55 protein-coding genes and 5 pseudogenes (1 of these 60 cut by a window edge) are annotated in these 55,360 nt (G+C 70.1%); 26 read left to right on the top strand and 34 right to left on the bottom strand.

The genetic code is table 11. The features are described from left to right. Nucleotides 1-279 precede the first annotated feature (279 nt). Entirely contained in the window at nt 280-495 is a 216-nt protein-coding gene (locus tag ACIOGZ_RS38310) for a hypothetical protein (protein WP_363586085.1), read from the bottom strand. Between the two features lie 134 nt (nt 496-629). Here ACIOGZ_RS38310 and ACIOGZ_RS38315 point away from each other — a divergent pair, with 134 nt between their 5' ends. Then, a complete protein-coding gene (locus tag ACIOGZ_RS38315) occupies nt 630-932 on the top strand; it encodes a hypothetical protein (protein WP_400812409.1) in 303 nt (100 codons plus the stop codon). Continuing rightward, nucleotides 925-1,188, top strand: a complete 264-nt coding sequence (locus ACIOGZ_RS38320; protein WP_363633140.1) for a hypothetical protein — start codon at nt 925-927, stop codon at nt 1,186-1,188. The genes ACIOGZ_RS38315 and ACIOGZ_RS38320 overlap by 8 nt, the downstream gene beginning before the upstream one ends. Before the next feature lie 327 nt (nt 1,189-1,515). Here ACIOGZ_RS38320 and ACIOGZ_RS38325 read toward each other — a convergent pair whose 3' ends face one another. Beyond that, on the bottom strand, nt 1,516-2,355 hold the full coding sequence (locus ACIOGZ_RS38325; protein ID WP_400989317.1) for an IS5 family transposase: 840 nt from the start codon (nt 2,353-2,355) through the stop codon (nt 1,516-1,518). Between the two features lie 60 nt (nt 2,356-2,415). Between ACIOGZ_RS38325 and ACIOGZ_RS38330 the strand changes: the two genes are divergently transcribed. Continuing rightward, nucleotides 2,416-2,742 carry a hypothetical protein gene (locus ACIOGZ_RS38330; protein WP_400812412.1) on the top strand — a complete coding sequence of 109 codons (327 nt, stop codon included), beginning with the start codon at nt 2,416-2,418 and terminating at the stop codon, nt 2,740-2,742. A gap of 1,725 nt (nt 2,743-4,467) precedes the next feature. Here ACIOGZ_RS38330 and ACIOGZ_RS38335 read toward each other — a convergent pair. Continuing rightward, nucleotides 4,468-4,803 (bottom strand): hypothetical protein, encoded by a 336-nt coding sequence (locus ACIOGZ_RS38335; RefSeq protein WP_363586080.1) that lies wholly within the window; start codon nt 4,801-4,803, stop codon nt 4,468-4,470. A gap of 110 nt (nt 4,804-4,913) precedes the next feature. Here ACIOGZ_RS38335 and ACIOGZ_RS38340 point away from each other — a divergent pair, with 110 nt between their 5' ends. Then, on the top strand, nt 4,914-5,129 hold the full coding sequence (locus ACIOGZ_RS38340; protein WP_363633135.1) for a hypothetical protein: 216 nt from the start codon (nt 4,914-4,916) through the stop codon (nt 5,127-5,129). A gap of 242 nt (nt 5,130-5,371) precedes the next feature. On the opposite strand, the gene ACIOGZ_RS38345 is transcribed toward ACIOGZ_RS38340, so the two are convergent. Beyond that, nucleotides 5,372-5,644 carry a hypothetical protein gene (locus tag ACIOGZ_RS38345; RefSeq protein ID WP_400989320.1) on the bottom strand — a complete coding sequence of 91 codons (273 nt, stop codon included), beginning with the start codon at nt 5,642-5,644 and terminating at the stop codon, nt 5,372-5,374. A gap of 9 nt (nt 5,645-5,653) precedes the next feature. On the opposite strand from ACIOGZ_RS38345, the gene ACIOGZ_RS38350 reads away from it, so the two are divergent. Both ACIOGZ_RS38350 and ACIOGZ_RS38355 read left to right on the top strand, forming a co-directional pair. Then, nucleotides 5,654-5,797, top strand: a complete 144-nt coding sequence (locus ACIOGZ_RS38350; RefSeq protein ID WP_400989322.1) for a hypothetical protein — start codon at nt 5,654-5,656, stop codon at nt 5,795-5,797. A gap of 143 nt (nt 5,798-5,940) precedes the next feature. Further along, entirely contained in the window at nt 5,941-6,144 is a 204-nt protein-coding gene (locus ACIOGZ_RS38355) for a cold-shock protein (protein ID WP_363586077.1), read from the top strand. Between the two features lie 45 nt (nt 6,145-6,189). Here the strand turns inward: ACIOGZ_RS38355 and ACIOGZ_RS38360 are convergent, their stop codons facing one another. Further along, nucleotides 6,190-6,387: a hypothetical protein gene (locus ACIOGZ_RS38360; RefSeq protein WP_363633129.1), complete on the bottom strand. Its 198-nt coding sequence runs from the start codon at nt 6,385-6,387 to the stop codon at nt 6,190-6,192. 593 nt (nt 6,388-6,980) lie between these two features. On the opposite strand from ACIOGZ_RS38360, the gene ACIOGZ_RS38365 reads away from it, so the two are divergent. Further along, nucleotides 6,981-7,493, top strand: a complete 513-nt coding sequence (locus tag ACIOGZ_RS38365; protein WP_400989324.1) for a hypothetical protein — start codon at nt 6,981-6,983, stop codon at nt 7,491-7,493. A 729-nt stretch (nt 7,494-8,222) separates the two neighbouring features. Here the strand turns inward: ACIOGZ_RS38365 and ACIOGZ_RS38370 are convergent. After that, nucleotides 8,223-8,948, bottom strand: a complete 726-nt coding sequence (locus tag ACIOGZ_RS38370) for a hypothetical protein (RefSeq protein ID WP_400989325.1) — start codon at nt 8,946-8,948, stop codon at nt 8,223-8,225. A gap of 210 nt (nt 8,949-9,158) precedes the next feature. Beyond that, entirely contained in the window at nt 9,159-10,421 is a 1,263-nt protein-coding gene (locus tag ACIOGZ_RS38375) for a beta-ketoacyl-[acyl-carrier-protein] synthase family protein (protein ID WP_400989327.1), read from the bottom strand. 66 nt (nt 10,422-10,487) lie between these two features. Between ACIOGZ_RS38375 and ACIOGZ_RS38380 the strand changes: the two genes are divergently transcribed. Further along, nucleotides 10,488-11,105 (top strand): TetR/AcrR family transcriptional regulator C-terminal domain-containing protein, encoded by a 618-nt coding sequence (locus ACIOGZ_RS38380; protein ID WP_363586073.1) that lies wholly within the window; start codon nt 10,488-10,490, stop codon nt 11,103-11,105. 250 nt (nt 11,106-11,355) lie between these two features. Here the strand turns inward: ACIOGZ_RS38380 and ACIOGZ_RS38385 are convergent, their stop codons facing one another. Continuing rightward, nucleotides 11,356-11,658 (bottom strand): DUF6980 family protein, encoded by a 303-nt coding sequence (locus ACIOGZ_RS38385; protein ID WP_400989328.1) that lies wholly within the window; start codon nt 11,656-11,658, stop codon nt 11,356-11,358. Between the two features lie 153 nt (nt 11,659-11,811). Continuing rightward, complete coding sequence (locus tag ACIOGZ_RS38390; protein WP_363586071.1) at nt 11,812-12,723, bottom strand: aminoglycoside phosphotransferase family protein; 912 nt, start codon at nt 12,721-12,723, stop codon at nt 11,812-11,814. Nucleotides 12,724-13,235: 512 nt separating this feature from the next. Between ACIOGZ_RS38390 and ACIOGZ_RS38395 the strand changes: the two genes are divergently transcribed. Further along, nucleotides 13,236-13,664 (top strand): hypothetical protein, encoded by a 429-nt coding sequence (locus tag ACIOGZ_RS38395; protein ID WP_363586070.1) that lies wholly within the window; start codon nt 13,236-13,238, stop codon nt 13,662-13,664. Between the two features lie 916 nt (nt 13,665-14,580). Here the strand turns inward: ACIOGZ_RS38395 and ACIOGZ_RS38400 are convergent. The 5 genes from ACIOGZ_RS38400 to ACIOGZ_RS38420 form a co-directional block, all read right to left on the bottom strand. After that, a complete protein-coding gene (locus ACIOGZ_RS38400; RefSeq protein WP_400811950.1) occupies nt 14,581-15,033 on the bottom strand; it encodes a hypothetical protein in 453 nt (150 codons plus the stop codon). 1,245 nt (nt 15,034-16,278) lie between these two features. Further along, nucleotides 16,279-16,494, bottom strand: a complete 216-nt coding sequence (locus tag ACIOGZ_RS38405) for a hypothetical protein (RefSeq protein ID WP_363633117.1) — start codon at nt 16,492-16,494, stop codon at nt 16,279-16,281. A 241-nt stretch (nt 16,495-16,735) separates the two neighbouring features. Then, entirely contained in the window at nt 16,736-16,894 is a 159-nt protein-coding gene (locus ACIOGZ_RS38410) for a hypothetical protein (RefSeq protein WP_363633115.1), read from the bottom strand. Between the two features lie 309 nt (nt 16,895-17,203). Next, entirely contained in the window at nt 17,204-17,449 is a 246-nt protein-coding gene (locus ACIOGZ_RS38415; protein ID WP_363633113.1) for a hypothetical protein, read from the bottom strand. 243 nt (nt 17,450-17,692) lie between these two features. After that, the gene (locus ACIOGZ_RS38420; protein ID WP_400989331.1) at nt 17,693-18,082 is read right to left on the bottom strand and encodes a hypothetical protein; all 390 of its coding nucleotides are present in this window, start codon (nt 18,080-18,082) and stop codon (nt 17,693-17,695) included. 932 nt (nt 18,083-19,014) lie between these two features. Here ACIOGZ_RS38420 and ACIOGZ_RS38425 point away from each other — a divergent pair. Then, complete coding sequence (locus ACIOGZ_RS38425) at nt 19,015-19,365, top strand: beta/gamma crystallin domain-containing protein (protein WP_400989333.1); 351 nt, start codon at nt 19,015-19,017, stop codon at nt 19,363-19,365. Here ACIOGZ_RS38425 and ACIOGZ_RS38430 read toward each other — a convergent pair. Continuing rightward, nucleotides 19,358-19,960: a DUF4389 domain-containing protein gene (locus tag ACIOGZ_RS38430; protein WP_400989335.1), complete on the bottom strand. Its 603-nt coding sequence runs from the start codon at nt 19,958-19,960 to the stop codon at nt 19,358-19,360. The two genes, ACIOGZ_RS38425 and ACIOGZ_RS38430, sit on opposite strands and share 8 nt — an antisense overlap. Before the next feature lie 362 nt (nt 19,961-20,322). Here ACIOGZ_RS38430 and ACIOGZ_RS38435 point away from each other — a divergent pair, with 362 nt between their 5' ends. The 3 genes and pseudogenes from ACIOGZ_RS38435 to ACIOGZ_RS38445 all read left to right on the top strand — a co-directional run. Continuing rightward, nucleotides 20,323-21,078, top strand: a complete 756-nt coding sequence (locus ACIOGZ_RS38435; RefSeq protein WP_400989336.1) for an alpha/beta fold hydrolase — start codon at nt 20,323-20,325, stop codon at nt 21,076-21,078. Continuing rightward, on the top strand, nt 21,071-21,529 hold the full coding sequence (locus ACIOGZ_RS38440; protein ID WP_400811942.1) for a MarR family winged helix-turn-helix transcriptional regulator: 459 nt from the start codon (nt 21,071-21,073) through the stop codon (nt 21,527-21,529). Before ACIOGZ_RS38435 ends, ACIOGZ_RS38440 begins: the two co-directional genes overlap by 8 nt. Nucleotides 21,530-21,616: 87 nt before the next feature. Further along, a pseudogene (locus ACIOGZ_RS38445) lies at nt 21,617-22,003 on the top strand (SRPBCC family protein); the annotation flags it as partial. Between the two features lie 117 nt (nt 22,004-22,120). Here ACIOGZ_RS38445 and ACIOGZ_RS38450 read toward each other — a convergent pair. The 3 genes and pseudogenes from ACIOGZ_RS38450 to ACIOGZ_RS38460 form a co-directional block, all read right to left on the bottom strand. Beyond that, a pseudogene (locus tag ACIOGZ_RS38450) lies at nt 22,121-22,297 on the bottom strand (hypothetical protein); the annotation flags it as partial. Beyond that, nucleotides 22,298-22,492, bottom strand: coding sequence for an alcohol dehydrogenase catalytic domain-containing protein (locus tag ACIOGZ_RS38455; RefSeq protein WP_400989375.1), 195 nt, complete (start codon nt 22,490-22,492; stop codon nt 22,298-22,300). It abuts the pseudogene before it with no gap. Nucleotides 22,493-22,661: 169 nt separating this feature from the next. Next, on the bottom strand, nt 22,662-23,528 hold the full coding sequence (locus ACIOGZ_RS38460; RefSeq protein WP_400989339.1) for an aldo/keto reductase: 867 nt from the start codon (nt 23,526-23,528) through the stop codon (nt 22,662-22,664). A gap of 381 nt (nt 23,529-23,909) precedes the next feature. Here ACIOGZ_RS38460 and ACIOGZ_RS38465 point away from each other — a divergent pair, with 381 nt between their 5' ends. From ACIOGZ_RS38465 to ACIOGZ_RS38480, 4 genes are all read left to right on the top strand, one after another. Continuing rightward, nucleotides 23,910-24,893 (top strand): hypothetical protein, encoded by a 984-nt coding sequence (locus tag ACIOGZ_RS38465; RefSeq protein WP_400989341.1) that lies wholly within the window; start codon nt 23,910-23,912, stop codon nt 24,891-24,893. Nucleotides 24,894-25,008: 115 nt separating this feature from the next. Beyond that, nucleotides 25,009-25,263, top strand: coding sequence for a hypothetical protein (locus tag ACIOGZ_RS38470; protein ID WP_363586058.1), 255 nt, complete (start codon nt 25,009-25,011; stop codon nt 25,261-25,263). Nucleotides 25,264-25,279: 16 nt separating this feature from the next. Then, nucleotides 25,280-26,134, top strand: a complete 855-nt coding sequence (locus ACIOGZ_RS38475) for a thaumatin family protein (RefSeq protein WP_400989343.1) — start codon at nt 25,280-25,282, stop codon at nt 26,132-26,134. Nucleotides 26,135-26,217: 83 nt separating this feature from the next. Then, nucleotides 26,218-27,036, top strand: coding sequence for a glycoside hydrolase family protein (locus ACIOGZ_RS38480; protein WP_400989344.1), 819 nt, complete (start codon nt 26,218-26,220; stop codon nt 27,034-27,036). Between the two features lie 224 nt (nt 27,037-27,260). Here ACIOGZ_RS38480 and ACIOGZ_RS38485 read toward each other — a convergent pair whose 3' ends face one another. Then, nucleotides 27,261-27,542: a hypothetical protein gene (locus ACIOGZ_RS38485; RefSeq protein ID WP_400989345.1), complete on the bottom strand. Its 282-nt coding sequence runs from the start codon at nt 27,540-27,542 to the stop codon at nt 27,261-27,263. Between the two features lie 291 nt (nt 27,543-27,833). Between ACIOGZ_RS38485 and ACIOGZ_RS38490 the strand changes: the two are divergent. The 4 genes and pseudogenes from ACIOGZ_RS38490 to ACIOGZ_RS38505 form a co-directional block, all read left to right on the top strand. Further along, nucleotides 27,834-28,759 (top strand): annotated as a pseudogene (locus ACIOGZ_RS38490) (transposase); the annotation flags it as partial. A 96-nt stretch (nt 28,760-28,855) separates the two neighbouring features. Continuing rightward, nucleotides 28,856-29,428, top strand: coding sequence for a winged helix-turn-helix domain-containing protein (locus tag ACIOGZ_RS38495; protein ID WP_400989377.1), 573 nt, complete (start codon nt 28,856-28,858; stop codon nt 29,426-29,428). Beyond that, on the top strand, nt 29,344-29,910 hold the full coding sequence (locus ACIOGZ_RS38500) for a transposase (protein ID WP_400989379.1): 567 nt from the start codon (nt 29,344-29,346) through the stop codon (nt 29,908-29,910). The genes ACIOGZ_RS38495 and ACIOGZ_RS38500 overlap by 85 nt, the downstream gene beginning before the upstream one ends. 175 nt (nt 29,911-30,085) lie before the next feature. After that, nucleotides 30,086-30,763: pseudogene (locus ACIOGZ_RS38505) on the top strand (transporter); the annotation flags it as partial. Between the two features lie 446 nt (nt 30,764-31,209). Here ACIOGZ_RS38505 and ACIOGZ_RS38510 read toward each other — a convergent pair. From ACIOGZ_RS38510 to ACIOGZ_RS38560, 11 genes are all read right to left on the bottom strand, one after another. Then, nucleotides 31,210-31,503, bottom strand: coding sequence for a putative quinol monooxygenase (locus ACIOGZ_RS38510; protein ID WP_363586043.1), 294 nt, complete (start codon nt 31,501-31,503; stop codon nt 31,210-31,212). Between the two features lie 82 nt (nt 31,504-31,585). Next, nucleotides 31,586-32,434, bottom strand: a complete 849-nt coding sequence (locus ACIOGZ_RS38515) for a methyltransferase domain-containing protein (RefSeq protein ID WP_363586042.1) — start codon at nt 32,432-32,434, stop codon at nt 31,586-31,588. Between the two features lie 87 nt (nt 32,435-32,521). Beyond that, the gene (locus tag ACIOGZ_RS38520; protein WP_363586041.1) at nt 32,522-34,024 is read right to left on the bottom strand and encodes an FAD-dependent monooxygenase; all 1,503 of its coding nucleotides are present in this window, start codon (nt 34,022-34,024) and stop codon (nt 32,522-32,524) included. Between the two features lie 83 nt (nt 34,025-34,107). Further along, a complete protein-coding gene (locus tag ACIOGZ_RS38525; protein ID WP_400989348.1) occupies nt 34,108-35,349 on the bottom strand; it encodes a cytochrome P450 in 1,242 nt (413 codons plus the stop codon). 27 nt (nt 35,350-35,376) lie between these two features. Beyond that, on the bottom strand, nt 35,377-36,477 hold the full coding sequence (locus ACIOGZ_RS38530; RefSeq protein WP_363586039.1) for a cytochrome P450: 1,101 nt from the start codon (nt 36,475-36,477) through the stop codon (nt 35,377-35,379). Between the two features lie 65 nt (nt 36,478-36,542). Then, nucleotides 36,543-37,232, bottom strand: a complete 690-nt coding sequence (locus ACIOGZ_RS38535; protein ID WP_400811910.1) for a tRNA-dependent cyclodipeptide synthase — start codon at nt 37,230-37,232, stop codon at nt 36,543-36,545. Between the two features lie 1,146 nt (nt 37,233-38,378). After that, nucleotides 38,379-39,179, bottom strand: coding sequence for a class I SAM-dependent methyltransferase (locus tag ACIOGZ_RS38540; RefSeq protein ID WP_400989381.1), 801 nt, complete (start codon nt 39,177-39,179; stop codon nt 38,379-38,381). 5 nt (nt 39,180-39,184) lie between these two features. After that, nucleotides 39,185-40,561: a cytochrome P450 gene (locus tag ACIOGZ_RS38545; RefSeq protein ID WP_400989349.1), complete on the bottom strand. Its 1,377-nt coding sequence runs from the start codon at nt 40,559-40,561 to the stop codon at nt 39,185-39,187. A 141-nt stretch (nt 40,562-40,702) separates the two neighbouring features. Further along, nucleotides 40,703-41,899, bottom strand: coding sequence for a terpene synthase (locus tag ACIOGZ_RS38550; RefSeq protein ID WP_400989350.1), 1,197 nt, complete (start codon nt 41,897-41,899; stop codon nt 40,703-40,705). A gap of 319 nt (nt 41,900-42,218) precedes the next feature. Next, complete coding sequence (locus ACIOGZ_RS38555) at nt 42,219-42,515, bottom strand: hypothetical protein (RefSeq protein WP_363633286.1); 297 nt, start codon at nt 42,513-42,515, stop codon at nt 42,219-42,221. 866 nt (nt 42,516-43,381) lie between these two features. Then, a complete protein-coding gene (locus ACIOGZ_RS38560) occupies nt 43,382-43,954 on the bottom strand; it encodes a hypothetical protein (RefSeq protein WP_363588408.1) in 573 nt (190 codons plus the stop codon). A 228-nt stretch (nt 43,955-44,182) separates the two neighbouring features. On the opposite strand from ACIOGZ_RS38560, the gene ACIOGZ_RS38565 reads away from it, so the two are divergent. Next, nucleotides 44,183-47,038, top strand: a complete 2,856-nt coding sequence (locus ACIOGZ_RS38565; protein WP_400989352.1) for an AfsR/SARP family transcriptional regulator — start codon at nt 44,183-44,185, stop codon at nt 47,036-47,038. Nucleotides 47,039-47,056: 18 nt separating this feature from the next. Here ACIOGZ_RS38565 and ACIOGZ_RS38570 read toward each other — a convergent pair whose 3' ends face one another. The 3 genes and pseudogenes from ACIOGZ_RS38570 to ACIOGZ_RS38580 all read right to left on the bottom strand — a co-directional run bounded on the left by ACIOGZ_RS38570 (nt 47,057) and on the right by ACIOGZ_RS38580 (nt 49,381). Then, nucleotides 47,057-47,428 carry a hypothetical protein gene (locus tag ACIOGZ_RS38570; RefSeq protein ID WP_400989382.1) on the bottom strand — a complete coding sequence of 124 codons (372 nt, stop codon included), beginning with the start codon at nt 47,426-47,428 and terminating at the stop codon, nt 47,057-47,059. Between the two features lie 231 nt (nt 47,429-47,659). Then, nucleotides 47,660-48,080 (bottom strand): annotated as a pseudogene (locus ACIOGZ_RS38575) (response regulator transcription factor); the annotation flags it as partial. Beyond that, nucleotides 48,077-49,381, bottom strand: a complete 1,305-nt coding sequence (locus ACIOGZ_RS38580; protein WP_363633290.1) for a histidine kinase — start codon at nt 49,379-49,381, stop codon at nt 48,077-48,079. The pseudogene ACIOGZ_RS38575 and the gene ACIOGZ_RS38580, both read right to left, overlap by 4 nt. A 366-nt stretch (nt 49,382-49,747) precedes the next feature. Here ACIOGZ_RS38580 and ACIOGZ_RS38585 point away from each other — a divergent pair, with 366 nt between their 5' ends. Both ACIOGZ_RS38585 and ACIOGZ_RS38590 read left to right on the top strand, forming a co-directional pair. Further along, nucleotides 49,748-51,940: an MMPL family transporter gene (locus ACIOGZ_RS38585; protein WP_400989354.1), complete on the top strand. Its 2,193-nt coding sequence runs from the start codon at nt 49,748-49,750 to the stop codon at nt 51,938-51,940. 267 nt (nt 51,941-52,207) lie between these two features. Then, nucleotides 52,208-52,801, top strand: a complete 594-nt coding sequence (locus ACIOGZ_RS38590; protein ID WP_363588416.1) for a DinB family protein — start codon at nt 52,208-52,210, stop codon at nt 52,799-52,801. A gap of 188 nt (nt 52,802-52,989) precedes the next feature. On the opposite strand, the gene ACIOGZ_RS38595 is transcribed toward ACIOGZ_RS38590, so the two are convergent. Continuing rightward, nucleotides 52,990-53,439, bottom strand: a complete 450-nt coding sequence (locus ACIOGZ_RS38595; protein ID WP_363588418.1) for an ATP-binding protein — start codon at nt 53,437-53,439, stop codon at nt 52,990-52,992. A 159-nt stretch (nt 53,440-53,598) separates the two neighbouring features. Between ACIOGZ_RS38595 and ACIOGZ_RS38600 the strand changes: the two genes are divergently transcribed. Both ACIOGZ_RS38600 and ACIOGZ_RS38605 read left to right on the top strand, forming a co-directional pair. Next, a complete protein-coding gene (locus tag ACIOGZ_RS38600) occupies nt 53,599-54,048 on the top strand; it encodes a MarR family winged helix-turn-helix transcriptional regulator (RefSeq protein WP_400989356.1) in 450 nt (149 codons plus the stop codon). 138 nt (nt 54,049-54,186) lie between these two features. Next, nucleotides 54,187-55,360, top strand: the 5' portion of a protein-coding gene (locus ACIOGZ_RS38605; protein ID WP_400811896.1) for a cytochrome P450. Its footprint extends 65 nt past the window's final position; the window shows 1,174 of its 1,239 coding nt (coding positions 1-1,174); it begins with the start codon at nt 54,187-54,189; its stop codon lies beyond the right edge, outside the window.

Here is a 55,360-nt window from a genome sequence, read left to right on the forward strand (position 1 = left end):
CCTCACAGCACACGACTACCGGGACCAACCCTCCAACGGCAGGCGAACGCTACTGCTTCACCCATCCGAGCGACATCACGAATTCAACTTCAGTATCCCGGACGACAAGCTCACGCGGGACGAACCACGCTCAGCGACAACCCGGTGTGGGACGCCACCCCTGGCTCGTCACCGGAACGACAACCTTGGATAGATTCGCGACCGCTTCGAGGCGGCTCGGCCTTGGTCCGGTTTATGAAACCTGCGCAGGTCAGAGCTGTGTGGAATGGTCGGAGCGGGTCAAATCTGCCGGTCCGGGTCGGAGAAGGTCAGGCCGGCGGCGAGCGGGCGCCGCGCCGGGGCGGGCGCTGGCGCGGTCTCGCCAGGCGGCTGGCGGAAGTCCGCGCCCTGCTCCACTGGCAGCAGCTGGCGCCCGCCGGACTGGGCAGGCGCGGGAGCGTCGGCGGCGGGCTCGGAGAATGCGGGCAGCCCGAGGCTGCGGCGGTTGGCGGTCATGATGACAGTCTCGCAGGACCAGCCAACTCCCGGACGCAGCCGGTGGAGATCGGGAGTGGCCATGGCGGGCGCGGCCCTGCGACCGGCCGGCACCCGATACCGTGGTGCCGAGAGGCAGAGGCAGGAGGAACCCGATGAGCCTCCAACCCATGTACCATCACCACCCACCGCAGCCCCGAGTGCCGCGCATCCCCGACGGCATCACCGCCGCCCTGCAGGGCGGGCGCCGGATTGAGTTCTACCGCGAACTCGGCCAGGCCCCCATCGACCAGGCCGAGCAGGTCCTCAACCGCTGGTGGTGCGAGGCCGAAATGGACACCGACCCCGACCAGGACCGCATCATCGCCGCCGCCCGCAACGCCACCCTGCCCACCACCACCATGGCCGACGTCCTACGGCTGCGCCGTGAGCGGGGCGGGGACCTGCCGGGTGAGTGACGAAGAGCCGGACGGCCTGTGGCCGGTCCTGCCGTCCGAAGCCGTCCAGGACGCCCTGTCCGATCCCGGCCTGCCGGTCGACCTGTTCTCCGCGATCGTCGCGATCGCCGAGAACCCATGGCTGCCGGAGAGCAGCGCCCGCGACAGCGCCGGCGACTGGCGTCGACTCCCGATCCCCCACGGACGCGGCCTGGCCGAGTACGTCATCGACACTCACAGCCACCTCGTACACCTCACCCGCATCATTCCCCTCTGACGGGCCGCCGCCTCGCCGCCCGAACCTGCCTCGCGCCGATCGCTGGCGCGGACGGCCGAGAGGCCGCCGGATTCCTGGTCACGGCCGTGAGGCAGGAGCCAGAAGACGCGCGGACGGGCTGCTGTCCGAGGCGCGCGTTAACCTGCCAGGGCAATCCCTGGCAGGCGCAGGGACTCGGAGGAGGTTCTGCTCTCCGGTTCCGCCGCCGGATTCAGCGGGCCGACGCGGTGGAGACGGCGGCGCGAACCCGCACGACGGTAGTCTCCGGGCGGCACACCGGATCGGGCCTCAGTGGGCGTTTAGTGTGGGCTAATTGCACCTTATGCCCTAGTAGGTTCCTCGCCAGGTTGGTGTGCTTTCGTCCGCTATGCGCTTGGTGAGGTTGTCGATCGAGGCGACGTGGATCATGGCCTCGGAGCTGGCCGGGAGGGTCTCGTAGTCGCGGGCGAGGCGCCGCCGCAGCATGATCCACCCGAGACTCCGTTCGACCACCCACCGCCTTTTCGCAACATGGAATCCAGGGATGTCGGACTTCCGGTGGACGACTTCGACGTCGATTCCGAGGCCGGCTCCATGCTCGACCATGGCGTTCTTGAAGCCGGTGTCGACCCAACTCTTGGAGATGCTCGGATAGGTCTTCTTGGCCTGATCAAGGAGCTGTATTCCCACGGCGTTCTCGGACAGGCTCGCGGCAGTGACGACCACGGCGAGGATCAGGCCGATCGTGTCAGTGAGGATCCCCCGCTTCCGACCGACGATCTTCTTCGCGGCGTCGGTTCCCTGGCTGGTCACGGGCACATTGGTGGAGGTCTTCACACTCTGGGTGTCGATCACCGAGGCAGTCGGCTCGGGCTTGCGGCCTTCCTTCACCCGGGCCAGTCCGGTGAGATCGTAGTTCAGCTGGGCGAAGATTCCCTCGTCGCGCCACGCGGCATAGTAGGCGTAGACGGTGCCGTGGTTGGGGAAGTCGTGTGGAAGGTATTTCCAGGGGATTCCGGTTCGGTTGACGTAGAGGATCGCGTTGAAGACGTCGCGCAGGTCGACTTTCGCCGGCTGTCCGGTGGGCCTGCGGTCGAGCCGGGCCTTTCTCCAGGCCGTCAGAGTCGGCTCTATCAGGGCCCATCGGGTGTCGGACAGGTCGCTGGGGTACGGCTTGCCCTGGGCCATGACACAGCGTCAGCAGCAACAAGCCGGAGGATGCCGTTCCGCTGCTGATCGGGCGATTCCATGACGTCTACAGACCAGACGGACTTCGAGCAGCTGGAAGCCGTCCGCACGGCCAACGCCGCGCTGCGCCCGTGCTGGACGTGCCGGGGCTCGATCGGCGGTAAGGAGGGCTCGAAGCTGGAGCTGCGGGAGAAGGCCGGCCCCGACCGGCTGGAGCGCCCGGGGTGCGTGCAGGCCCGCACCGCAAAGGACCTGGGTCTGTTGGTGCTGCCCGCTCCGAACAAGCGGGAGCTGGTGACCGCGTTGGTGTCCGCTCCGGACGATCCGTGGCGGGAGGTGCGGGTTTTGCACGTCAGGCTCTATCCGGTTCGGGACCGTGGGGTGTGACTGCTGCTGCCCTCACCTGCGCCGTGGGTCCGTGCATGGCGCGTCCCGTCGCCTGGTCGTGCCTGCCCAGTCTCACTGATCATGGCGGTGGCGCTCGTGCTGGGCTGAGGCTCGTGTCGAGCGGCACCAAAGAGTGCAGTACCGCAGGGAACAGTGCAGTAGGTAGTTCAGTGCCGCGCGGAAGAGTGCAGTCGGCTGGACTTTCGCCAACGTCTCCGCTGGTCAACGGACTTTCCGCCTCATCAGCGGACCGCCCGTCCGCCAGCGCGGGTCGAACCTTGCTCATCGGCTTGCGCCCTTCCGCGCGGTCGACGGCACCCGGCCCACCGCACGAAACAGTGCAGTCCGCAGGTCAGCGGGCTGCCGACTGCACTCTTCCGCGCCGCTCAACAGCTCGCCAGGTTTCATGAGACGGATCGGGGATGCCAAGCTCAGGGATCATGGCATTTCTTGACTGGCGCCATCGGTGTCGTCCCCGGGTGAGTTTGACCGCATCCCGTTTGGGGCACGACGTGCTCTCACGCGCGGTTGTCGCGCTCACGTGGGAGGCACGTGTCCGACGGCGGTTCCCACACGAGTCCTTCCGCCTCCAAACTGTCGATGATCCACTTCCGGCCAGTCTCCCCTGCCACTGCCCAGGTGTATTCCATACAGCGGCGCCGCTTCCGGCGGAGCCTCCACAGCCTCGTTCGCCCACGAGGCCCTGCCAGGTTGTGCACGAGGTCGGCAAGCCACCCGATGCAGACGACATAGTCATCGCCCATCCACTGGTAGAAGGGCTGTCGCCGCCGGGCCATAGCGCGAATCTGAATCACAGCGAGGTACGTCAGGGCCGCAGCGGCCTCGTCATCATCTACCGCCTTCATAGCGAGTCCCCTCTCCTCCAAGCCGCCGAGTCCCACCCTGCCAAACTCCAGTGGCAGGAAACTACCGGTCGTCAACGCTCAGTGGCGAACGGTCAGGGTCCAGTGACGCCGGACAGAGTGGTTCGCCACCGGCCAGGCTCGCCGAGACTCCGCCAACGCCCAGTGCGAGCCCGGGACCGCGACCGGCAGGGCCAGACGTCCTTTGAGCGGGCGTGTGCTCACCGGGTGAGACCCACGTCAGGGAGGGCTTGGAGGGGGGTAGGCCGGATGGTTCGTGCCGGATGTGGTCCGGTAGGCGCGGTGCTTTCGTGGCTGGCAGCAGGTGGCGCCGGCCGCTCTCACCCGAAGGATGGACGTTCATGCCTGCTGCGCGTAGGGCCACGGTCGCTGCGGTACTTCTCGCCACGGTCGCCTTCACTCTTCCCGCTGCCGCCACCAGCGCGGACGCCGCGGAACCGGGGGTGACATGCGATGACGGCGTCGATACCGGCACGTTCTTTCCCGGGCTGGATGACGTTCCGAAGGACGAGGTCGTCACCCACGCCGAGGTGGGCGGAAACTGTTCGGGGTCCACCGCCGAGGGTCTGGCCTCGTTCACCGGCAGCTTCACCGGCATCTCCTGTGGCGGCCCTCACGGGTCGGACTCCCTCGGGTCGGGCACCGAGATTCTGACCTGGAACGACGGTTCGACCTTGACCTGGCAGTTTGACGGACCCTACCTGGACCATTCCCCCAGCGGGATGTACATCGATTACGGCGGCCGGGTCACCGCCAGCCGCTACCAGGGCCTGAGTCTCAACTCTCGTCTGAGTTGGCAGAGCTCAACCCGAGCAATAGTCAATACCTGTGGATGGCTTGGTCATGGCCGCGGGTTGGTTCCCCGGATGGCCTGCCAGCCGGAGTGCGGGGCAGCCGAGGTCAGGAGTTGTACTCCTGTGCCCCGGAGAGTCGCCAGCCCGGTGTGGACGGGGTCGAGTTCGTCGACGGATCGTCCGAAGTAGGCGAGGATCTGCGTCAGCTCCAGGTCGATGGCTTCTGCCGAGTCGCGGATGTGGTCGAAGCGGGCGCCGCGACGGACCGGGCCGAGGATGCAGCGCACCGTGGCCATGGCCTCAGCCGAGTTCACGATGGTGACCTGGTCGATCTGCAGTTCCACCTCGGCTGTGTGGCTGCCAGGGCTGAGGAGCTCGGTCACGCCGCCACCTCGGTGCGCTCGACCAGGGCGCTGTTCTCGAACCTGCCGCCGGCGCGGACCACGGCGACCAGGTGGGCGCCGGTGATCGCGCGCCAGCGGTCCAATCCAAGGTGGCACCCACCCACAACTGGTTCACCCTCCTCGACGTCGGAGACTTCGGCTGGCGCTTGGTCCACGGATATCTCGACGGCGCTCAAGGGGAGAATTATTCCATTTTCAAGCCGTACGACTGCATCGGCATGGACACCAGCGGTTACTTGCCCGCACAGGTATGGGGTTCCCAAAAGATGGCCCCGAATGTTCTCTTCCTCGGCAAGGCCCCCTGACCGAAGTAGGACGTGAACTTGGGCCCTGCCTCCGGAAGCGTGAATATGGACGGATGGTGATGTCGTCAGCGAGTGTGCAGGATGCGGTGCCGCAGGAGGTCCTGGACGGCGGCGTAACGCTCGCGGGTCCGTCGCACGATGAGGCGATGCGGATAGCTCCTGGGTTCGGCCGGCTCGGCTCGTGACCTCTCCTCGTCCGAAAGGCGCCCACCGCGTTCGGCCTCCCTGGACCCAGGTGTTCGCTACCGGGGCGGGCGCCGTTTGAACGGCACGACGTTGGGGCCATCGGTCGTGAGTTCGTCGCGCAGGCTCTGGTTCTCCAGAGTGAGCTGGTTGACCACGCGGACCATGGCGGGAACGTCGACCCGGAGCTGGCTGAGCTCCTTGTTCTTCGCGGCGACGGTCTTCTTCAGCTTGGCGATCGTGGCCCGCAAGCGGGCTTCGGTGTCCAGGACGGCACCGCGCTGCTGGACGTGCTCGTAGAACTCGTTGCGCAGGTCCGGGTGGCCTTGCACGCCGAAGGCATGAGCCCCAGCCGTCCCAGCCCGTCGGCGCCGGGTTCACCACTGTTCCAGGAACGCACGCAGCTCGTCGCGCTGACGGGCTTCGTCGGCGAGGACGGCAGCCAGAACACGTCCCTGCGCCGGCCCGGGGGAGCAGCTGCATGATCTCTGCTGTCGTGGGTACCGTCTGAGTTAGCAGTCGTGGATCCGAAGTACCGCAGCACCGGCAGTCGGAGGACCAGGGCGATCACCTCAACCCCAGGGGTACGCACCAGCGCGTATCTCGTCCCCGACCAGGGAGCAGCAGCATGGCCACCGGCACCGTGAAGTGGTTCAACGCCGAGAAGGGCTTCGGTTTCATCGAGCAGGACGGCGGCGGCCCGGACGTCTTCGCCCACTACTCCAACATCGACTCGCAGGGCTTCCGTGAGCTCCAGGAGGGCCAGAAGGTGACCTTCGACGTCACCCAGGGCCAGAAGGGCCCCCAGGCCGAGCACATCCGCCCCGCCTGACGTTCGCAGCACGACGCCCCGTACCGGTCTGGTGCGGGGCGTTCGTCATGCTCGGACCTGGTCGTGCCGGTCAGCCGGCACGCGGCGCAGCAACTGGGCGGCGAGCTCGGTGTCCAGGCGCTCGGCGTCGCCGGGGAAGCCGTGGCTGGCTCGCAGCGCGGCGCGCAGTTCCTGCAGCGTGTCCATCGGCGGCAGACCGAGACGGCCGCCGCCGGGCCCGTGTTCGGCGGGCTGGGCGCTCATCCCCACTCCCCCTTCTCTCTGTCGGCTGTGCCCGGCGCCACGCCGGGCCCGGGTCGGTGGGGCGTCCTGGCGCTACAGGTGCGGACCAACCATCAACACGGTGACCGTGCCATCCCTCTCGGCGTCGCCCTGGTGACCGTCGGCGTCGAGGTGGTCGTAGGTCCAGAACAGGCGCCAGGCGCTGGCACCCAGGTCGACGTACGACGTCCACGCCCGGCACCCGCCGTGGCAGGCCGGGGTGGCGGGGGTCGGCGGCCCGCACCTGTAGGGCGCGGCAGCTGACCGGTGCGCTGCGCGAGTCGGTGGAGCAGGTGCGCACCGCCGTCCTGGTGCTGGCCGAGCGGATGCGCAGCGCTGCACGCTGCTTTTCTGTCCTCGACCTGGCCGGTCTAGGACATGCGGACCCGCCTGGCGCGGCGGGCGGTGCGGGCCGAGTTGTCGGCCGTGGACGACAACCGGGTTCCCCAAGGACGGCAAGGCCTCGCCAGGGGTCGCCCGGCAGTACTCCGGCGCCCCTGGCACCGCGCCGCTGCCTGGCGATGGGCACCGCTAGGATCCGGGAGACGTCAGGGGACGGCGGACGGAGTCAGGGCATGGGCGGCGCGGACGAGGCAGCGGTCAAACGGAAGTTGGGGATCGAGACCTGGCGGAGCATGTCCAAGAACAGGGTGCTCAAGTTCGCGGCCGCGATGCCTGAGATGGCCACCGGGGTGCGGCTCAAGCTCATCGAGCAGTTCCCCGCCTTCAAGGACCTGGGCAAGGCCGACATCGATGCGGTCAAGGAGGCCCACAAGTCCACGCTCGCGGCCAACGAGAACAGCCAGGAGCACTTCTACCGGGCTTCGCAGGACCAGCGGGACGCCCTGCGGGCCGACCTCGGTCGGGACGACCTCAGCTGGGAGCAGCGGGAGGCCCTCCACGACCGTCTCGACCGGAACGTGCGGCAAGTGTCTGAGAAGGACAGCGAGAGCAAGCAGTTCCTGGGGACAGGGATGAAGGTGGTGGCAGCCGCCGGTGCGGCCGCTCTCGCACTGAGCGTGGTCTTCGTCGGCGGCAAGGTCGGTGGTGCGAGCGAGGGTGGTTCCGAGGGGGCCCAGCAGGACTAGCTAGCGCTGGGCGGCTGAACCACCCGGTCTCTCCAGCGCACGCCTGCCACCTGGCGGCCCCCGGGTCGCGGCGAGGCGCAGCACGGCCGCGCCCGGGAACGTCGGGGGTGCGTTCCGTGCGGGCCCGGCCGGTGGGAGGCCAGCAGCGCCGGGGTCACGGCGCGGCTGCTCTGCTCGGCGCCCTGGTGGTGCTGTGACGGGACCACCGTGGCGGGAATGCTAGACCTGTCTCCCGCCCGGGAATAGGGCTGCGACCTGCGGGGGCGGAGCACTCCGCGGCCCACCCGGGCGATGCGGCAGGCCGCGACGGCGGCCCGGTAGCCAACCGTACCCGGCGGAGCGGGAGGGCAGCAGGCGCGCCCGGCCGGGGGTGGGGAAGACCGAAGGGGAAGGGACGGAGACCTGGCTCGCGGGCTGGCGGGGCATCGTGGCGCTACAGGTGCGCCGTACGTGAACTCCTCGAGGCAGGAGCCCACGCTGAGGTGCGGCAGCAGTAGCGCCCACAGACCGCTTTCACGGAGGCGCGGGCAGGGCCGATTCCAGGAGGCGCCAACAACGCCTTCGACGGCGCCGCTGGTCGCGACTCCAGCTACGAGGGGAATGGCGTAACAATCTCCGAGAGCGGGAGGACTCCGGCGACTACCACCGCCCGCGCGGAGCTCTCGGCGGCCAGGCGCCCTATGAACGGCTCAAGCAGAAGATCCCGACGAGGCTTCGGCGGGTGCACATTTAGCCGTTGACGGCGTAGACGCGGACCGGGTCTTTCCCGCTGATCAGGTGGAACCGGGCGGGGTCCGTGTTGACCGCCTTGGCGATCTCGCCGTCCCGCCAGTTGGACGGATCGAGCGCGAGGTACTGCGCACCGCTGCGTCGCAGGTCGGTGTAGAGGGCGTTGAGGTCGTCGGTGGCCGTGACCTGGACAAGCTTGCGTTCCATCTTGAGGCCGATGAGCGGCAGCCGGATGTCCGGTCCCTGGTCCGTGATCGCGATGACCGATCCGTGGGGCAGGCTCCGCACATGGCCGAACGTGTTCCACGGCCAGACCTGGTCCTGCTGCTTGCGGCGGTGGCGCATCAGGTCGATCGTCTCGTTCACGGTGTAGTAGTGCGGCGCGATCTCCGTCGCCGACACGTGGACGGGTTCGGTTGTCTTCCACACCGAGTCGGCGCTGGTCCCTGCCAGGCCGAACCCGACGGCCACCGCGACCGCCCACCGGACGTATCCCGCCACGCCCGTCGGTCGCTGCCTGGTCCCGGTGATCCAGGTCAGGAACACCGCGAGGAAGACACCGCCGAGGATCGTCAGGTGGATCGTGTAGCGCGCCCACCACGGGCCCGGGCTGCGCGGCGCTTGCTCTTGCCTTTGCGGCGCGAGGTCACAATCTCGTCGCTCGTGGGCGTTGCGAGGGGCCGGCCGCTTGTGGGCGTGCCGCATCTCCTCAATGTGTGTGACCACGTCGGCTGGTGTCGTGTTCGGCTGATGGTGTGGCGTCGAGCTTCGGTCAGTCAACCCGTGTTCGGCGTGTCGCGGGTGCCGGTTCACCCGTTTCGGCGCCGTTGCTCAGGAAGTCCCCGTCCCTGCGGGTGATATGTGTGATCGGACGGGTCTTGCAATGTTCGATCACGCGGTGGCGGCCCTGTGGGGGCAGTGGTGGGTTCGCGTGGGTCATGGTGTCGTCGAGGCGGTGCGGGACGTGTGGTGTTGTGCGCGGGTGACAATGAGTGAGACGTTCTGTCCGCCGAAGCCGAATGAGTTGCTGAGTACGGCCTCCTGGGGGATGTCTCGTCGTGCTGTGGCGACATCGAGGTCGATGTCGGGTCCGATGCCGGCTGCGGTGAGGTTGCGGGTCGGCGGGATGACGCCGTGTTCCACGCTGAGGACGGCGATGAGCGCCTCTATCGCACCGGCCGCGCCGAAGAGGTGGCCGAGTGCCGCCTTGGGGGCTGTGACGGTGGCGCGGCCGAAGACCTTTCTGATCGCGTGTGCCTCGGCGGTGTCGCCGGCCGGGGTTCCGGTGGCGTGGGCGTTGATGTGGCTGATCTGCTCGGGAGTCAAACCGGCTTGGGCGAGGGCCTTGCGCATGGCGGAGACCTGGCCGGAGCCGTCGGGAGCGGGTGCCGTGATGTGGTGGGCGTCGGCGGCGATGCCGGCTCCCGCGAGCACGGCGTGGACGTGTGCGCGTCGGCGGCTGGCATGCTCGGCGCTTTCGAGTACCACGACGGCGGCGCCTTCGCTGAGGACGAATCCGCTGCGGTCCGCGGCGAACGGCCGGGACGCCGAGGCGGGTTCGGCGGTGTACCGCGACAGTGCTTGCGCCTGGGCGAAGCCGGCGACGGTGATCGGGGTGATCGCGGCCTCGGTCCCGCCCGCGATGACCACGTCCGCCTCGCCGGCACGGATGAGTCTGGCCCCCAGGGCGATCGCCTCGGCGCCGGAGGAGCATGCCGAGACAGGTGTGTAGGCCCCGGCCCGTGCGCCGTATTCGATGCTGATCAGCGCCGCTGCCGCGTTGGGCATGAGCATCGGTACCGTGCGTGGTGAGACGCGCCGTGTCCCGGCCGTCTCCAGTACGTCGTCTTCCTTCAGTAGCGTTCGGACGCCCCCGATGCCCGTGCCGATCGCTGATGCGAGCCGGTCCGGGTCGACCTGCGGGGCGCCGGCGTCGGCCCAGGCTTCGGCCGCTGCGGTGAAGGCTGCCTGCTGTGAGCGGTCGAGCCGCCTGGCCTGCGCCGGCGGCAGCGACTGGGCGGGGTCGATCGCCATCGTCCCTGCGGCGGTGTCGGGAAGGCCGGCGTCCTTGTGGCCGCGCAGGGCGCCGCCGCGGATGCCCGACCCTCCGGCGAGCAGGGCTTTCCAGGTGGACTCCACGTCTGCGCCGAGTGGTGTGATCGCGCCGAGTCCGGTGACGACGACTTCAGTCCTGTGCATGCCCTTCAACCTTTCTTGTATGCGATACAAGCGAACGGGCCTAGTTGTATCACATACAATTCGGGTGTGGAGAAGAAGCGAACCGAAGCCCGACCAACGCCGGCCCGGTCGCGTGACCGCGGTCGCGCGACCAGACGCCAGCTGATCGAGGCAACCGCACGGCTCTGCAAGGAGCGGCCCGGCGCCGAGGTGAGCGTCGCGGAGATCGCGAACGCGGCAGGCGCCTTCCCCAACCAGGTCACCTACCACTTCGGCTCCAAGGACTCGCTGCTCGTGCACGCCGCCTTTCTCGGCTTGCTGCACGACGCCCGACGGATCGAGCGCATCGGTCGCCAAGCCCCCGATGCGGCGACGTTTCGGCGCAACATCGCCCGCGCCGTACTGGCCATGCCCTCGCTCCCATCGGTCGCGCGAGCACTCGCCGCCGGGATCTCCAAGCCCGAACTCGCCCCTGTGGTCGACCGGCACCTCCAGTTGCTGTTCCGGCAATCCCAGCGCTTCGTGAGCCAGCTCGTCGACGGTCGCGGCTGGAGGGTCCGTCGACCGCTCGACGTGGAGGCCAGGACGTTCTGGAGCACCGCGCTCGGCGCAGTGCTGCTCGTCCGCGCCGGGGCACACGGCACTGTCGCCGACCTCGACCTTGCCGGAGCACTGACCATCCACGACGAAACCGAACACGGCTAGCCCGGTCGAACGGGCCTGCGGCGACGACGAACGCGGTTCCCGTCCGAAGGCGGCCCTGTCGTGCGAACGCGGCCCTGTCGCGGCCGGCACGTTCGCGGCCGGCATGTTCGCCGTCGCCGACGAACCCCGTTGCGGCTGGGGCAAGGCGTCAAGAACCTGCTCACCGGCAACAGTCCGGCCTGTTTCAGAAGTGGATCAACGGCTGTCGTCCCTCCTGACGTAGCGAAGCGAGCCAGCCCCCGTGCTGGAACTAGGCAGGAACCTCCTCCTCCCACGGATCGACCCCGCGACGCTCCAGTTCGCCGGACCGGCGATCCCGCTGCGACTCGGGAAGGCCCTGTCCGCGCCAAGGGCAGAAGCCGACCGCGATGCCCGATGCGCCACCGTCATGGATGATCAACCCGCGTTCCTGGAGTCCGGCACTGAACCGAATCAGTGCGTCCGGGCAGCCGAAGGGGCCGCCGTGCCGGTCACCAGGCCAGTTCACCCGGCTCGCCACTGCCTCACAGCAGTTGGGGCGGTGGCGAACCGGGGCGCGGGCGGGGCGGGGCACGGGCGGCCCCCCGCCGGCCCTCTTCTCACCCCGATCCGCCTACGCAAACCACCGCACCCGGACTCCCCCGGGCCCGTCCGGCAGGCTTGCCGGTTCACGGCGCCCGGTCTCGACTGACGCTGACCGTTACCGTCCTGCGCGACGGGGCGGGGGTCAGGTGAGTGCTTCCACGATCCGGGCGCAGCGCACCGGGTCCTCGGTGAAGCCGGCGCGCAGGCCCCATATCCAGTACTCGACGGCTCGCAGTAGTGCCCATTTGCGGGCGCGGTCGGGGTCGAGGTCCGCGGCGTCGGTCAGGGCGTCGATGCACCACTGGACGCGCGAGGGGCCGAGTTCGTCGAACCGGCTCCACAGCAGGGGTGCGACCTGGTATTCGAGGACGCCGCGCACGATCAGCGGGTCGACGACCGACCAGTGTCCGTCGGGGGTGCGCAGGACCTGGTCGTAGTGGAGGTCGTTGTTGACCAGGACGGTGTAGTCGTCGTGGGACAGTTCCTCGGCCAGGTCCAGTGCGTGGTCGAGTGTGTGTCGGGGTATCGGGCGGCCGAGTTCCTCCCACTGGGCGGGGAGTTCTCGTCGGTGGCCCGCAGCGATGTCTGCCGTCGTGCGCAGGCCGTCGGGTGGCTCGATGGCCAGCCGCCGTAGCAGTGTCCCGATCACGGGGACGGCCTGTGTCAGTGGCGCGTCGCGCAGTGGACGGGTGTGGTCGAGGCGTTGCAGCAGCATGACGCCCGCCGTGGTGTCGGTGTCGAGCAGGCGGACCGCGCCGTGGCCGTTCCACAGGCGCAGGGCGAGTACCTGTTCCTGCATCTGCTGGTCGGGCCACGTGACTTTCAGTGCCAGTGGCTCGCCGCCCCGGCGGACCGGCACGACGAGGCTGTTGTAGCCGTGCATGGGTGGCCCGTCGACCTTCAGGTTCCAGCGGTCGCACCATTGGGCGACGGTGTCCGGCAGGGCCGCCAGCCACCGGCGGCCCGCTTCGCCCTCGTGCTGCCAGCGGCCGAAGGCCCGAAGGGATTCGGGTACCTGTGTCAGGCGGTGTTGCTGCGAGCTTCCGGAAGTCACGGCGTCTCCATCCGGCGTCTCCGTTACGGTCTGGTCCAGGCCTTGTCGTCGGGCCCGTTCCTCGCTGATCGATGTGGTGCGGTTGCGGTGCACTGCGGGTGCGGCGCGCCTATCGGCGAGGTGCGGTGCGGTGCGGTGCGTCCGCAGGGGCGGTCGGGTCGACAGGAGATCCTACGCACCGGATGCCCTTGCCTGTCAGGTCAGTTCACGCCGAGGGCCGGAGAACTCCCGTACGGATCCAGGACGGGTGTACCTGTGCGGAGGTGCTTGTGCCGCCCGTCGGCCGTATCCCCGGCCCACGGGAGGGACCACCTCGTCCTGGCCCGTGTGCGGCCCGGGCGGGCGGCCGCCGGAAGCACTCCTGGCCCGTCTCCCGCCCCCTCTGCACCCGGGAACAGTTCCCTGACCGTCTCCCGGCCCTGGGCGGTACCGGGTGGGGTTGTGCAACAGGTCGTCAACAGGTTCCGGTGAAACGGCCACGCAACCGTGGCCCGTGGGCGGATCATGTTCGGGTGCCGATCATTGCGAACCCGCCCCCGCCCCCGCCCGCCAGGCCGCCGTCCTGGGAAGACCGGCTGGAGGCCTGGGTCGGGATATGCGCGGCCCGACTGGCCTTGTGGGGCCACGACTTCACCGACGGCGCGTGGCCCGACACCGAGGACCTCGCCGTCCTGCTCGCCCGAACCGCGGACGAAGTCGCCGAGATCCCCTCGATGCGGCCGGCCCACCAGGCCCTCACCGCCGCCCTCGCCCGCGTCCACGCCGCCGAACGATGGCTCCGCCCCTACAGCGCGGTCTCTCCCTCCATGGCCTGCCACCATCTGCGCCAAGCCGCTGAACACCTCCACGCCGCCCACCGCCACCTCACCGACACCGCGCCCCGAGGCCGTCCCAGCCTTCCACCCCGGCGGGGCCCGGAACACACTCCCCCGAGCCCCTGACCGCACCAACAATCCGACCACCCGCCGACGGGCCGTCAACCCGGCCCGCGAGGGCACGAGGCGGGGAGGAGGCGACCGCGACGACAGTCGGCGATGCGGGGCGGCAGGGCAGCGGGGCGGCAGGGCGGGCAGGCGGGCAGGCGGGGACACCGGGCTCGCCACCATCCTGGCCATGACGGGCACGACGACCATGCGGGCACAGCAGGCCCGAACAGCTCGGCCCCGGGCAGCCCCCCCTTTTTGCCTCATCCGGCCGGGGGACGACAGTGCGGCAGCCAGGCCGGGAGCGAGCCCGAGCGGGGCAGACCGGGGCAGGCGGTCACCGACGACAGACCGGGGCGGCGAACAGGCTCTCACCACCCCCGAGGCGGGGCGGTGACGACGACCGACAAGAGAACCCCGACAACAGGCTGCGGGCGGCGGCGCCGAAGAGAGCAGCGATCGGGACGACGTCATCCCCGGGGCGCAGCAGGATGGGACGGCCGACGCCTGCCACAACTACGGGGGCACGGCCGGGGACGGCGGGAGGACTGCGGGAACAAGGCCCGGTCGGTCGGGGCGCAGCCGGGCAGGCCACGCGGCACCGGGCGGCCCCGATGGCGCGACGCGCGAAACGGGAAATCCTCCTGTCGTGGATGGCTTCAAGGGGTCATCCGGGCGGGAGCACGCCGAAGAATTTCCGGTCCAGCAGCGCTGACGGGGCTGATGGCCGCTGGTATCGGCGACCCGGGGATGGGCAGTCATGAGGCGATCCACCCGCGCACGACTGTCCTGCGTCCCTACCGGGCCGGCCCACGGCAGCCAGGGCGGTCACCGATGGCAGACCAGACCAGCGAACAAGCGCCCCCGCCCCAGGGGACAAAGCGAGCCGGGACAGGCCACGCAGCCGCCGCGGAACAGCCAGGACGGGGTTGGTTCAGGGGCTCGGGCGGTTGCGTCTGGTGGCCGTGTGGAGGAAGCGCAGGGAGATGGCGAGGCCGGCAACGGCGGCGGTGGCCACGAGGATCATCGTGGGCTGGAGGGCGTCGTCGGGGTAATGGCTGCCGGTGACGCGTGAGGCCTCGGGGTCGTCGGCTGCGACCTCCAGCAGGACCGTCGCACCGATGCCCGGTGACCTGACGCCGTGCGGCGTGAGGGAGTCGGTGCTGTAGTCGCGGTCGGCAACCCGGTAGGTGAGCGTGTACCTCGTTCCGCCCTTCATGGCCACAGCAGCGGTGATGGTCGCGTCCACCCGTAACGGTGCGGCGTCGATGCGGCTCGCCGTCCGCCACTGCGACAGTGCCGCGACCGTGCTGAGAACCAGCGCCAGCAGTGCGGCCAGGGCGCCGGTCAACGGGAGGAACCACGCGCGGCGGATCAACGATCTCATGGTCTGTCACGCTACGCGCCGTCACAACGGTGAGTCGAGGAGTACCCAGCCCCCGTCCACCGGACAGACTTCCTTCCGCGGCTGCGCGGTGACGGATTACCGGCCAGCCGAGGCCGACCGGACGGTGTCCGGCCTTTCCCGCCGGCACGCGCCCGCGCCGCGACCTGGCGGCGTGGTACGGATACGACGATACGGACCTGCGAAGCGGGTACTACCACGTCAGGACCCTGCTGGAACGGGCCGTTCGGGCCCTGCGGACCCGGGCCCGCCGAGAACTGCGCAGAGAACTCGGGCCTCTCGACGAACGCATCCTCGCCCGGACAGTCAACGACCCGTTCGCACCGGGTGACCTTCCCTGGTGGAAACGACGGATCGAGATATGACGAGGGGAGAACGCGGACGGGTACCGGGCCGCCGGTCACCCTGGCTGGTCCCGCCGAAAATCCGCAGGTCACATCCTCTGGTCCCTCACGGACCGCCTGCTTCATGAGCTACTGCCGCTGGTCGGACGAGGAAGCGACGCTCCGAGGAACCGGTGGAGTAGGAGGAGGGCTGGGCGACGCTGTGGGAGAAGCGGTCGCCGCCCCGCACGCGATGCGGGCGCGGTCGGGCAGGTCTCGCCGCACAGGAACCCCTTGCGGTGGCGGCATCGACGCGCGGAACGGGAAATCTTCCTGTCATGGATGGCTCTGGAGGGTTAGCAGTACGGGATCGTGCCGAAGAATTTCCGGCCCGGTGGCGCCGGCGGGACCTGGTGCCCGCTGGTACCGGCGTCCCGGGGACGGGTGATCATGAAGCGATCCACCCGCGCACAACCGTCCTGCGTCCGCACCGGGCCGGCCCTGCGGCCTTGGAACCCGGACGGTAACCGCCGGCCGCGAGATCGCCACACCCCGGACCCGACCGGCCAGGCAGGCAGGTGGTCCCGGGTTCCGTCACCGCGAAATGGTGACTGGGCATCACGAACAGACCCGCCGTGCGCGTCGGTCCCCGATACAGTCGGCGACTTCCCGGCCGGCCCAAGGAGGTGGCGTCGAGGATCATCCGGGCGACCTGACGGGCGGCCGGTTCCCGGGACGTCAGCTTCGCGGTGCCCTCGGCTTCGGGGAAACGGGCCTCAATTCGGCCGTACGGGCCTTGACTTCAGCGGCATGCCGGCGCGTGGGCGGCGTGGGCGAGAGCGTCGGCCTGATCGGCCGCGATGGCCGGCGAGCGGGCCGCACCGTGTCGGCGTCTGCTGGCCGCTCAGTCTCCCCGGATGAAGCCGATCTGGATCTCCGCGAGGAACGACCGAACCCCGATGCACGGCCAGCCGGCTGCCTCCACTGCTCTGACGCTCAAGTCGATCTCTTTGCGGATCTTCTTCATCGTCACGCCGGGGCCGTCGATATCAAAAACAGCGGCGAAGTCGGTATCGCCCCGGTCAAAGGCCATCCTGGCGTCCGAAACAAGCTTTTGCATACGCCATGCATGGATCAAATCCCATGGCCATCCCCCTGAGCAGGTGCTGTGTACCTCGGTCCGCCGAGAAACTCGCTCATCAGGAAAGCCTTTACCCGGGCCCCAGTCTCCTAAAGCCCGATCTGGAGGTGCCGTGCCCCGACCCACGGTGGGTCCCTGGGGGCGGAAACCGCCGCCCGATGACCTGCGGTTGGTAGGTTTCCCCCAGGAAAAGCCAGCGGGGCGCCGGTGATGGTCGGTTTCAGGCGAGGCGGCCCGCGCGGGCGGGAGCAGCGGTACCGCTGCCGCGGCGGATCTCGTCGAGGACCGGCGTGCCGCGTTCGTCGCCGCGCAGGGCCAGGGCTGCGGCGGCTTCGAGGCGGGCGTCGAAGTGGGGGTCGGTGAGGTGGGCCGCCAGCACGGCGCGCAGAGCAGGGATGTCCAGCAGGACGCGGGTGCCGAGGGGGAAGTGAGTGAAGCTGTGAAGCGGACCGGGTGACGGAAGCAGGGTCGTCGACCAGGCGCAGAAAAGGACGGCGAGCGTGTCGGGCCGGTCGCCCAGGAGGGCGGGGAACGCCAGAGCGACGCAGTGGCGAACACCCGGGTCCGGGTGGTCGGCGTGGGCCAGGACGGCCGCGAGCTCCTCGCGGGAGCAGTAGCCGGTGAAGGCCGCGATGACGGTGTGCAGGGCGTACGGGTCCTGCTCGGTGTCCAGCCGGGGCCGGAGGAACTATGCGGCCTCCCGGGTGAACGGCGACTCGTCGTCGTTGTCGGCATCGAAGCCGAAGCCGAAGCCGAAGAAGTTGATCACGTCGAACGCGAAGCGCCGGCGATCGAGCTCGCCGCCGTCCTCGGCCTCCTCCGCGACCGCGCGGGCCCAGTCGAACCTGTCCTGGCTCTGCGGCTCGGCGACCCGGAACAACGACGCGAACCAGTCGTCGTGTTCGGGGCCGGCAAGGGCCAGGGCGCGGGCCATCAGCTCGTCCGGCGTGCGGTGGACCGAGTTTCGCCTCCAGGCCGGTGACGACCGCCCGGTGGGCCGGGAGCGGCACCGCCCCAGTGCCCGCACCGGCCCCGGACTTCAGGGCCGCCCGTCTCCGCACAGGGCCCCGGACGTCCGCTCACCGTGGCAGCAGGCGCTCCAGATGGAACTGCGCCCGCCTGTCGGGCTCGGCCTTCAGCGACTGGACCAGGTAGCGCCCGGGCGGGAGCTCGACGGTCAGGTACTCGCCGCGCTCGAGGACGGCTCACCGTCGTAGAAGACGTCCGTGAGCAGGTACCGCCCGGCGGTCAGGTCGAGGAACGGCCCGTCCTCCCACACCCCCGACCGCAGCGCCTCGCGCACCAGCGGCCGGACGTCGTCCGCGCAGTCGAAGTGGAGCGGCCTGACGAACACCCGCTCCTCGGCCGGCCACCCGACCAGCAGCGGCTCCCCGCCCAACACCAGCACGTCCCCGTGCCCGGGCACCGGGTAGGCGGCCGCGTAGTCCGCGGCGGCCTCCAACAAGGCCTCGTCGCAGCCCGTCCACCCCTCGGCGACCGTCTCGGGACACAGCACGAACAGCCCCGAGTCGGTCCCGTCCAGCCAGCCCTGCTCCACGGTCAACATACGGGGGATCCCCGCACGTCAGAGGGGACTGACGGTGCGCGGGCAGGTGGGCCACACGACCCGCGTGTACCAGGCGATCGCTCACGATCCACGCGCCCGGGCGCAGCACGGCGAGCAGGTCCGTATACGCAACGGCCCGCCGCCGCCTTCCTGGAGGAGCAGGTCGTGCGGGCGCTCCCGCCCGCACAGCCGCAACAGCGCCGCCCCGGTCAGCGCCCGAAACTTCCGACAGCAGAACAAAACCAGCGGCCGAAAGCGGCACGGCCCCGCAGGCCACCCCCATCCACCTAGCTGATCACATCGACGCGGGACACCTACCCGGCCGGCCCGAACGAAGACGCCCGGTCTGGGCGGCCGCTTTGTCGAGCGCGACGGTCATCGGGCCGTCTGCTCCTCGGCCGGGCCCTTCTCGCCCGTGTTCTCCGCCAGGACGAGGCCAGCGCTGACGGCGACGTCGAGCACGTGCTCGCAGTACGCCGCCGGTGTCCTCCGGTGGTCCGGGCGCAGCGCGGCGGGTTCGGTCCGGGCCGGAAGCGTGGCGGCGGCGCGGCGTCCGGCGACGGTGGGACACCGCAGGGTGCGAGAGTCCGACCGGGTGGTCGTGCGGGCGGGTCCTCCCCTTCATCCGGTGTCGGCAGGATCAGCTCCGGTGGCCAGACAAAGGACCAGGCCCCCGACACGCGACCCGCACCCCGCGCCGAGGGATCGGCGCGGCCCGGACGGCCATGCGGGTCCGCGTGACAGGTGACAGGTGTGACAGGTGCGACAGGTGCGACAGGTGCGGAATTCAGCTCAGCAAAGTCCGGCAAAAGTCCCGGGAAATGGAATGATGTCCGAAAATCGTTACACCAGGTTGTGACCTGAACACCTCTTGTTAGTGTCCCTTCAGTTCGACTCGCATGCCCCACCTCACACACCAGGGAGTTTGCGTCATGCTGAAGCGACGAATCGCCGTGGCCGCCGGGGTCGCCATGATGGCTCTGGCCGTCGGCACCGTGCCCGCCCACGCGACCAACGAAGTCAACTTCGCCGAATGCCTGTTCGCCAGCGACTACTTCACCATCGGCATCACCAACGACAACGGCACCGGTTTCAGGAGGTGCTTCGCGAACGCCGGCGACATCTGGATCGACCAGAGGTCGGTCACGAGTTTCAGCAGCGGCAACAACGCCGGGTACTTCGAGTACGAGCCCGGCGACGGCTCCCTCTACCGCCACACCTTCGGCAAGAACCAGGCCATCACCAAGAACTACAGCACCATCACGACGCTCCACATCAACTGAACCACCGGCCGGTCACAGGAGGCCGTGCCCCTGTGACCGGCCCCCCACGGGGGCCGTCCCTCGGCGGAGCCGTCGCGGGCGGGCCCCGTGGCACGCGGTCGGCGGGGCCCGGGACGAGGGGCGCGAGGACGCGCTGGGTGGGGTTGACGAACTCGTCGTTGCCGTCGTCGTCCGAGTTCACCGAGGCGGCGACCGACCCCGTCGCCCAGGAGGCCAGGCCGAGCAGGAGGAAGAGGACGAGCAGGCCGCGCCCGGCACCGACCAGGACCAGCGGACGGGTGCCCGACGCCGGGCCCTCCGGTTCGCTGCCCGGCTCCTCGCCGAACAGGCGCTCGGGGTAGGCCGACGAAAGCATCGTCAGGTAGATGGTGTGGCGCATCCGGTAGCGCAGGACCGCGGCCGTCGCCTCGTACAGCGGCTGTGACATCCGGCCGAGGGCCAGGACCACGAGCCAGACCACGAACGACGCCGTCCGCCAGCCCCCGTACGCCAGGCCCTGCGCGATCGAGGCCTCCGACAGCGTTCCCGGACACCCCCCTGTCCCTCGGTGGTGCTCCCTGCAGAACTGACCGACATGCAACTCCAGTGGCTCCATCGGAAGAAGACCGCCGTCCCGCCGCCGTCCGCGCCGCGACCGTGTCCCGGCACCCCCGGTGGCCGACCGGACGATGCGGCCGGCGGGTCGGGCACGGTGGTCCCGGTGTCAGACCCCCCGAGAGACCAGGGAGCGGGTGGTGCCGCGCGGGCAGCCGACCGGGGCCGTGGCGATGATCGCGGCGACGGCACCGAAGGACGCTGGATCGATGCCTTCGAGGCGCCCCGCGGTCTGGTGACCGCCTTCCGCATGCCAGGGAGGCTCGCACCGCTCCCGAGGCCGGGCGAGTCCAGGGAAAACAGACCAGGAAGATGACCTGGACCACATATGCCACGACACATGTGTCGTGTAATGTGTCCGATATGAGCACTTCAGAGAAGAATCCGGCCCTCGTCTTCATCCCCTGCTTCTCCGGCGCCCCGTGGAGCGCCGAGCAACTGGCCCCCTACGGCGAGGCACCCAAACGGACGCTGCGCCTGCCCGAGGGCGTCGACGACATCGAGCGCTACGCCGACCACGTCGAGAGCGCGATCGCGGACCTGGACGACTACGTGCTGGTCGGCGACTCCTTCGGCGCGAACATCGCCCTCGCACTGGCGACCCGCCGCCCGCGGGGCCTGCGCGCCCTGGTCGCGTCCGGCGGCTTCGCGGCCAACCCGGTCGACTCGAAGCCGTGGAAGGCCCTGATGCAGGCGATCGGCAGGGCCCGCGGGCCGCTTTACCGGCAGCTGACACTGCGCGCCCACGCCCACCGCCTCACCTCCCCGTTCGACGGCGAGGGCCAGGTGCCCTGGAGCCAGGCGCGCAGCCGCGAACTGTTCCTCGCCAACACCCCCGCCGTCTCCTTCGGCGCCCGCCTGCGGGCCGTCCTCACCGCCGACTACGTCGACGCGCTGGGCCGGGTCCAGGTCCCGGCCCTGATCCTGACCCCCTCCCACGACGTACTGATCGGCGAGAACGCCTCCAAGGCCATGCTCGCGGGCATCCCCGACGCCCGGGAGGTCGTGCTGCCGCGCACCGGCCACATGTTCCGCTTCTCCCACCCGGCCACCTACGCCGCCGCGGTCAACGACTTCCTCGCCACCGTGCCGACCACCCGGCGAGACGCCGATGCGTAAGGCCGAACACCTGCGGTTCGCGATCCTGGCGGCCCAGCGCGAAGGCAACCGGCTGCTGATCCAGGCCCTCAAACCGCACGGCATCACCCCGTCACAGGCCGAGGTGCTGCGCCTGCTCCAGCAGCACGGCACCTTGAGCCTCAACGGGCTCGGGCAACTCCTGGTGTGCGAGAGCGGCACCAACCCCAGCCGGCTGGTCGAACGCGTCGTCGCGGCCGGGCTGGTCGAGCGCCGCACCGACGCCGCGGACCGCCGCTACCTCCAGCTCAGCCTCACCCCCGAGGGCGAACGCCTGGCCACCGCCGTCGCCGGGATCGAGGAGTCCCTCTACGCCGCGATGGACACCGTCTGTCAGGGCCTGGACACCGACGCGATGCTCACGTTCCTGCACAACTTCATCGACCCCCTGCCCTCGGGCGAGGCCCTCAACAAACGCCTCGCCCTCGACTGACACCCCGCCCCCGACCGACGCCACGGCCCGCACGGGACCGCACGGCCGCACAGGACCGGCCGACCGCGCGCCGGGGAAGGAACGACCATGCGGTTCGAGAACACCCCGACCGTCGACGCGCCCGTCAGCGAGGTCTTCGCCCACCCCGCACGCCCACCTCGCACCGCCACCTCGCACGGCCACCTCGCACGGCCCGAAAACCTCCGACGCTGGGACTACGCACTCGACACCACCGAGCAGGCCTCCCCGGGACCGATCGGGGCCGACACGACCTACCGCCGGACCCGCACGCTCCCGCGCCCGGCCGAGGAGCACTTCCGCATCACCGCGTACGCCCCCCCGAACCTTCTGACCGCGGACGGCGACTTCGGCCCGTTCACCGGCACCACCACCTACCGGCTCACCCCGCTCGACCAGCACGCCACCCGACCGGTCAACACCGTCCACCTCACCGCCCCCGAAGTCCTCAACGCCGTCACCACGGTCACCGCTGCGGCGGACCGCAGTTCCTCCTTCTCCGCGGTTGGTCAGCCGGTCGTCGCGCTCGCCCCGGTCAGCCTCGTCCTGACGGATCCAGTTGCGCAGGGCCTCGCGGTGCACTCCGACGCCCCGGGCCATCTGCCGGATCACGGGCTTCGGATCGGCAGCCCGGTACGCGGCAACGGCTCGCTGCCGCAACTCGGTCGGGCACTTCATTGGTGCGGCCATGACAGAGGCTCCCTTCTCACGACCTATCAGGTCATGTCCGGGCCGCCCGGCGGCGGCCATCTACAGCCAGACCCGCCGGCCGGCCCGGCTGCCGTCGACCCCCTCGCCCACGGCGTCGATCACGCCGGCACCGTCCAGGTGCGGGGTGACCTCGGCGAGCAGCTTGGCGTGGGCGATGCCCGAACGGGCCTGCCAGTCGGTCGGGTTGACCCCGGACACGGCGACCCGGACCCGGACCTCGCCGGGGCCGGGCACGGGGAGGTCGCGGTCGACCAGCTGGAGAACGTCGGGCCGCCGTTGTCACGGTAGATGATGGCCTTTATGGTCCCCGTCCTCGGGTCCTTGGTGGAGATGGACTGTGCGCCGCGGCCGGGTGCCCGGGCTGCGGTCGCGAGCCGGCCCGGCCGGTGCCGGCCGGTGTCGGTCAGCCGATGGGGACGTCGTTGGAGCGGGACTCGACCGCGTCCAGGGCGGCGAGGTCTGCGGCGTCGAGGGTGATCTCGCCGGCCGCGATGTTGGCTTCGAGGTGAGCGGCGTTGGCGGTGCCGGGGATGAGCAGCACGTTGGGGGCGTGGTGCAGCGGCCAGGCGAGGCCGACCCGGGAAGGTGTGACGCCCAGGGACGCGGCCACTGCGACGGCTTCGCCGCGGCGATGGTGGAGGCGTTCGAGTTGCCGGGCGCCGTAGCCGTCCCGCAGGACGGTGCGGTCGGTGAAGGGTGCGGTCGGGGAGGTCATGTCGCCGTCTCCTCGGTCGGTGGCTGCAGGGCGGTGTGCAGCAGTTCGGCCAGGTAGAGCGCCATCACGCAGTCGGCGATCGGGATGGCGTGCTCCCGGGCGCGGGCCGGGGCGGGGTCTTCGGCCTTGGCCAGGGTGGGCTGTGACGCAGTCGAGCACCATGGCGCGCATCCGGTCGACCGTGTCGGCGACGATGGCGCGGATGGCCGGGTTGGTGGTCGCCTCGCCCCAGGTCTGCACGCCGACCCGGGCCTCGGCGGGGTCGATCGTGGCGATCAGGCGGGCGAGCAGTTCGTCGGGGTCGGGCGGGCTGTCGCTCGCGGCGTACTGGCCGAGGGCTTCAGCGCGTTTGGCGAGCAGCGCGTGGGCGGAGGCCCGGACCAGGTCGTCCTTGCTGCGGTAGTGGGCGTAGATCGAGCCGGTCGAGAGGCCGGACTCGGCCGTGATGTCGGCGATCGAGGTCCGCTCCAGGCCGTCGCGGCTGAAGCAGCCTACGGCGGCCTCGGTGATCTGGGTGCGCCGGAGTTCCTTGCGTGCGTCGGTGAGCCGTGGCACCGCGCCCTCCGTCAAGAAGAATTGACGTTCTGCTTGCAGAGGGGACTCTGCAGAATCCTTGCTCTGTTTGGTGCGGGGGCGGCCCACGGGTGGACAAGCCCGGGCCGGAAGGAGGCCGGGAGGCTGTGCTGCCCGTTCCCGTGAACGGGACCGGGCGCCTGGGCCTCGTGGCACGGGGACACCGCGATGCGCGGCCGCAGGCCCGTGGGGCACTGGCGGTCTGTCGGGCTGCGGGCACGGCGACTAACGTACGGGTGCAGGCTCGGTGACGCTTCGTCACCAAGCGCCGCCATGGGTCCGCCATGGCCTGCGCAGTACGGACGGGACTCCATGCCCGGACGCACACCTGCCGAAGACGTCCATCGTGCGACTGGAGACCTCATGAATCCCCTCTCCGTTTCCCGTCGGCAGCGCCTGCGCGCTTCCGGCGCCGCGTGCGCCGCGATGGCGTGTGCCGTCGTCCTCGGTGCCGCGACACCGGCGCACGCCTTCAGCGGGGGGAACCACGAGAAGATCACCCGGGCCGCCCTGGGGCCGGGGGGCTGGCACCAGAACTCGCTGACGGCGATGGCGGACGGGAACTCGGGCGCGATCGTCGCCAACGACCACGGCGAGTACTTCGGCATCGGCAAGCTCCACTGCGACAACGCCGACTACCTCGACCCCAGGTACGACAGCCGCTACCCCCGCACCCGCGAGCAGGCCAACGCCGAGATCATCGACTGCGTCGAGAGCTCCATCGACCACGTCAGGAGGGCCGTCGCCGCCGCGGACCGGCTGGTCGACGCGAACGGGCGCGTCATCGCCACCCAGACCTCCATCTCCCCGGCTTGCTCGTGGAACGACCGACCGGGACGGGCGAAGTGCGAGGTGCTGGAGGACCTGGGCCGCGGCTGGCATCAGATCGAGGACTTCTACGCCCACAGCAACTGGGTCGACCAGGCCGGCCCGGGAGCCATCGGCGTCAAGAACCCCCCCGGCCTGGGGCGCACCGACCTGCCCGTGTTCTTCTCCATCGGTCGTTACAGCTCCATGAGCAGGGCGGACTGGGTCAAGGACGCCACTGGCCACATCCCTCACGACCTGGCGACGGGCTGCTATCCGGACCGCGACCACAGCGGGACGGTTTCCAACTGCACGGGTCGCGTCACTCATGACGGGGTCCTGAACAAGGACACGAAGGACAGTCCGCGCTCGGTCGTCGCCCACAACTTCGACCACGCCTACGACCTCGCCGTCAAGGACATCGCACGCCAGTGGAAGGACTTCGAGGACGAGCTTCAGCGCAGGTATCCGAACAACGGCCGGGCAAAGGCGATGATCTGCGCCATCACCCATGACCACCCGGACAAGACCTGCTCCTGACACACCACCGCGGCGCTGGCCAGGCCGGCCCGAACGGCCCGACCACACCCGCCGGTGGCACCAGGAGACCGGCGGACCCGATGTCCCGCATTCCGCAACGGGAGGAAGGCCCCGCGTGTCCCTTCGACGCACGGCCTTGAGGATCGCCGCCGCGGCGGCGGCCGTATCGGCGATCGCCCTGCCCGCCTCCGCCCACGCCACCGGCCTGTCGACGGCCGGACCGGCACACGCGACGGCGGCGGACCGGGCCGGCTTCGTCATGGGCAAGGCCCAGTTCGACCGGATGTTCCCGAACAGGGACCGGTTCTACACCTACGACGCACTGGTCGGCGCGATGAGCGCCTACCCCGGCACCAACCTGACCTGCTGAGCGGAACGGAGAAGTCATGCGCGGATTCCTGACCAGGCTGTTCGTCGCGGCGGCCGCCGCCGCACTGACCGTGGTACTGCCGAACGCGGGCGCGGCGATGGGCGCGACCGTCACGGGTGCGACCGTCACGGGTGCGGGCGCGGCGACGGGTGCGACCGTCACGGGTGCGGCGGCGCCGACCCGCACCGCGCCGGTTGCGGCCGCCGCGGTCAACCACACGGTGACGTTCGTGAACCACTCGTCGCAGAAGCTGTGGATCGGAAGCGGCGTCAACGCCGACGGGTCGAAGCAGTTCACCCGGCTGCCGGTCCTGGCTCCCGGCCAGTCGGCGACGGTGACGATCCCCGAGACGGCCGCCCCGTTCCACTGGCGTGGGAAGTTCTTCGCACGCCAGGGATGCGGCGGGGCCCTTGGCAGCACCTTCCACTGCCGGGTGGCCGACTGCGGCCCGGCCGCCGACCACTGCACGACGGGCGAACAACCCGCCAGCCTCGCGGAGTTCAACTTCGACGCCAAGGACGGCGCCGCCCCCTGGTACGACGTGAGCTACGTGAACGCGTTCTCGCTGCCGATCACGATCACTCCGGTGAACGCCACGATCCCGGCCGGCGGGGGCTGCGACACGCGGGGCTGCGCGGCGAACCTGCTGCCCTACTGCCCGCCCGCCGACCTGACGCGCGGGCCGGACGGCAAGCCGATGCTGTGCACCAACCCCAGCCGGGACACCCCCAGCAGCTACAGCCGCGCGCTCAGCGCGAAGTGTCCCAAGGCCTACACGTGGTCCAAGCAGGACCAGGTGCCGGGCAACAAGGTGATGCAGCAGTGCAGCCGCTGCAGCGGCTTCACCGTCACCTTCGGCCCCACCGCGTGAGCCACCCGCCCCGGACCCCGGCCCCCGGACTCCAGGACCGCCGCGGCCCCCGTCACGACCGCGTGACCGAAGAGAGGAACGCCTTGCCACGTCGAATGCGCCTGTTCACCGCCCTGCTCGCGGTGCTCACCTGCCTCACCGTCGGCAGTGCGGCCGACGCGACCGCCGCCCCGGCGAAGAAGAAGGGCGTGAGCGCCTGGAACTTCACCGACGTCACCAAGGCGCTGGCCGACTCCAGGGCCGGCTGGTTCTACACCTGGGCCTCGGACCGCCAGCAGATCAAGCCGCCGGCCGGCGTCGAGTTCGTCCCCATGATCTGGGGTGCGGGCTCGGTGACCGACGCACAACTGCGAACGGCCAGGCAGGAGGGCACGACCCTGCTCGGCTTCAACGAACCCGACCTGTCGGCGCAGGCCAACATGAGCGTGGCCAGGGCCCTCGACCTGTGGCCCCGGCTCCAGTCGACCGGGATGCGTCTGGGGGCACCCGCGGTGGCGGGCGGCGGCGACGTCGCGGGCGGCTGGCTCGACCAGTTCATGAAGGGCGCCGCCGCCCGTCACGACAAGGTCGACTTCATCCCCCTGCACTGGTACGGCTCGGACTTCCGCGCCGACGCCGCGACCGGTCAACTGCGCAACTACCTCCAGGCCGTGTACAACCGCTACAAGAAGCCGATCTGGCTCACCGAGTACGCCCTGATCGACTTCTCCAGCGGCACCCCGAAGTATCCGACACCGGAACAGCAGGCCGCGTTCGTGACGAAGTCGACCGCCATGCTCCAGGGACTTCCCTTCGTCGAGCGCTACGCGTGGTTCACCCTCTCCGCGGACCGTGGCGGCACCGGTCTCTACAACCGGGCGACCCCCAACCGGGTGGGTACGGCCTACCGCGCGGCCGGCTGAGCACACACCCCGCCCCCGTCCACGCACGGGCCCGATCGACCACGACACCCGGACCGGCGCAGAACCGGGGGTCGGCGAGCCCGGCGGGTGGACCGACGTGTCCACCCGCCGGGCGACGGCTCGCGGCCGTCGGCTCAGCTCGTGGCCGATCGGCTCGGCTCGTCGGCCGCCCCCGCGCCGGTCCAAGGGATTCCTCAGGTGGTCACCGCTCGCGAGCGCGCTCGTCACGGCCGGTACGGGGTCGCCGCCAGGACCGCCCCGTCGGCGCTGGGCGGCAGCGGCGGCAGCGGCCAGGACGGATCCGGTGCCCAGGCCGGCCGGCCGCCGGCGAACGGACCGGTGCGGTCCTCCCGCATGCCGATCGCCCGGCGTCGGGCCCGCCCGACCTGACGGCCCGCGCAGTCGTCGACCACACCGAGGCGGCGCGGCTGGGCGTACCCCCCGGTCTCCTTCCAGCGGTGCCCCGACAGGTCGGAGGCGGTGGCCAGGCGGCCGGACGGCGGCAACGGTGGCGGCGTCCGGCCCCCGGGCCTCGTTCCCCGGCTCCGTCACGCGGGGCCCGCCGGCGGTCAGCCCCCGGCGCAGCCGCCGTTGCGGCAGTCGCGCCAGGGGCCCCAGGCACCGCCCGGGGCCTGCTCGGAGATCTCGGCGGACAATGAGCTTGTTCTTTTTCTTCCGCCCTCGAACGGCGTCTCGAACGGGGTCGCTCACTTGGGGATTCGCCGGACATGAAGGCGGCCTTCGCCTGATCCTGTGCTCCGACCAAGGTGCACGTGACCACGACGAAGGCCGCGAGGGTGAGTCTGCTGCCTGATGCTGTGCGGCGGGAAGCGTTCGCGAAAGCGTCACGCTTCCGGGGAGAGTTCTACGAGTGTCTGACCGCCCGGCGTGACGAGTTGTTCGAACTCGCCGACGCGGTGCTGTGTGCGGACGGTGCGGTGAAGTCCCGGTGGACCTGACACTGCTGCCCGAGCACCGGCGTGGGCACGGAGCGATGTACGGCGGCCTGAACCAAGGCCGGATCGACGTCGTCCGGCTGCGGACGGTGCTGGCCAGGCTGTCGCTGCCGCGCTTCGACGGCGGGCGCCTGGTCCTGGCGGTCGATGTGTCGCCGTGGCTTCGTTCGGACGCGCCGTGCTCGGCGGAGCGGCTGTTCTGCCACGTCTACGGCCGGGCGAAGACGGCTTCGCAGTTCATTCCGGGCTGGCCCTACTCCTTCGTGGCCGCGCTGGAGCCGGGGGCCACGTCCTGGACCGCGATTCTGGACGCGGTTCGGCTCGGTCCGGCGGACGACGCGACCGCGGTCACCGCCGCCCAGTTGCGGGGTGTCGTGGAGCGACTCATCACCGCGGGCCAGTGGCAGGCCGGAGACCCGCACATCGTGATCGTCAGCGACGCCCGCTACGACGTCACCCGCCTGGCCTGGGTCCTGCGTGATCTGCCGGTCGAGTCGGTGGGCCGGGTCCGCTCCGACCGCGTGATGCGCCTGCCGAAACCACCGAGGATGCACGGCGTCAACGGCCGACCGCCCAAGCACGGCCCGGAATTCCGCTTCGCCAAACCGGAGACCTGGCCCGAGCCCGCGATCACCACAGTCACCGACACCATCAACTACGGCAAGGCCGAGGCCCAGGTGTGGGACCGGGTCCGCCCCCGGCTCACCCACCGCTCCTCCTGGCTCGACCACGACGGTGAACTACCTCTGGTAGAGGGAGCGTTACTGACTTCGGCTCGTCAGGGTGAACTGTCCTGGTTTGCCTGACGGGCTCGTTGTGGTGGCTGTATCCGATGGTGTGTGAGGTATGCGGATGGGGGCGGGCTGACCGCCACGGGACGGCTGCGCCGGGAGTCGGTGCGGGTGCAGGCGGCCGAGCTGTTCGAGCAGGAGGTCAAGCCGGCAGAGGTGGCCCGACGTCTGCGGGTGAGTCCGAAGTCGGCCTACCAGTGGCACCAGTTGTGGCGCGAGGGCGGTGTCCAGGCGCTGGCCTCTCGCGGCCCGGGTGGGGCGCGGTGCCGGTTGTCTCCGCGTTGCCTGGAGAAGCTCGCCGCGTACCTGGAGCAGGGCCCGGCCGCACACGGCTGGGTGGAGGACCAGGTGTGGACCGCGGCCAGAGTGGCCACGCTGATCGGGCGGAAGTTCCACGTCTCGTACAGCGTCTCGGGCGCCACGAGGCTGATGCACCGGCTCGGCTTCAGCCCGCAGGTCCCCGTACGCAGGGTGGCCGAGCGGGACGAGCAGGCCGTCACCGCGTGGAAGAAGGTGACGTGGGCGGAGGTAAAAGCGCCCGGGCGGCCTGCGGGGGCTACATCTGCTTCGAGGACGAAGCAGGGTTCACCCGCCGACCGCCCAAAGGCCGCACCTGGGGCCGACGGGGCCGCACACCGGTCGTGACCGTCAGCGGCCGCCGCTCGGGACGCCTGTCGGTGGCCGGGCTGATCGCCATGCGGCCCGGCTCGCGCACCCGGCTGTGCCACCGCCTGCGCACCCACCCCGCAGGCAGGGGTCAGCGCCGCAGCATGGGCGAGCGCGACTTCATCGCCCTGGTCGACGGTGTCCACCACCTCGTCAAAGCACCGATCGCGCTGGTCTGGGACCGCCTCAACACCCACGCCTCCCACGCCATGCGCGAGTTGATCGCCCAGCGCACCTGGCTGACGGTCTTCCTCCTACCCGCCTACTCACCCGACCTCAACCCCGTCGAATGGGTCTGGGCACACGTCAAACGCAGCCTCGCCAACCTCGCCGTGGTCGCCCTCGACCGACTCGAAACCCTCGTCCGCAACCGCCTCAAACGACTGCAGTACCGGCCCGACACCATCGACGGCTTCATAGCCGGCACCGGCCTCACCCTCGACACCCCAACCTCACCCTGACAAGCCGAAGTCAGTAACTACGTTGCGTTGTCACACCGCGACTCCACCGCCGCCGGGCTCTACCGCGACACCACTCAGACGAGCTACAGAGAAGTGCATCCGTCACCGTGACGGACATGTAGTCTATGGATCATCGCAGTTCAGAGCCGGTATCCGAGCTCCTGCGGTCGGTAAAGTTGAGTACAAGCGGGCGACTGACGCCGGGGTGATCCACCAGGGGCTGTTCTATCTGTCCTGGCTGATGGACCACCGGGACGAGTTCCAGCGACTGGTGCGTGACCGGCTCGGCGCCGAGGCTGCGGCCGGGGTCTTGTGGAGCGCGCCAAGGCTGATCTGTGTGGCCGGTGACTTCACCCGCTATGACGTCCACGCCGTACGCGAGCACCGCCGCAGCATCGATCTCGTACGCTACCGCTTCTACGGCGATCACCACATCGGGCTGGAAACGGTGGCCTCCGTCACCGGACACGCCGCTGCTTCCCGGATGGCCTCCCGCCTGCGCGCGGCCGGGGGCCGGAGCGAGCGTACGGCGGGCGGGGCGATGACGGAGCTGGCCGCCGCGGTCGACGAGGCGCTGCTCGGGCTCGGAGACGACATCGTTCCCGTGCAGCGTAAGCAGTACCGGGCCTATCAGCGGCTGCGGAACTTCGCCTGCCTCTGCCCGCCCCAGCAGGCCAAGCTCCTCGTCTACCTGAAGGCCGACCCGGGCACGGTTGATCTCGTCCCCGGCTTCACCCGGGACGTGACAGGACTCGGCCACCACGGAACCGGTGACCTGGAAGTCCAGCTTCGCACGGAGCGGGACTTGGAGCGGGCTCAGGATCTGTTCCGCCTCAGCTGCGCCGCGGCGTAGGAGGGCTCGATCCCGTGTGCGTGTGACGGGCTCCGCTGGGGTCTGGTGTGAAGTTGTGGGTGGGGTGGTCGTTCTGGTGCCTCTCGACGGTGTGGGCAGGGCGTGGCAGTGGAGTAATCAATGGTCCAGTGGTTCTCCGGTTTCGCGAACCGGGGAACCACGGCTATGTTCCGCCGTCATCGCCCGAGAGGGTGGTGGTCCTGGTTGGCCGGCTCAGCGGCGGAGCAGGTCGTCCGGATTGATGGCCAGGTAGGTCTCGGGTGTGGTGGCTTCCAGCGCGGCGGGGCGAGGGTGAAGCCCGAGGTGTTCCCCAGGAGGGCTTCCCAGGCTGGTCCCGGGTGCTGGAGACGGCAGCTCGGAGTCTGCGCTGGACATGGGGCCTGGCCTCAGGTCTTGTCCGTGCAGTCTCCGTGGGGTTAGCGGTCGCCCTCGTGGGGACTCTCATCTCATGTCAGCTCCCGGTAAGTTGTGATCTTGATCGGTTCCGCCAGGAGTGATTCCACCGCGGCGGCGAGGTGCTGGGAGTGCGCGCTTCGGAAGTGGCGCTGGAGGTCTTCGGTGTGTCGCCACCGCTCGATGGCGATGAATTCCTCCGGGGTTTCGATGCTCTGCTGGATGGAGTAGTGCAGGCTTCCCTCCTCGTTCCGGGTGGGTTCGATGACCGCCTGGAGCAGTTGTGCGAGTTCTGCCTCCTTGCCCGCCCTGGCGACGACCCGGCCCACAACCGTTACTTCACTCATCGGCTTCGCCTCTCTCGGTGTTCCGTTTGCGTGTTGTTCCGTTCGGATGGGCGCTCTCCGCCCTTCCTGGCGGACCGGCTCTTCAGGTTCTCCGCTGTCGCCGTCCGACCGCGGGGGTGTGTCCATGGGCAGCGCCGATGGGGAGTGCGGGGAAGACCATGGACGGGTCGTCGAACAGGGAGGAGAGCCGTCGATCGGCGGTGTCGAGCAGACCGTGGTCCTGGAACGACGGTGCGAGGCGGGCGAGCGTGAGCGCGTAGAAGCCGCGTTTTCCACCGGAGACGAGGGGGTGTCGCCGCTGGTGGGTGATGCCCTCCAGACCCTGGGCGGCGAGGAGCACCGGGAGGGTGCTGCCGAGTTCGGGGTGTGCTCCGGCGAGTGTCATCAGCCGGTGCACCGCGGTTGCGAACTCCAGGAAGGCTGTGGCCGCTCTTCTGTCCGGGGCGTGTTTGGCGGCGATGGCGAGTGTCTCGCGACTGACGTCGATCGCTTCGGCGAAGAGCTGCCCGTGTGGTGCCAGCGAGGGGATCAGCCGGGCCAGGACGGATTCGGGGTCCGGCAGATGCTCCAGTACGGATCTGGCGTGGATCAGATCCCAGGAACCTGGTGGCAGAGGGCCTGCGGTGATGTCGTGTTCGATCACTTCGACCCCGGGATGTGCGATGTTCCTCAGAAATCGCGGATCGCTGTCGGTTGCCACCACTCTTCCGGTCTCTCCGGCGAGAGATGCCAGGAGACGGGCGATACTGCCCGCTCCCGCGCCGACTTCGAGGCATGACCACCCGGGTGCCGGGTTCACCCGGGTGAGGATCTCCTCGGTTCCGGGGTCGTAGACCTGCTCGATCGTGCGCAGGCGGTCGAATTCGAGATCCGCTCGGGCGGCTGAATCCAGAACGTAGGGGGCGGGTTGCGGACGGTCCGGGTCGGTCATGGTCTGCCTCTCTGGTTCCTCCGGGCCCGACGAGCGGTGCAGGGCCGCCGACGCGAGCACGAGCAGCCCAGATCAGGGTCCCGCCGGTCATCCGACATGTATGCCGAGTGAGCGAAGATGACTGGTCACCTCACTTGGAGTCTCGGTGGCCAGCGAGATGTATCCGTCCGGTCGTACGAGGAACAGGCCGTGCGGTGCGTACGCGCGGGAGGCGAACCCCGCGGGGTCCGAGACGTCGTGGCCGACGCGCACCACGCGGATCACCGCGGGACCCCGGGCGCTGACAGGCTGGATGGGCGGACTTCCGAAGGAAAGAAGGGTGAAGTGGGGTCCGCGGAAGAGATCGAAGAGACGTACCGGGGCTCCGCCACGGTCGGTACAAGGGGCATCCGGAGCGCGGTCCCCCGCGTGGAGGGCTTCCTCGACGAGAGCGGGGCGCATCTCCGCGTTGGGTGGAATACCCCGGTATCCGAGTGCCAGATGGTGCGTGGTGCGGTCACGGCGCGCGGCCAGCTCCCTGACCCGACCCGCCCCTTGGTGGATGCGAGTGCTCACTCCAAGCACCTCCGCCGCAGCGGGCCGGCGCTCCGCCTCGTAGGAGTCCAGGAGCGAGGGTGCTGCCTGGCCGGTTGCCGCGAGCGCCAGTTTCCATCCCAGGTTGTAGGCGTCCTGGATGCTCGCGTTGATGCCCTGGCCGCCCGCCGGGGAATGAACATGCGCGGAGTCACCGGCCAGGAACACCCGGCCGACCCGGAAGTGCTCCGCCAGCGCTGCTCGTGCCCGGAAGACCGATGACCACAGCACCTTCCGCACCCGCACTCCCGTGCGGGCGGCCACCAGTTCGCGGACCCGCTCGGGAGCGGGGTCGGGGGTTCCCGTCGCGAACCGTGCGATGACCTGGAAGTAGTCCGTTCTGGCGACGGGACAGATCGCGGTCATGATGCCGACCGCGTCACCCCAGGTGTGCCAGTGCTCGCGGTCCAGTCCGGGAATATCGGCATCGGCCACGAGCAGCGGCCGGGTGTCCACGTCTTCGCGGTCGAACCTCACACCCAGGATTTTCCGTACGGTGCTGCCGCCCCCGTCTGCCCCGACCAGGTAGTCGGCCGCGATCTCCCGCGTACCTCCGTCGGTCCGGACAACCTGGGCCAGCACGCCGGCCTCGTCCTGGGAGAATCCGTCGAGCCGCGCTCCGAACTCGACACGGTGGCCCAGATTCAGCAGTCGCTCGCGAAGCAGTTCCTGGGTGCGCGACTGAGGAAGCATCAGGGGCTCGGCATAGGGCGTGGCCCCAGTGGGCTCGCCACGGGCGATGACGTCCCACTCCCTGACGATCCTTCCCTCCTCCCAGGCCACCATCGGCGGCAGCGGCGCTCCCTCCGCCTGTACTGAGTCGATGATTCCGAGGTCGTCGAAGATCTCCAGGGTGCGCGGCTGGAGACCCTTGCCCCGTGATCCCGGAAAGGGACCCGCGCCGGCGTCGATGATCCGGAAGTCGACGTGCCGACGGGCCAGTTCCACCGCCAGGACCAGTCCGGCAGGTCCTCCTCCGGCAATCAGAACAGATGTGTGGTGGCGATTACTGTCCACGGCATGTCCCCTTTCCGGTCCTCCGTCATCGTGATGCGGAGGAGGTCGCAGCCGGCTGTATGCGGTTTCCCCTTTCTGGTGGTTCAGGCAGCCAGGAGCCGTCCTTCCGCGGTGGGATCGAATGTGAGGGTGAGTGATTCGGGGCCGCGGGAGTAGAAGCCGGTCTCTTCGTAGGAGGCGTCCTCGGGGAAGCCGATGTTCTCCATGAGGGCCAGCAGCATCGTCACGACCGTCTCCAGTTCCCTGCGCGCGAATGCGGCCCCGACGCACGAGTGCATGCCCGCGCCGAACCCGAAGTGGGTAGCGGCGGCGGTGAAGGACCGTTCGGGACCGAGGTCGGTGCGCTGGAGGTCGAAGGTGTCGGGCCGTTCGAAGACACGCGGGTCGCGGTTGGCGGCGGCGAGCATGCACCAGACCATGGTCTCGGCGGGTATGGCGACGCCGGAGATCTCGACGTTCTCCGCTGTCCTGCGGGGGATCAGTTGCACGGGCGGTGTGTAGCGGAGCGTCTCCGCGATGGCGTTGGTCACCAGTCCGGGATCGCCGCGGACCAGGGCCATCTGATCGGGGTGGGTGATCAGATGCCGGAACAGCAGGGCCAGTGTCTTGTCCGCCGGTTCGGTCGCGGCGAGGAGCACGTTGTGGCACAGAGCGGTGACCTCGTGCAGGCTCATCCTCCCGCTCTCGTACTCCGTGTGGCACATCAGCGAGATCACATCCTGGCCGGGGTTCTCGCGCCGTTCCTCGATGAAGGGCCGCAGATAGTCCTCCAGCCGGCGGGCGCACTGGACGCAATGCCGGTATCGCTCCTCGGTCAGAGTGACGCTCGTCACGAATTCGGCCACGCCCTGGAACCAGGAGTGCACATTCCGCCAGTTGTCCTTGGGCAGTCCAAGACTGTCCAGCGCGACCCAGATCGCCAGCTGCTGTCCGAAGTCCTTCACCAGGTCGAACCGGCCGCGCCGCAGATGGGGGCGGATGAGCTGCTCCACGTTGCGGCGGATGAGCGGGATCTGGTCTTCCAGCATCGGCCCGGTGTATCCGCGGATCATTGTCCGGTGTTTGGCGGTGTGTTCGGCGCCGGTCATCTGTGCCAGGACGCGACCGCGCATGACCGGCTCGGCCCGTTCCCGTAAGGCTTGGGTGGTGAAGATCTGGTCCTCGGCCAGAACCCGGCGAACGTCTTCGTGCCGGCTCAGGAAGTAGGCGCCGATGCCGGGTTCGTAGTGGACGGGGTCGTTCTCCCGCAGCTGGGGATACCAGGCGTACGGGTCCCGGGCGAACTTGTCGGACAGGACGCTGATGATGCGGGCAGTCGGATGCATGGTGTTCTCCTCTCATCGGGTTGGCCGTCACCAGGCCACGGGCAGACAGGCGGGACGGATGAACGTCAGATCATTTCTCCAGGGAATCTCGTGTTCATACACGGCCAGGCGCAGTTGTGGGAAGCGCTCGAACAGGGCGGGGCAGACGATGGTGAGAACCAGCCTGCTGAGGGCGTCGTCTGCCAGGGGCCCAGGATCCGTGCGAAGGTCTGTGGACCCGGCGTCCGGACGATGGATGTCGAATTTCGCCGGGGTGGGGTAGTGCTCCTCGTCCCAGGCCGCGCCGAGGGGCGAGGCGCATACCGCGTCTCGGGCCTTGATCAGGGTGCCGTGTAGTTCCAGGTCTCTGAGCGCGATATGGGTGGGGCCGAGCACCGTGCCCGGGTGGTAGCGGCGGAGTTCCCCGGCTGCCGCCCGCCACAGCACTGGATCGCGCAGGCACTCCCGTAGCGGTTTGGGGTGGAGCAGGAGAGTGAACGGTCCGGTCAGCAATGCCGAGAAGAGTGACCTCGCGCACCGGACGAGCAAGCCTGTCACCACGGTGTGCGACGGTTCAGTGTCGGCCTCCCGCTGTTCGCGGGCTTTAAAGGGCGTACCGGCGGCATTACCGCGGACGGGGCCATCCCGGAGGTGCTCTGTGAGCGAGTGCAGGACCGGGTGCCTGACAGCCGAATTTCCTGTCGGCTCTTCCTGGATCAGAAGGTTCCGCAATTCCTGGGGATCGAATGACAGCCCGAAGACATCGCGGCACACGGCGGCTGTTAGCGGCGCTGCCAGTTGTTCCAGCAGATCGGCAGGGTTGTTCCCGGTTTCCATGGCGTCCAGGACGAGACCCGTCTGTTTCACGATCGAGGCCCGGTGGGATTCCACCGCCCACGTCGCGCAATACTCGGCACCCGGCTGCCCGGCCCGCGAGCGCGCTGCCCCGCTGATCCCGGCCGGAGGGGGAAGTGCTTCAGCGGCATCGCTCAGGCGCACGAGGTCCGGGTCGGTGAATACTCGCAGGATGTCGTCCCGGCGGGAGATCATCCACAGCCAGGATCCGCCCGGAAGCTCGACCGGGCAGACCGGCTGCCGTCGGCGTGCCCAGTGGATCACGGGCGGAGGCGTGCCCAGGGGGCCCAGCACGAAGGGAAACCTCAACGGTACTTCCGGTGTCCTCGCCGGCATCGGGAGCTGCCTGAGCTGCCTCATCACGAACCACCCGGCAGTACGGGCTCGGCCACCACGAACCCCTGTTGTGCAGCTGACCGCAGCCCGGTCGCCGGACCGGCGAGCAGGGCCGCGGCGAGCTCGATCCGCCGGTGGTAGACGAACACCGAAGAAGCCACGTCAAAGATCGACGGGCTGTCCACGATCAGCGGCAACTCTGCGATCGGATAACTGACGCAGGCGTCGATCTGCTCCTCACCGGGCTCCGTATCCGCGATGGACTGGACCGCTCCCCGGGCAACCGCCCGGCAGGCCACCCTGAGGGCGGGATCGACTCGGTATGCCGCTCTGGCCCGCTCACGCAACGCCGCGTACTCGGGTCGGCTCATCAGCTGAGTCCAGGTATGGACGCGCCTTTCCGGCGTGGACACACCGGCACGCGACAGCGCAAGCACCGCGGGATTCCTGAGCTGGTTCACAGCTCGCCGCACACGCCCCACTGCCTCCAGCGGCCTGACGCCCGCAGCGGTGAGGGTATGTGCCGCCTCGAATCCGGGAACGAGAACGTCGACCCTCGTGAAATGTCCGGCTGCCCACTGGACCAACGCCTCCACCCGGCATGGTGTGTAGTAGCCGTTGAACGGGCTCAGACCCACGACGCAGTGGTCGGAGGCATCGGCGATCCGACGGCAATTCTCGCTCTGTGGTCGAATCAGGAAATCCACGGTCACCACCGCTTACCTGCATCTGTATGCCACGTTCTCATGCCAATACCTTTCCCGGTCGCCAGGTCTGAAAGTCCGCCATGAAGTGGGCGGCCCGAAGAGAGAAGGCCGTCACGCCAGAATTCACACCGAATTCTCTGCCCGAACGGCTCAGGTCATTTGGAGACGAAACCTGTCTTCTCGTCACGGCAGCCCTGCGGGCGGCGCCAATACAACTCGACGGTCGAGCCGTGCGCATCACCCGTGATCACTCCGCAGTGCGCCGACGCCTCCTCGCCGTGCTGCTACACACTACGGGATGTTATGAACATTCGATAGACCTTATTGCTGTATTAGTTTAGGCCCGGGAGGCCGCCCTCGGTGGTGGGCAGTGGAAATCGCCATTGTGTTCGTTAATGGAAATTTAGTTCGAATATACTTTCCCTCGGCTGCATTTCGAGCCCGTCGGCACGATCCTCGCCATCCACGGATCTTCCTCACCGAGGTCCGCTCGGCTCGGCGGCACCACCCGCACGTCGGCAACCGTGTGGTGATGTCGACGCCTGCGCCTGGGGCCTCGCGCCTTGGCGCCGGCCGTGCGTACTGCCCACCGCGCCTCCGATGGCCAGGCCACTTCGGCCCCGATCTCCCCGGGTTGTTCGCGGAACACACCCTCGGCGACGACATCTTCGCTATTCGTGGCGACGGCAGGCACACCGTGCCGCGCTTCCCCGAATGCCGGCCCTTGGGCCGGCTGGTACTCACCGCCTCCGGCGCTTACACCATGACCAATCACCGGCGGTTCAACCGCATCCAGCCGCCCACTGGATACCCTTTCGGCGGCGGCAGCGACAGCGTCGCCCCCACGAAGGAGCGCTTGTGGCCACTGTCGCTCCGCAACCCGTGACGATCTGCCGCTGATCACAGACGTCCACGCGTTCGGGGTCTCCCACCCCGAACGCGGGATCGCCTTACCGGCTGCTCCGGCTGAGCACCGGAGAAGACGCATGCGGCTCGTGCGTGCCCTGATCGTGGCGATCGACACCGCGATCTCCCGCCGGCGGACGATCACCAGAGCACGATCAAGCCCGTGACCTGCCCGAGCACCCTGCCCCCGCACCACGCCGGCGCCCGTGACCTGTGGATTTCAGGATGGAATCAGCTCATGGGGAGTCAGTGGCGGGTGCGTCGGCCCCAGGTGGACAGGGTCAGGAGGGCGAGGTCGGTGTACTCTCCGCCTTCCAAAAGCTTCGTACAGTCCGTCAGTTCTTCGGGTGTGGTGAGACGTTCGCGGATCAGGGCTGGACCGATTTGCTCCAGGGAGAGCCGCAGGAAGGCGTCGGCGTTGCCGTTCCTGCCCACCAGGCCCGGGGTGCAGTGGACGCCGATATCGGTCAGACCTGCCTGTGAGAGGAGTCCCGGCAGTGCGGTGCCCCATCGCTGCTCGGTGCGCATCACGTTCTCGGACAGGGTGAACACGGCGTTGAGACAGCGCTGGTAGGCGTTCCGGGTGCCGGCCGGGGGATGGACCGCCATGACCGTCTCCACGCACACCCAGCCTCCCGGTGCGGTCCAGCGCGCCATCTTGCCGAGGACTTCTGCTCGCTCCGGCAGGTGTTCCAGCAGTGCTCGGGCATGGACGAGGTCGAAGGAGGCCGCCGGAAAGTCCTCCCGGACGACATCGTGGCGTCGGACGGACAGGTTGGGCACGTCCCGGGGCAGCAGGGCGGTGCTGATGTCGGTGCCCACGACCTCCCCCGGGGCACACTGCTCGGCCAGCCAGCGCGCGACGGAGCCGGCACCGCCTCCGAGCTCAAGGCACCGCCAGCCCGGCTGGATGCCGAGACGAGTGATGACGGAGCGTGTGGTGGGGTCGAGGTACGCCTCGAGGGCACGCAGCCGCGCCTCTTCCTGGGGGATGTGGTGGTCGAGGAGCCCCGCCCCGTACTTCTGTGCTGTGAGCCCGTTGGCCATCTCGGTCACGACGAAGCCTCCGGGGTGTTCGGTGGCTGTCCCGGCCACCGTTGCCGCAGGCGCATGGAGAGGGCGTTGGGTGTGAGCGTGATTCGGCGGGCGGGGTGGACGGGCCGGCCGGGAACCGGGTCGAGCTGCCAGCGTGCGGCGATGGAGGCGAGGGCGAGTGTCGCCTCGTTGCGGGCGAAGACCTCGCCGATGCACTTGCGCGGCCCGCTCCCGAAGGGCAGCAGCGTGCCCGGCGGGGGCTTGCCCGCGCCCTGCCAGCGATCGGGGTCGAAGCTGTCAGGAGCAGGGTAGAGGTCGGCGCGGCGGTGGACCTGGTAGGCGCTGAACATCATGGTGGTGCCCGCGGGGAGACGGTGTCCGCCCAGTACGGTGTCGCTGGTGGTGTTCCGGGTGAAGAGCCATGCCGACGGATACAGGCGGAGCGTCTCGCTGACGATCCTGTCGGTCACTTCCAGCGCGGGCAGGTCGGCGTGCTGCGCGGGGCGGCCGTCGAGGACGGTGTCGACCTCGGCCTGGAGCCTGTCCTGGATGTCGGGGTGGGCGCCGATCAGGTGCCAGGCCCAGGAGAGCAGGATGGCGGTGGTGTCGATCCCGGCGAGGAGGAAGGTGAGAACCTGTTCGTGGATCTCGTCGTCGGTCAGGCCCAGCCCGCCCTCCTCCTGGGGGGCCAGCAGGGTGGACAGTAGGTCGCCCCGGTCGACGCCGTCGGCGCGGTGGTTGGCGATCAGAGTGTCGGTGAGCCGCCGGACGTGGACCCGGGCCTGGTCGAAGCGGCGGTTGCCGCGGGTGGGGAGCTTGTCGGCCATCGGCACGGGCATCATGGCCCGTCGGGCGATGCCGCGGGTGATGGCCTCGACGCTGCCGTAGAGGGCGGCGGAATCGGAGGCGTCCATGTCGGCGGCGAACATGCACCGCGCCGTGACGGCCGTGGTGAGCTGGTACATCGCCTTGGTGACGTCGAGGACCTGGCCGTTGTGCCAGGCGCTGGTAAGTGCCGTGATCTCCTGGCTCGTCATCGTCGCGTACCCGGGCAGCCGTCCGCGCTGGAAGGCCGGCTGGACGAGCCTGCGTTGTCGGCGGTGGTCGTGGGCCGGGCAGCCCAGCAGGCCGTTGCCCGCCAGCTCTCGGAACTTGTCGAAAATGGGCCCGCCCTTGTCGTAGACGCGGTCCTCGGCGAGGACCTGGTGGAGCAGGTCGGGATGGCAGACCATGTGCATGGTCTGCGGTCCCAGTTTGATCCGTACGAGATCGCCGTGTGCGGGCAGTTGCCTCACGAAGTCCAGTGGTCTGCGGGCGAGCGCGAGCGCGTGGCCCAGCACGGGCAGGGCTCCCGGAGCGGTCGCCATCGTGTAGGTGGTTGTCACGGTAGGCATGGCCTCCTGTGCTGTGGTGGATTGCGCCTCGTCTTCGTCAGTCCCGGGCGCGGGGTTCACCGTCGGACGGGTTGACCTGGCCGGGTCCGCAGACCCCGGTCCGGACGGCCGGGACAGGCGGGGCAGCCGTCCGGAGCGCGTTCACCAAGTGGGCGGGTCTGCCCGCCGGGACGGCCGCCGACGTTCACCCGCCGGTGCGGCGTCCGGAGTGCGCCACCACCAGCCGATCACGGCGGAATCAAGGGCTGATGCCTCCTCCGTCGGCCGCGGATCCGGTGCGTGCGGGCTGAGAACGAGACGCTCCCGTACCGGACCGGCATAGCGCGTGGTGACAAGGCTGAAATCCAGGTTGGCGCGCACCCATCGGCCAAGACTCTCGACGAACCGCCGGAGTTCGGCACCGACCTCCGGCGTCACCGTACGCTCGCTCAGTTCGACGAAGCGGCGCATCACCGTGTTGCGCAACACGACGGCCTCATGGAGCGACTCCGCGGTCGTTGTCTGCCGCTCCGATGCCAGCACATCCAGGAGGTTCACCTCCAAAGAGCCGCGCTGGGACTCCTTGTGATGAGAGAAGATATCGTTGTCGAGGGAGACGAGGACCGCGCACATCTCCACCAGAGCCCGGACCTCGGGCGTATCACGCAACTCCTGCGGCAAAACGTATCCGTTGGCCACGTCCAACAGCGCGATACTGCTCTGCATCGCACCGTTGCGCAGGCGCAGTAACAAGTAGTCGTCCAGCCTCTGGGGCTTCTCACCGTTTCGCCGCCGCGACCGCTCCCAGACCAGAGCGGCGAAGTAGGACCGGACGGCGTCAGCCCAGTCGCAGAACTGCGTGGGTGTCGCGCATGCAGAGATGCGTGACGCTACATCACGGAGCGCCCAGGCATAGGCGTTGTCCGGCAGGAGCCCGATGTCCCCGGTTTCGGCCACCCTGTGGAGCCGCGCCAGGAAAGCCGCCCACTCGGTGACATCCATGTCCGCGTTCTCGGCCTCGTCGCAGTAATCGTCGTCAAAGGCGAAGAGCCAGGTGTGGTAATCAGCGAAAGCGGCGAGCCCTTCCTCCTTGCCGTGCGGCACAACGCCCGCCGCGAGCACTCCTGGCCGCATCGTCGAAAACCGTTCCCGACGTTCCCGGTCGGAAGGGATTCCCTGCTTGGCAGCCCAGGCCATCGTGCTTTCATTGATTGCCAATCTGGCCGGGTTCTCAGCTCTTTCGATGGGGCAGTAGAGAGTCAGCCGACTGAAGTGTTCAGGCATTTCAACCTCGAAAAGTGATCTTTGATTGAGGAATCCGACGACGGAAAACGGTGCAACCCTGTTCGCGGGGTGCAAGGTTGATGTCCCGTGGGAGAGGAACTAAACCTGGACACTTGATGTGCTTTATCATGATTTTTAGTCATCGAGGCCCTTGGAGCCTCACGCTCAAGACCTACAGCCGGAGCAGTGGCGTACTACTCCAAGGCGAATAGCGCTGCTTCGGGGAAACCTGGTCGGCTCTGCACCACGCGCGTCTGGTTCGCCCGCCCGGGCCGTTACGGAAGAGCACCGGGAGCGGACGGGGGCGGCGGGGAGCTGATCGCCGCAGACCGGGGAGGCGGCATGGTGCCGGGTCTACGGCCGGATGAGACGGTCCTCAAGCAGCAGGTCGGCTTCACATGCCTCGGACCGAGATCATCTGGTCCACAGCCTGCTGAACCTTCGGCAGGAACGCCGCGATGGTCTCGCTGTTGGGTTCCTCGCCGAGCAGGTCCACAGCGGTCGCGCGGGTGAGGACGATGTCCGCCTGGTAGACCAGGCCTGCGGCCCACACGTCCAACTCCGCTTCGGTGCCCCCGCTGCCAGGACCGTAGTTGATGTACAGAACGGGGAACTCAGCGGAAGAGTCCAAAAGGGTACGGATGTCTGCGACGGTAACCTGCGGCGCTGGCCTGTCGACGGTCGGTCCCACGGTGTGACGCTCCTCCGGTTGGTAGTTGGGTCAGCCTATGTCCGCTGCGGCGAGCGTGACGCGCAGCAGCTTGGACGTCTTCGAGGGCATGACGGTGCTCCAGCGGGGAGAGAGGGGTGGGATCGGCCGTGCGTGGTGCTCGGCACACACCGGGCCGTGACGGCTGTCCTGCAGGAGCAGCGGTCGGTGACACCTGGTCCGGTGTGCGCCCCGGGCAGGTGCTCCCTGACGGCGGTCACCAGTCTCACCACCGGTCAGGAGCCTCGAAAGGACCTTGGGCAGGCCGGAACCGGCCAGGCCCGTTCCGGCCTGCCCGGATGTTCCGGCGCTCTCCTTCGCCGGACTCAACCCGCTGGCGGCCCCACCTCGACAGCGACACTGCCCCGGCTTCCCGCCTCCCTCGCCACAAGGGCCGGAGCCACCAACGTCCTGCAGAACTCGTCTGACGCGCCTTCACCCTGAAGCTCGAACACGGCCGCGCCTCGACCGGCGGCACCGGGCGGCGGCACCGGCGGCGAGAACCCGCCTGGCCCCGACGACAAGTCCGGCGCCGCCGGCGCCAACGCCCGGAACGCCTCCGGATCCCGCGGGGGCGACAGCTACGTCCTGATCACCTGGTGACCGGTCGCGAACACGCCCCTACCAGGGCCCGTCGATCCACCAGCCCCTCATGACCGGGATCTGCACCAACGGCTCTGTCCGTCATCGCCAGTGACGAAGCGTGACAGATGCCGCTGGCCGGTCATGCGCCCCTGCCCCGGCTGTGCCCCCGCGGCTACCGAGGTTGCCGAGGTTGCCGAGGTTGCCGAGGTTGCCGGGGAGGGGACCCTCCGAGTGGGGCGGAGTGGGGGTGCCGGGAGCGTGGCTCAGCCGAGCGTCAACGACTTGGCGTGGGTGCGCCAGGCCTCGTCCACCGAGACGGTCTCACCCTTGTAGCTGGGGCTCTCGTAGCCGGTGGCCTGGAATCCGGTGAACAGGTTGAACCAGCAGTTGGCGTACGGGCGCACCGAGTAGACGTGGTCCTGGAGCGGGGCGGGGATGTCGAAGGAGTAGTCGGCGGCGTTCCCGTTGTAGCACGCGTGCGGGCCGGTGAAGGTCACCGATTGGCCCCCGAAGAAGAAGTCCTGGTAGATCGTCCCCAGGACCACCAGGTCGGAGAGGCCGGCCGGGCTGTTCAGTTCCTTGGCGAACGTGCTGTCGCGGGCGGCCTCGGCGGCGGTCGGCGGAGCGTCGGCGACCCGCCCGCCGGTGGCGTAGCTGATGGCCTCCCGGTAGGTGCCGAAGCACTGTGCCTGGCCGCCCTGCGCGTTCACCACGCAGTGCCGGGTCGAGTCTCCGGCCGTCGTGGGTTGAGCGACGGCCGTGGCCGCGCCGGACAAGGACAGTGCGATCGCCGTCGCCGCGAGGACGGATCCGATGCGCTTGAGGGAGTGTGCCATGGTTGATCAACTCCTGGGTCGAAGACCGGCGCCTTTCGGCCGGTGCACGGCAACACTCTCAATCGGCTGCACGATTCTGGCATGATCTGATCACTGCTCTATCGTGACGCGCGCTGCCGTGTGCCGGCACGTGACAGTTCAGGCGACACGCCCGGGGCGCACGGAGTGACGCTTCGTCAATACCGCTGCCTCCCGGGTGAGTTGTCTCAATATCGCCGATGGGGGGAAATGGAGTTCAGGATCCTGGGGTCCCTGGAGGTGCGAGCCGGGGCCGCTCCCGTACGGTTGGGCGGACGCCGTCAGCGGAGTCTGCTGGCGATGCTCGTGGCGCACTCGAACCGGACCGTCCCGCTCCCCCGGCTGGTCGACGAGGTCTGGGACCAGGACCCTCCGGCCACGGCGGACCGCCAGATCCGCAACATGGTCGGCCTGCTGCGCCGCGCGCTCGGCACGGGTCCGGCCTCCCCCATCGTGACCGACGGCGCGGGATACCGGCTGGTGGCGGACGACGCCCAGGTGGACCACCGCCTGTTCGCCTCCCGGGCCGCGGCGGCAGAGGACCTGGACGCGGCCCAGGCCGTCCCCCGGCTGCGCGAAGCCCTGGAGCTGTGGCGCGGCCCCGCGCTGGACGGGTTGCCCGGCCTGGCCTTCGCCGCCCTCGCGGCCGGCCTGGAGGAGCAGCGGATGGCCGTGCTGGAGCGGCTCTACGAACTGGAGCTGGAGGCGGGGCGGCATCGCGAGGTCGCCGCGGAACTGACCGGCCTGGTCGCCGATTTCCCGCTCCGTGACCGCCTGGTGCGGCAGCTGCTGACCGCCCTGCACCGCTCCGGCCGACACAGCGACGGGCTCGAGGCCTACCGGCGCCATGCCTCCCGGCTCTCCGAGGACCTGGGGCTGGACCCGACACCTGAGGCCCAGGCCCTCCAACGGGCCCTCCTCCTCCCCTGTCCGGCACCGACCGCCCGTCCGGACCGGACCGCCCCGAGCACCGGTGTCGCCCCTACAGTGCCCCCAGCGGACCCGCGACCCGAGCAGCTCCCTTCCGGCCTCTCCGTGTTCGTCGGCCGCGCCCCCGAACTGCTCGTACTGGACCGGGTGCTGACCACCGGAGAGCCCGGCGCCCGCCCAACGGCGACACCGTGCGCCGTGATCACGGGTGCCGCCGGAGTCGGGAAGTCCGTGCTGGCGCTGCACTGGGCCCACCTCACGCGGGAGCGGTTCCCCGACGGACGGCTCTTCGCGGACCTGCGGGGCTGGTCCGCCGCCGGCCCCCGCTCCCCGCACGGGGTGCTGGCGGCGTTCCTGCGCGCGCTGGGCGTGCCGGCCGAGTCGATACCGGCCCAGCTGGACGAGGCGTCCGCGCTCTACCGGTCACTGCTGGCGGAGCGGCGGATGCTCGTCGTCCTCGACGACGCCGCCGGCCCGGAGCACGTCAGGCCACTGCTACCGGGCGGCAGCGGCTGCGCCGTCGTGATCACCAGCCGGGACCGTCTCACCGGGCTCGTCGCCCGCGAGGGCGCCCACCGGGTCGGACTCGACGGCTTCACCCCCGCCGAGGGACAGTCGCTGCTCGCCCGTGTCCTGGGCGTCGGCGCCGCCGAGGCGCAGCGGCAGGCCGGTGCCCGGCTGCTCGACGCCTGCGGGCACCTCCCGCTGGCACTCGGCATCGCCGCGGCCCAGCTGCGCGACCGGCCTCAGCGTGATCTCGCCGCCTTCGCCGACGAGCTGGCCTCCTCCACCGACCGCCTGGGCGCCCTGGAGGCCGGAGGTGACGACCGCTCCTCCCTGCGGTCGGCCTTCGGCCTGTCCTACCGGGCGCTCGACCCCGCCGCCCGGCGTCTGTTCCGCCGGCTCGGCCTGTTCCCGGGGGTGGACATCAGCGCCCCCGTAGCCGCCACCCTGTCCGCGGCCGCCGTCGACGAGTGCGAACGGCTCCTCGGCCGCCTGACCACCGCCCATCTGCTCGCCGAGCCGTCACTGGGCCGCTACCGCTTCCACGACCTGCTGAAGCTCTTCGCGGCCGAGCTGGGCACCCGCGAGGAGAGCCCGGAGGAACAGCGGGAGCTGCTCGAGCGCTGGCACGCGTGGTGCCTGCACCACGCGCACGCCGCTGCCCGGGTGCTGACCCCCGGGCGGCGGCAGGTCCCGCTCGGCCCGCCGCCCGAGGGCCTGCGGGTGGCCGACCTCACCGGCCCCGAACAGGCCACCCGCTGGTGCGACGACCAGCGGGCGAACCTGCTCGCCACCGCCCACCACGCCTACGAGCGGGGGCACGACGAAACGGCCTGGAAACTGCCCGCGCTGCTGTGGAGCTACCTCCACCGCACCTCGCCGCAGACCGAAGGGGTGGCCCTGGGCCGGACGGCCGTGGCTGCCGCCCGCCGCCTGAGCGACCTGAGCGCCCAGGCGCACGGCCTCAACGATCTGGGCCACGTCTGGGGCGCCCTGGGCGAACTCACCCTGTCCCGGCGGACGTTCCAGCGGGCCAGGGTCCTCGCCCACGACGCCGGCGACCGGTGCACCGAGGGCCGGGCGCTGGCCTACCTCGGCGCTTACCACTACTTCACGGGCCGCTACGCCGACGCCGGGGAGTACTACGAGCGGGCCCTCGACCTGCTGACGGCCGACGGCCCGGAGACCGATGACTGGACGGCCGACCTCTGCCGTGCCAGCCTGGCCCCGACCTACCTGCTCCTGGGCCGCTACCAGGAAGCATCGGACCACGCGAGCCGGGTGCTCGCCCGGCCCAGGGCCCAGCGGAACGGGCCGATGGACTGCTCTCTGCTCAACACCCTGGCGGCGGCGCAGCACGCCCTCGGGCGGCCGGAGGAGGCGGTCGGGCACTACGAACGGTCCCTCGCCGTGAGCAGCCGTCTGACGGGCTATCCCGCCCAGCGGGCCCACGCCTTGGCGGGACTGGCCGCCGCCCACCGGGCGCTGGGGTGCGAGCAGCGCTCACGTCAGGCCTGGGACTCCGCGCACGAGATCTACGCGGAGCTGCCGGCGCACCAGCTGACCTCGAACCTGCCGATCCTGGCCGCACTGGGCTTCACTCCGCCCGCCACGACCGACCGGCGGCGCTAGCCTCGGCCGACTCGCCGCTCAGGTGGCCACCGACCGGCCCGGCCGTGGGGTCGGGGCCGAGGGAGTCGAGCAGCCGGGCGGCGTGCTCGGTGGTGAGGTCCACCAAGGCGCGGGAACCGTTTCTGCAGCCCCCTTTGATGCCGCCGCCATCGCGGCCAGGAAGGCGTGGGCGAGCATGGCCAGGGTGATGTGCCGCATCCAGCCGGTGTAGCGACGGACCTCGTACTGATCCAGGCCGCATTCGTTCTTCGCAGCCTGGAAGCACTCCTCGATCGCCCAGCGCGTCCCGGCAATTCGCACCAACTGCTCAACATTCGTTTCGAGTTGCGAGTAGGCGAGGTAGTAGGCGATCTCGTCGGGCCTGCTCAGACTGCGGCGGGCCAGTGCCACCGCTGGCGAGCCTGGACCTCGCCCTGGTAGCCGAACTCCGCCACCGCGGGCAGCCGGATGGCCGCCCAGTCGTAGATACACGGTCCCTTGGCACCGTCCCCGCACGAGATCCGCTGCCAGGCCTCGGCCGGGGCCTGGGAGAACAGCCGGTCGATACGTGGACAGCCCACGCTGAACTGGGACTTGGGCACTGCCAGGACATAGCCGACACCGGACTGTTCCAGCAGTCGGCGGAAGCGTCCTAGCCTCGCCGGCGTGGACGGTGCGGATCGCCGCGCCCAGTTCCTCCGGCGGGAGTCCTTGGGCAGGAACCCGTTGGCGCCGGCGCGCAGCGCGGCCACCACGTACTCGTCCATGTCGAAGGTACTGAGGGCGAGGACTCGGCAGAAAGGGAGGGCGCGGGCCAGCTCCCGGGTCGCGCCGACCCCGTCGAGCACGGGCATCCGGATGTCCATCACCACGACGTCGGGGCGCAGCAGGCGGGCGGCGGTGACAGCCTGCTCCCCGTTCTCGGCCTCGCCCACCACCTCGAAGGACGGGTCGGGGAGAGGATCAGGGGCAGGCCGCGCCGCACCAGCGGCTGGTCGTCGGCGATGAGGACCCGGCGGCCCGGTGCCACCGCGCCCACCGGGCCGCCGTCGTTCGACCTCACCGGGCCGTCGCCGTTCCGTGCTGGACGGCCGCGTCGGCCGTCTCCTCCGGGGCCAGTGGCAGGTCGGCCAGGACGGCGAAGCCGCCCTCCGGACGTGGTCCGGTCCGCAGGGTGCCGCCGTGCAGGGCGACGCGCTCGCGCATGCCGATCAGGCCGTACCCGCTCCGGCCGCCGGCCGGCGCCGCCTCCTGCGGTGCGGCGCCGCCCGTGCCCGCCGTGCCCCCGTCGTCGCGCACCTCGACGGTGACCCGGTCCGGACCGTACGTCAGGGTGACGGTCGCGCGGGCGGGCCCGGCGTGCTTGCGGGCGTTGGTGAGGCCCTCCTGGACGATCCGGAACACGGTCAGGCCGACGGTGGGCGGCAGCGGGCGGCGGGGCCCGTGGACGCCGAAGTCGGTCGGCAGGCCGGCCACCCGGGACTCGTCCACCAGTCGGCCGAGGTCCTCGGCCCCGGGCTGGGGCGAGGGCGGGGCGGTGTCCGGTTCGTCGCCGGCCCGCAGGACGTCCAGGAGCTGGCGCATCTCCCGCAGGGCCAGTCGCCCGGAGGACTCCAGGGTGACCAGGGCGTCCCGGACCACCTCCGGGTGGGTGAGGTTGGCCCGGGCGCCGCCGGCCATCAGCTGCATGGTGGTGATGTGGTGCGCCACGATGTCGTGCAACTCCCGTGCGATGCGGCGGCGTTCGTCGGCCACCGCGCGGTCGGCCAGCAGTTTGCGGTTGGCCGCGACCTCCCGCTGCCAGCGTGCCACGGCGAGGCCGACGCCGGCCACGAGCAGGGTGGAGCAGGAGGTGCCGGCGAGCGCCTGCCAGGAGGGGACGCGCAGGTGGCTCTGGCTCAGCGTGGTCAGCACCGTCGTCACCGCCGCGGCGGCCGCCGCCACCGGGGCGGGGCGGGCCCGGGCGACCGAGTACAGGCTGACCATCAGGACGGCGCCGAAGTGGGTGCTCGCCGGTGTGGACAGGTCGATCGCGGACTCGACGGCCAGGACCACGGCGAGCGCCGGCACCGGGTGGCGGCGCCGGACGAGCAGCGGCAGGGCCGACAGCGCGACGAGGAGCAGGCCCGGCGGGGTCACCCGGCGTACCCCGTCCATCTCGCTGAAGAGCAGGTAGTTGAGCAGGTCGAGCGTGCAGGCGCCGGCGGCCACCAGCGCGTCGGTGTGGGTCCACGGCGCGCCGTCGGTCTCCGGCGGCGCGTCCGCCACCCCGCCGGGGCCTGGGCTCCCGCTCGCCCGGTGTGCCGGGTGCGGCGGGTCCGCCCCGAGTGCCGCGTCCATCGCGGGGCGCTGATGACCGCCCATGTCCGTTCCCCCTCCGTGCCCGGCCCGCGCCGCGCCTCACCGATGAGCCCTGACAAGCCCTGACGAGCCCGATCAGGCCCCGATCAGACCCTGTTTCAGACCCTGCACAGGCTCTGAACAGGCCCGATGAACCATTCTGGCATTGGCCCACCCCGCCCCGGCATGGTCCCCACGGCCGATCACGGGGGCCCGGACCAGGACCACGGTCCCGGGTCCGGGCCCGGCCGAGGAGCAGGGGCCCCGGTGCGGATCGTCCGTCGCAGGGACGTCCGCGGCCCACCCCGGGTGATGGTCTGGAACCCGGCCGGGAACCCCCGGAGCCGAGACCGACCTTGCGGACGCTCGCGTCCACCGCCGGAGGAAACCGTGATCCGCGCACTGACCGGATACTCCACCAGGAACCCGCGGAAGGTGATCACCCTCTGGGTGGTGCTGGCAATCTCCCTGGCCCTGCTGAGCCCGATGCTGCTCGCCCGCGTCACCCAGTCCCAGACCGGGGACTTCCTGCCCAAGAGCTACGACTCGGCCGCCGCGCTGCGGATCGCCGAGGAGAACTTCGGGATGAAGCCCGACGCCACCACGGTCACGGTGCTGGTCGCCAGGACCGACGGCCGGGCGCTCACCGCCGCCGACCAGCAGCGGGTCGAGGCCGAGGCGGCGAAGCTCGCCCAGCGCCGGGTCGTCATGCCCAGGAAGGACGACGAGCCGGCCTTCCTCGTCCCCGACCGGTCCCAGACCCCCCGGGTAACCCCGGCCATGGTGGCACCCGACCGCGGCTTCGAACTGCTCTCCGTCGAACTGACCGGCAACGCCGCGGACGAGGGCGTCCAAGGCGTCTACCGGGCGTTCCGGGACGCCACCCGGGCCCAGTTCGCCGACGCCGGGATGCGCACCGGGTTCACCGGGGGACTGGCCGACGCCGTGGACACCGCCGACTCCCACCGCACCGCCGCGACGGTCGGCAGCGCGCTCGTCATGGGGCTGATCGTCCTGCTCAACGTGCTGGTGTTCCGCAGCGTGGCGGCGGCCCTGCTGCCGCTGCTCGCCGTCGCCATGATCGGCAGCGTGGCCGGCGGAGCCGTGGCCGTCGCCGCGACGCTGACCGGCCTCAAGCTCGACGCCGGCACCCCCGGGCTGGTCTCCGTGGTCCTGCTCGGCATCGGCGTCGACTACCTGCTCTTCCTGCTCTTCCGTTTCCGCGAGCACCTGCGGGCCCGGCCCGAGCAGCCCGCCCGCGAAGCCGCCGCCCAGGTGACCGCCCGGGTGGGCACCGCGATCACCTCGGCCGCGCTGACCATCGTCGCCGCCTTCGCCACCCTCGGCGTGGCCAGCTTCGGTCAGTTCCGCTCGCTCGGCCCGGCCATCGCCGTCGCCGTCCTGGTCATGCTGCTGGGCAGTCTCACCATGATGCCCGCCCTGCTCGCCGCCTGCGGCCGCGGCATGTTCTGGCCCTCCCGCAGCCTGCGTCGCCAGCCGGGCGAGGGCTTCGCCGCCCGCTTCGGCACGCTCGTCGCCCGGCGGCCGCTGCCCATGCTGCTCGCCGCCCTCGCCCTGCTCGGCGCGCTGGCCGCCGGGATGACCGGGATCCGGATGGACTACGGCCTCGGCGGTGCCGGCGACCGGACCCCGGCCGCCGCCACCGCCGCCGAGATCTCCCGCACCCTGCCGGCCGGCGTCTCCGACCCGACGAGCGTCTACGTCGTCACCACGGACGGCACCACCCTCACCCCCGGCCGGCTCGACGGCCTCTCCCACGCCCTCACCCAGGTCGAGGGCGTCGGCATGACGGGCGGCACCGTCCTCAACGGGGACCGGCGCGCCGCCCGGATCGACCTCTACCTGACCGCAGACCCGCAGAGCCGGCGCGCCCGCGACCTGGCCTCCGGCCCGGTCCGCGCCGCGGTCGCCGCCCACACACCCGCCGGGACCAGCGCCCACGTGGGCGGCACGGCGGCGATCTTCGCCGACATCTCCACCGCCGTCGACCACGACCTGGCGATTGTCTTCCCGGTCGCGGCCGCCCTGATCGCCCTGATCCTGCTGCTGCTCCTGCGCAGCCTGCTCGCCCCGCTGGTCCTGATGCTCTCTGTCGGGCTCGGCTTCGCCGCCACCCTCGGCGCCGCGACCCTGCTGTTCCAGCACGGGCTGGGCGAACCGGGCGTCAGCTTCACCCTCCCGCTGGTGCTGTTCCTGTTCGTCGTGGCGCTGGGCACCGACTACAACATCCTCATCACCGACCGGATCCGCGAGGAGATGCAGCGCCCCGGCCCGCCCCGCGCCGCCGTCGCCCGCGCCGTACGGCACACCACGCCCGCCATCGCCACGGCCGGCCTGGTCCTGGCCGGTTCCTTCGCGACCCTCGCCGCCACCCCGGGCAGCGAACAGGTCGCCTTCGCGCTGACGCTCGGCATCCTGCTCTCCGCCGTCGTCCTGTCCCTGGTCCTGGTGCCCGCCGTCGCCGCCCTGCTCGGCCGCGCCCTCTGGTGGCCGCTCCGCCCGGCCCGCCACCACCACCGGGCCGAGCCGGCCCCGGAGCCGTACCGCGTCCCGGTGCCCTGACCGGCGAGCCGTCAGTACTCCAGTGAGAGTTCTCCATGTGGCCTGGTCAGCGCCCTGGGGGCGGTGATCGTAGCGGGGCTGTGGCGTGGGTGGGTCGGCTTTGACGTGGATGTCCCACCCACGGGTGGCCGCGCCGCATGTAGTGACAGCGGCGGGGAGAGAGCATCGGTGTGAACGATGATCTGCCGACGGATCTGTGGGATCGGGAACTCAACGAGCTCTTCCTGCGAATCGGGATTGTCGGCAGGTGATGCGAGACTCGGCCCCATGAAGCCCAACGACCCCAAAGACGACCTGCACCGCTACCTCAAGGCGGCCCGCGAAGCCATCATCTGGAAGCTGGACGGATTGTCCGAGTACGACGTCCGGCGCCCCCTGACGCCGACCGGCACCAACCTCCTCGGCCTCGTCAAGCACCTCGCCAGCGTCGAACTCGGGTACTTCGGCCCGACGTTCGGCCGCCCGCACAACGAATCCCTCCCCTGGCACGAGGAGGGCTCCGAGCCCAACTCGGACATGTGGGCACCCGCCGACGAGTCACGCGAGGACGTCCTCGGCCTCTACCACCGCGCCTGGGCGCACGCGGACGCGACGATCGAGGCGCTGCCGCTCGATGCGATGGGCCACGTCGCGTGGTGGGGCGACGACGGCGACGTGACGCTTCAGCGGATCATGCTGCACATGACGGCCGAGACGAACCGTCACGCCGGCCACGCCGACATCGTCCGCGAGCTGATCGACGGCAAGGCCGGCATGCGGGAGACCAACAGCAACATGGACGGCGGCGACGAGGCCTGGTACCAGGAGTACTGGAACAGGCTGGAGGCGTCCGCCAAGGAGGCCCAGGCCAAGCCGAGCTGAGCTGAGCCGAGCCGAGCCGAGCTGAGTTCGTTCGGGGAGGTAGGGGCTTGCCGGGGTAGCTCGTGTTGTCGCCTACCTCCCCACCCGGTGCCGCAGTTGTCGCAGAGCGCCCACCGCAGAGTGCGCGCCACTGGACTTCCCGCCCGAGGTCCACCACCGCTCCCTGGACCGCTCCCAACGTCGGTCGGTCAGGCCGCGGTGGCGACGTCGGCCCAGTGGACGGCGTGTCCGAGCTCCGCGCGGTCGCCGTGCGCGACGGTGAGCCGGTCGATGATCTGCAGCCCGCGGCCGTGCTCACCGCGGGTACAGCTGGCCGCCCAACCGCCCTGCGCGGCCGCAGGGCCTCCGTCGCAGACTTCGATGTGCACCCGCCGGGCGCCCTGGGCGCGGCTCAGTCGGAGGTGCAGTGGAGGTTCGGCGTGCTCGACGGCGTTGGTGACGAGTTCCGAGACGGTCAGCAGCACCGAGTCGGCCGCATCGTCGGCGACCCGCCACCCTGCGAGGACCTCTTGGGTGATCTTGCGGGCGTCTCCGGCGGCTTCCGGGCGGTGCGCCAGGGCCCAGGCGTGGCCCGATGGCGGCGAGCGCCGGGCCATAACCGGCCATGGGGAGATGTCCGGGGCGTAGGTGCGGATCACGGTCATCACCTTCTTCCGGCGCCGCGGTGGCGCCTTGGCTGTGACCAGAACCCCTAACGATCCACTTCCCATCTATATCACTCAGATATATAGACAGTCAATATAGATGAGTGATATAGATGAGGTATGGATGGGACACCCGAAGAGGGTCTCCAGGAGGTGGCGGCGGCACTGAACGAGCTGGCCACCGGGCTGGTCAGGCATCTCCTGTCGGACCGGCAGGGCATGAGCCTGACCACCGTCGCGGCGCTCGGCCGGCTGGAGCGGGAGGGTCCGATCCGGCTGACCGCGCTGGCAGCGGCGGAGGGCATCGCCCAACCGTCGATGACCGCGCTGGTACAACGACTGGAACGCCAGGGCCTGGCGTCGCGGATGGCGGATCCCGAGGACGGGCGTGTCTGCCTCGTCGCCATCACGGATGCCGGGCACGAGCTGCTGGCCGAGCGCCACCGCGCGCAGCGAACCCGGGTGGCCGGCCTGCTGACCGCGCTGCCCGATCAGGACGTGCAAGCGCTGAGCGAGGCCATGCACGCGGCCTTGCCCATCGTCCGCCAGCTGCTCCGGGAAGTCCCGTCGCCCCGCACCACCCGTGGCGGAACGGCTTCCTGAACCCCCGGGGCACCCTCTTCGACATCTCCTCCCGCAGGCGGCAGGACCTGCTCCGCTGCCCCGTCTCGCGCCCCGCGCGCGCCGGGCCCCGATCCCGCCACCTGCCCTCCTATCGGACTTCCGAAAGGGCGGAGAACCATGAGCACCATCTCGGCATCCGGCACCGACGTCCCGCCGGCGGAGGTACCGGACTACCCCATGACCCGGGCAGCCGGCTGCCCGTTCGACCCACCGCCGACCCTGCACACCCTGCAGGAGCAGGCCCCGATCAGCCGGGTGCGGCTGTGGGACGGCAGCACCCCGTGGCTGGTCACCCGCTACGAGGACGTGCGGACCCTGCTGGCCGATCCGCGGATCAGCTCGGAGAGCACCCACCCGCACTACCCCCACCAGAGCCCGGCCACGAAGGAGCGCCGCAGGCAGTCACGGACCTTCATCACCATGGACGATCCGGAACACGCCCGGCTGCGCCGGATGGTCACCGCGACCTTCGCCATCAAGCAGGTGGAGGCACTGCGGCCGACCGTTCAGAAGATCGTCGACGACCTGATCGACGCCATGCTCGCCGGGCCCAAGCCGGTGGACCTGGTCCAGGCGTTCGCGCTGCCGGTGCCCTCACTGGTGATCTGCGCGCTGCTCGGCGTCCCGTACGCCGACCACGATTTCTTCCAGGCCAACAGCAGGCTCCTCGTCAAGCGCACCACGACCCCGGAGCAGGCACGGGCTGCCACCCAGCAGCTGACCGACTACCTGGACCGGCTGATCGGCGACAAGCTCGCTCACCCGACCGACGACCTGCTCTCCGCCCTCGCCGAGCGGGTCAGGGGCGGCGAACTCTCCCGGCACGAGGCGGCCAACATGGGGATACTGCTGCTGATCGCCGGGCACGAGACCACCGCGAACATGATCGCGCTGGGCACCCTGGCCCTGCTGCAACACCCCGACCAGCTGGCCCGGCTGCGCGAGAGCGACGATCCGAAGCTGATCGCCTCGACGGTCGAGGAACTCCTGCGCTACCTGACCATCGTGCACAGCGGACGGCGCCGCGTGGCCCTGGCCGACATCGAGATCGGCGGGGTCACCATCCACGCCGGCGAAGGCGTCGTCCTCGCCAACGACATCGGCAACCGCGACCCCGCCGCCTTCCCCGACCCCGACCGGCTCGACGTCGCCCGCAACCCCCGCCACCACGTGGCCTTCGGCTTCGGCGTCCACCAGTGCCTGGGCCAGCCGCTGGCCCGGGTCGAGCTTCAGGTCGTCTACGGCACCCTCTACCGCCGCGTCCCCGCCTTGCGGCTCGCGGTCGATCCGG

It is taken from the genome of Kitasatospora sp. NPDC088160, from assembly GCF_044741445.1.
In the GTDB taxonomy this organism is placed as follows: domain Bacteria; phylum Actinomycetota; class Actinomycetes; order Streptomycetales; family Streptomycetaceae; genus Kitasatospora.

What these genes read in the sequence shown, in the direction of transcription:
- ACIOGZ_RS38310 (WP_363586085.1), bottom strand. Translation starts at nt 495, where the DNA reads ATGACCGCCAACCGCCGCAGCCTCGGGCTGCCCGCATTCTCCGAGCCC.
- ACIOGZ_RS38315 (WP_400812409.1), top strand. Translation starts at nt 630, where the DNA reads ATGAGCCTCCAACCCATGTACCATCACCACCCACCGCAGCCCCGAGTG.
- ACIOGZ_RS38325 (WP_400989317.1), bottom strand. Translation starts at nt 2,355, where the DNA reads ATGGCCCAGGGCAAGCCGTACCCCAGCGACCTGTCCGACACCCGATGG.
- ACIOGZ_RS38330 (WP_400812412.1), top strand. Translation starts at nt 2,416, where the DNA reads ATGACGTCTACAGACCAGACGGACTTCGAGCAGCTGGAAGCCGTCCGC.
- ACIOGZ_RS38350 (WP_400989322.1), top strand. Translation starts at nt 5,654, where the DNA reads ATGAGCCCCAGCCGTCCCAGCCCGTCGGCGCCGGGTTCACCACTGTTC.
- ACIOGZ_RS38355 (WP_363586077.1), top strand. Translation starts at nt 5,941, where the DNA reads ATGGCCACCGGCACCGTGAAGTGGTTCAACGCCGAGAAGGGCTTCGGT.
- ACIOGZ_RS38360 (WP_363633129.1), bottom strand. Translation starts at nt 6,387, where the DNA reads ATGAGCGCCCAGCCCGCCGAACACGGGCCCGGCGGCGGCCGTCTCGGT.
- ACIOGZ_RS38365 (WP_400989324.1), top strand. Translation starts at nt 6,981, where the DNA reads ATGGGCGGCGCGGACGAGGCAGCGGTCAAACGGAAGTTGGGGATCGAG.
- ACIOGZ_RS38375 (WP_400989327.1), bottom strand. Translation starts at nt 10,421, where the DNA reads ATGCACAGGACTGAAGTCGTCGTCACCGGACTCGGCGCGATCACACCA.
- ACIOGZ_RS38400 (WP_400811950.1), bottom strand. Translation starts at nt 15,033, where the DNA reads ATGAGATCGTTGATCCGCCGCGCGTGGTTCCTCCCGTTGACCGGCGCC.
- ACIOGZ_RS38405 (WP_363633117.1), bottom strand. Translation starts at nt 16,494, where the DNA reads ATGCAAAAGCTTGTTTCGGACGCCAGGATGGCCTTTGACCGGGGCGAT.
- ACIOGZ_RS38415 (WP_363633113.1), bottom strand. Translation starts at nt 17,449, where the DNA reads ATGGCCCGCGCCCTGGCCCTTGCCGGCCCCGAACACGACGACTGGTTC.
- ACIOGZ_RS38420 (WP_400989331.1), bottom strand. Translation starts at nt 18,082, where the DNA reads ATGTTGACCGTGGAGCAGGGCTGGCTGGACGGGACCGACTCGGGGCTG.
- ACIOGZ_RS38425 (WP_400989333.1), top strand. Translation starts at nt 19,015, where the DNA reads ATGCTGAAGCGACGAATCGCCGTGGCCGCCGGGGTCGCCATGATGGCT.
- ACIOGZ_RS38430 (WP_400989335.1), bottom strand. Translation starts at nt 19,960, where the DNA reads ATGGAGCCACTGGAGTTGCATGTCGGTCAGTTCTGCAGGGAGCACCAC.
- ACIOGZ_RS38435 (WP_400989336.1), top strand. Translation starts at nt 20,323, where the DNA reads ATGAGCACTTCAGAGAAGAATCCGGCCCTCGTCTTCATCCCCTGCTTC.
- ACIOGZ_RS38440 (WP_400811942.1), top strand. Translation starts at nt 21,071, where the DNA reads ATGCGTAAGGCCGAACACCTGCGGTTCGCGATCCTGGCGGCCCAGCGC.
- ACIOGZ_RS38465 (WP_400989341.1), top strand. Translation starts at nt 23,910, where the DNA reads ATGAATCCCCTCTCCGTTTCCCGTCGGCAGCGCCTGCGCGCTTCCGGC.
- ACIOGZ_RS38475 (WP_400989343.1), top strand. Translation starts at nt 25,280, where the DNA reads ATGCGCGGATTCCTGACCAGGCTGTTCGTCGCGGCGGCCGCCGCCGCA.
- ACIOGZ_RS38510 (WP_363586043.1), bottom strand. Translation starts at nt 31,503, where the DNA reads ATGAGTGAAGTAACGGTTGTGGGCCGGGTCGTCGCCAGGGCGGGCAAG.
- ACIOGZ_RS38515 (WP_363586042.1), bottom strand. Translation starts at nt 32,434, where the DNA reads ATGACCGACCCGGACCGTCCGCAACCCGCCCCCTACGTTCTGGATTCA.
- ACIOGZ_RS38525 (WP_400989348.1), bottom strand. Translation starts at nt 35,349, where the DNA reads ATGCATCCGACTGCCCGCATCATCAGCGTCCTGTCCGACAAGTTCGCC.
- ACIOGZ_RS38540 (WP_400989381.1), bottom strand. Translation starts at nt 39,179, where the DNA reads ATGGCCAACGGGCTCACAGCACAGAAGTACGGGGCGGGGCTCCTCGAC.
- ACIOGZ_RS38545 (WP_400989349.1), bottom strand. Translation starts at nt 40,561, where the DNA reads ATGCCTACCGTGACAACCACCTACACGATGGCGACCGCTCCGGGAGCC.
- ACIOGZ_RS38560 (WP_363588408.1), bottom strand. Translation starts at nt 43,954, where the DNA reads ATGGCACACTCCCTCAAGCGCATCGGATCCGTCCTCGCGGCGACGGCG.
- ACIOGZ_RS38565 (WP_400989352.1), top strand. Translation starts at nt 44,183, where the DNA reads ATGGAGTTCAGGATCCTGGGGTCCCTGGAGGTGCGAGCCGGGGCCGCT.
- ACIOGZ_RS38580 (WP_363633290.1), bottom strand. Translation starts at nt 49,381, where the DNA reads ATGGGCGGTCATCAGCGCCCCGCGATGGACGCGGCACTCGGGGCGGAC.
- ACIOGZ_RS38590 (WP_363588416.1), top strand. Translation starts at nt 52,208, where the DNA reads ATGAAGCCCAACGACCCCAAAGACGACCTGCACCGCTACCTCAAGGCG.